Raw genomic sequence first — 56,685 nt, 5'->3', positions numbered from 1 at the left:
CCAACCCGCGCTTCACCGCCGCCGACCGGGCAGTGGCCGCCGGCGCCGGTCCCGAGACGCCGAAGATCACCCTGTCGATGGGGGAGACCGCCGAGGAGGTCGCCGCGCTGGACGGCATCACCCGCGGCGAGTCCGACGCCTTCGCGCTGCGCAGCCACCAGCGGGCCGTGGCCGCGCAGGAGGCCGGCCGCTTCGGCCGTGAGATCGTGGCCGTGCCCGTCAGGGACGGCGAGGTGACCCGCGACGAGGGGCCGCGGCCGGCCACGACACTCGAGAAGCTAGGCGGCCTGCGGACCATCTTCCGCAAGGACGGCATCGTCACCGCCGGTTCCTCCTCACCGCTGTCGGACGGTGCCGCCGCGCTGGTGGTGGCGAGCGCCGCGGCCGTCGAGCGGTACGGGCTCACCCCGCGCGCCCGGATCGTCACCTCCGCCTCGGCCGGGGTGCGGCCCGACCTGATGGGCCTGGGACCCGTCCCGTCCACCCGGAAGGCTCTCGCCCGCGCGGGCTGGGGCACCGGCGACCTGGACGCGGTCGAGCTGAACGAGGCGTTCGCCGCCCAGGCCCTGGCCGTGATCCGGCGGCTGAAGCTGGACGAGGAGAAGGTCAACGCGGACGGCGGGGCCATCGCGCTCGGCCACCCGCTCGGCTGCTCCGGCGCCCGCATCCTCCTCACACTGCTCGGCCGGCTGGAGCGCGAGGGCGGACGGCGCGGTCTGGCCACGCTGTGCGTGGGCGTCGGGCAGGGCGTCGCGATGCTGGTGGAGCGGGTGTGAGCGGCGCGGTCACCTCGCACTCGCCGTACGAGACGCTGCTCGTCGAGGAGCGCGAGGACCGGGTCGTCGTCACCCTGCACCGCCCCGAGGCGCGCAACGCCATCAGCGGTCTCATGATCAGCGAACTGCACGCAGTATGCGAGCGGTTGGAGCACCGGCCGAAGCTGATGCTGCTCACGGGCCATGGCGGAGTCTTCGCGGGCGGCGCCGACATCGCCGAACTGCTGCGCCGCGGCCGGGACGAGGCCCTGCAGGGCATCAACAGCCGCCTGTTCGAGCGGGTGCGCAGGCTGCCCATGCCGACCGTGGCCGCCGTCGACGGCTGGGCGCTGGGAGGCGGCGCGGAGCTGTCGTACGCCTGCGACCTGCGCATCGCCGGACCGGACGCCGTGTTCGGCAACCCGGAGCCGGGGCTCGGCATCCTGGCCGCCGCCGGCGCCTGCTGGCGGCTGCCCGAACTGGTCGGCGAGTCGGTCGCCAAGCAGGTGCTGCTCGCCGGACGGAACCTCGACGCGGCCGCCGCACTGGCATGCGGGCTGGTCATGAACGTCGTACCCGCGGACCGACTGCTGGACGAGGCGCACGCGCTGCTCGACCGGATGGCCCGGTCGTCGGCCACGGCGCTGCGGCTCACCAAACTCGTCGTCGACTCGCCGGGGGCCCATCCCATGGCCGACGACCTGGCGCAGGCGGTGCTGTTCGAGGGACAGGACAAGCGGGACCGCATGACGCGGTTCCTGGAGAAGAGGAGCAGGACATGAGCACCCCCTCCGCCCCGGCCGTGGTCGGTGTGATCGGCGGCGGCCGGATGGGCGCCGGCATCGCGCAGTCCTTCGCGGCAGCGGGCTCGTCCGTGACCGTCGTCGAGAGCGGCGCGCAGGCCGCGGCCGCCGCGCTGGACCGCGTCGCCACCGGCCTGCAGCGGGCCGCCGAGCGGGGCGGGCTCGCCGAGCCCGCCGACCGGGTCCTCGGACGCGTGAGTGCGGTGGAGTCGGTGGACGACCTGCCCGCGGTGGCCGACCTGGTCGTCGAGGCCGTCCCCGAGGACGCCGCGCTGAAGGCCCGGGTGCTGGCGGCGGCGGAACGGGCGGTGGGCGGCACGACCGTACTGGCCAGCAACACCAGCTCGCTGTCCGTCACCGATCTCGCCTCCGCCCTCACCCGCCCAGACCGCTTCCTCGGCATGCACTTCTTCAACCCGGTGCCCGCCTCCGAACTCGTCGAGATCGTCGTCGCGCCGGACACGGTGGACGCGACCGTCGAGGCGTCGCTGAACTGGACACGCGCCCTCGGCAAGAAGGACGTCGTCGTCAAGGACTCGCCCGGCTTCGCCAGCAGCCGCCTCGGTGTGGCGCTGGGTCTGGAGGCCATCCGCATGGTCGAGGAAGGCGTCGCCGAGCCGGAGGCCATCGACGACGCCATGAGCCTCGGCTACAAGCACCCCATGGGTCCGCTGCGCCTGACCGACCTGGTCGGTCTCGACGTACGCCTGGCCATCGCCGAGTACCTGCACGCCACGCTGGGTGAGCGCTTCGCGCCACCGGACCTGCTGCGCGACAAGGTCGCCCGGGGCGAGCTGGGCCGCAAGAGCGGACTCGGGTTCTACCGGTGGCGGTGATCACCGCAGTTCCCGGCCCGCAGTGCGGCCGGGCCTTGCCCGGTCAGGGGAAACACGTCACACTAGTACCGAACGAATGGTCGGTAGGGAAGCTGGTATCGATGACCACGACACACTCCGCCGAGGCGCCTCCTGAGGGCCTCCAGGAGCACTTCGACGCGACGATCGCGCGCGACCAGCGCATCGAGCCGCGCGACTGGATGCCGGACGGCTACCGCAAGACGCTGATCCGGCAGATAGCGCAGCACGCGCACTCGGAGATCATCGGCATGCAGCCCGAGGGCGAGTGGATCACCAGGGCCCCGTCGCTGCGCCGCAAGGCGATCCTCTTCGCGAAGGTCCAGGACGAGGCCGGACACGGGCTGTATCTGTACTCCGCGGCCGAGACGCTGGGCGCCGACCGTGCGGACCTCACGGCGCGTCTGATCGAGGGCCGCCAGAAGTACTCCTCGATCTTCAACTACGCGACGCTGAGCTTCGCCGACGTCGGGGTGATCGGCTGGTTCGTCGACGGTGCGGCGATCTGCAACCAGGTACCGCTGTGCCGGAGTTCGTACGGACCGTACGCCCGCGCGATGGTGCGGATCTGCAAGGAGGAATCGTTCCACCAGCGGCAGGGCTACGAGCTGCTGATGACGATGATGCGCGGCACCGAAGCCCAGCGGGAGATGGTGCAGGACGCGGTGGACCGCTGGTGGTGGCCGTCCCTGATGATGTTCGGCCCGCCCGACGACGCCTCGCCCAACTCGGCGCAGTCGATGGCCTGGAAGATCAAGCGGCACTCCAACGACGAGCTGCGCCGCCGGTTCGTCGACATGACCGTTCCGCAGGCCGAGAAGCTCGGCGTCACCCTGCCCGACCCCGAGCTGCGCTGGAACGAGGAGACCGGTCACCACGACTTCGGCACCCCCGACTGGGAGGAGCTGATGCGGGTCATCAAGGGAGACGGCCCCTGCAACGCCCAGCGGACGGAGCGGCGCCGCTCCGCCCACGACGACGGCGCCTGGGTGCGGGAGGCGGCCACCGCCCACGCGGCCAAGCTGAGCGAGCGAGCCCGGAAGGGGGCGGCGGCATGACCTCCGACAAGCAGGAATGGCCGTTGTACGAGGTGTTCGTGCGCGGCAAGCGCGGACTGAACCACGTCCACGTGGGCTCGCTGCACGCCGCCGACGACCGGATGGCCCTCACCCACGCCCGCGACCTGTACACGCGGCGCAACGAGGGCGTGAGCATCTGGGTGGTGCGCTCGGAGCACATCACCGCCTCCACGCGCGACGAGAAGGACCCGTTCTTCGCGCCCAGCGCCGACAAGGTCTACCGGCACCCGACCTTCTACGACATCCCCGACGACGTCCCCCACATCTAGGAGCAGGGCATGAGTGACGACCACGTCTACATGACCCTCGCCGAGGGACACGAGGACGACGCCCGCTGGGCGTACGGCACAGGCTTCGAGGACCCCCTGCACGGCGTGGACACCTCCGTGCCCGACGGCCTCGACGCCGGCCGGCTGGCCGCGGACTGCGTGGCCCTCGCCGACGACGCACTCGTCTCGGCCCAGCGGCTGGCCGAATGGATCACCCGCGCGCCCGAGCTGGAGGAGGAGGTGGCCCTGGCCAACATCGGCCTCGACCTCCTCGGCCAGGCCCGCCTGCTGTACGCGCGCGCCGGACAGGTCGACGGCACCGGGCGCGACGAGGACGCGTACGCCTACTTCCGGGACGCCGGCGACTTCCGCAACATCCGCCTGGCCGAACTCCCCAACGGCGACTTCGCGTTCTCCATCGTGCGGCTGCTGGTGCTCTCCAGCTGGCGGCTCGCGCACTTCGAGCGGCTCACCGACCACCCCGACCCGGTCCTGTCGGCCATCGCCGGGAAGGGCGTCAAGGAGCTGACGTACCACCGGCAGTACGCGGCCGAGTGGGCGGTCCGCCTGGGTGACGGTACGGAGGAGTCGCGGCGACGGACGCGCAGCGCCCTGGAGCAGGTCGCCCCGTATCTCGGCGAGCTGTTCACCGCCTGCGACGTACAGGACGAGGTCGCCGCCGTCCTGCGTCAGGTCACCGAGGCGGCCGGGCTGCCCATGCCCGTGTACCCGCCGCCGGCCGGGACCGGCCGCGAGGGCGAGCACACCGAGCATCTCGCGCCGCTGCTGGACGAGCTGCAGAGCGTCGCCCGCGCCCACCCGGAGGCCGCGTGGTGAACATGCCGACCACCCTGACCGACGCCCGGCGCGCCCGGCACATCGCGGAGCACGTGCCGGACCCCGAGCTGCCCATGCTCACCCTCGCCGACCTCGGCGTCCTGCGGGACGTCGAGGTGACGGGGGACGGGACCGTGGTGGCGAGCCTGACGCCGACCTACTCGGGCTGCCCGGCCATGGCCGAGATGCGAGCGGACGTGGCGGCACGGCTGCGCGACGCGGGGTACGCGCGCGTGGAGATCCGTACGGTCCTCGACCCGCCGTGGACGAGCGACTGGATCACCGACTCCGGCCGCCGCAAGCTCGCCGAGCACGGCATCGCCCCGCCCGGCGCCGCACCCCGTGGCCCGGTCTCCCTCACGCTGTCGCCCACGCGGCGCACCGTGCCCTGCCCCCTGTGCGGTTCGGCGGACACCGAGGAGACCTCCCGCTTCGCCGCGACGTCCTGCAAGGCGCTCTGGCGCTGCAGGGCCTGCCGCGAGCCGTTCGAGTACGTCAAGGAGATCTGATGGCCCCGACCGCCCCCGCCTCGGCGGTACCTCCGCGCACCCGCCGCCGTCCGGCCTTCCACCCCCTGCGCGTCGCCGCCGTCCGGCCGCTGTGCGCGGACGCGGCGGCCGTCAGCTTCGACATCCCGGACGAGCTGGCCGAGGAGTTCGCTTTCGCACCCGGCCAGTCGCTCACCCTGCGGCGCGAGATCGACGGCCGGGACGAGCGCCGCTCCTATTCGATCTGCTCCCCGGCAGGCGAGGTGCCGCGCATCGGTGTCCGCGTGGTGCCGGGCGGAATCTTCTCGTCCTGGCTGGTCAACGACGTGCGCCCCGGTGACACGGTCGAGGTGATGGCCCCCACCGGAGCCTTCACCCCCGAACTCACCACGCCCGGCCACCACGTGCTGATCGCGGCGGGCTCGGGCATCACGCCCATGGTGTCCATCGCCGAGTCGGTCCTGGCCGCCGACGACCGCTCGACCGTCACCCTGTTCTACGGCAACCGCCGTACCGACACGGTGATGTTCGCCGACGAACTGGCAGACCTGAAGGACCTCCACCCGACCCGCTTCCACCTCGCTCACGTGCTCTCCCGCGAACCCCGCGAGGCCGAGGTGCTCTCCGGCCGCCTGGACGCCGAGCGGCTCACGGCGCTCATCGACTCGCTGGTGGATGTGACGAGCGCGGACCACTGGTGGCTGTGCGGCCCGCACGGCATGGTCCGCGACGCCCAGCAGGTCCTGGCCGGGCTCGGAGTGCCCGCGGACCGCGTCCATCAGGAACTGTTCTACGCCGACGACGAGCCCGTGCGGGAAGTGCACCACGAGGAAGCCGCCGCCGAGGGACCCGTCAGCCGGGTCACCATCACCCTCGACGGCCGCTCGACGACCTCCGCCCTTCCCAGGGGGCGGACCGTCCTCGACGGCGCCCAGACGACGCGCCCCGACCTGCCGTTCGCCTGCAAGGGCGGCGTCTGCGGCACCTGCCGCGCCCTGGTCACCGACGGCAAGGTCGACATGCGCCGCAACTTCGCCCTCGAACCCGCCGAGGTCGAAGCCGGCTACGTCCTGACCTGCCAGTCCTACCCGGTCTCCGAGACGCTGGCCGTCGACTACGACAGCTGAGGCAGCGGGAAGGCGTTCGCGGCGGGCGCGGACAGGGACAGGCGCGGACGCGGACAGGCGCGGACAGGGCGCGGGCAGTTCGTCGGCGTCCCCCGATGTGACTGCGCTCTCGGTGCGGCCCGGAGCGCAGTTCCGTACCCTGGTTCGGTCTGTCCTAGCGTGAGAAGGGCCCTTGACCTGCAAAAGCAGGCAGGGAGCCGGATTGTGGGAGCGCTCAATGCTGCGTACTCTGTTCAAGTCCAAGATCCACCGAGCCACCGTCACCCAGGCCGACCTGCACTACGTGGGATCGGTGACCATCGACGCGGATCTGCTCGACGCCGCCGACCTGCTGCCCGGTGAGCTCGTCCACATCGTCGACATCACCAACGGGGCCCGTCTGGAGACGTACGTCATCGAGGGCGAGCGCGGCTCCGGCGTCGTCGGCATCAACGGGGCCGCCGCCCACCTGGTCCACCCCGGCGATCTGGTGATCATCATCAGCTACGCTCAGGTGCCCGACGCCGAGGCGCGGGCGTTCGAGCCCCGGGTGGTGCACGTGGACGGCGGCAACCGGATCGTGGCCCTCGGGGCGGACCCGTCCGAGCCGGTGCCCGGCTCGGACCAGGAGCGCAGCCCGCAGGCCGTAGGGGCCTGACCCCGGACCCACCGAGCGGCTCTCGGACCAGAAGGGTGCCCATGAGCGACATGGAGATCCGCGACGACCGGGCGGCAGGCCGCCTGGAGGCGCTCGGCGACGGCGAAGTCGTCGGCCACATCGAGTACTTCGTCCTCGAATCCCCCGTATGTGCGCTTGTGCCCGTCCACACGATCGTCGAGCCGGCCCACGCGGGGAAGGGCATCGCGGGATCGCTGGCGCGCGAGCTGTACGGCATCGCGAAGCGTGAGGGGACGGTCGTCGCCCCCCTGTGCCCGTACGTCGTCAAGTGGGCCGAGCGCCACCCCGAGGAGGCTCCGCCGGCCGACCCGGAGCTGCTGCGGGCGGCGAAGAAGTGGCTGGTGGCGCATCCCGACCGATTCTGACGAAGGCCGGGAAGGCGGCCGGGGTCCCGGCAGGGCTGACGGGGTGCCTGCCGCCGGCCGGGCGGATGCGGGGCCGGGTGAGAACGCCTGGGGCCGTCGGGGTGCTCCGGGCGCGGCGGCGCTGTGCGATTCCGCCTGAGCCGTCGCCCGTGGCAGGCGCGGAGATGACGTCGCCCTGAGCCCACCTGGGTCCCTGCCTGTCATGCCGGGGAGTGAGTGCCGGGGCTGCCGTCGGGTAGGCGGGGGAGTAGTCCAGAGCCGATGTCGACCGATTGGCCGGAGGACGTCATGACGAACCCGCATCCCGATCCGGTTCCGCCCGGACCGACACCGGGCCCCGGGCCGGGCCCGGACCCGCAGCCCCCGAACCCGGTCCCCGCCCCGGAACCGTCTCCGGCCCCCACGCCGCCTCCGCCTCCGGCCCCGGGGCCGCCCCCTGGTCCCCGCCCGACCCCGGAGCCCTCCCCGTCTCCGATTCCCCCGGGCCCGGAGCCGGTCCCGAACCCGGAACCGGGACCGCCGCTGACCTGAGCCCACGTCGCGGGGCACCCGCTCCGCGAAGGCCCGGACGACACCCGCTGGCGTAGCACCGCCGCGCACGGACCCTCACGCCCGACCTCCTCGCCGACCAGAACCCCGCTCACGCACTTCCTGGCACACGAAAGGCGGTGGCCGCCCGCACAGGGCGCCACCGCCTCGTCACTTCTGCCGCGGCGTCGTCTACGCCGACACCTCCGACCGGTCCCCGCCCCACAGCGTGTGGAACGAGCCGTCCCGGTCCGTGCGCCGGTACGTGTGCGCGCCGAAGAAGTCCCGCTGGCCCTGGGTCAGCGCGGCGGGCAGCCGCTCCGCGCGCAGGGCGTCGTAGTAGGCGAGGGCCGCGGCGAAGCCGGGGGTCGGGACGCCCTGGCGGGTGGCGGCGACCAGGACCTCGCGCCAGTCGTCCTGGGCGGCCGCGATCTCCTGGGCGAACGTGTCGTCGGACAGCAGGCTCGGCAGGTCCGCCCGGGCGTCGTAGGCGGCGCGGATGCGGTCGAGGAACGCCGCGCGGATGATGCAGCCGCCGCGCCAGATCGCGGAGACGGCGCCGAGATCGATGTCCCAGCCGTACTCCTCGCTGCCCGCCGCGATCTTGTGGAAGCCCTGCGTGTAGGACACGATCTTCGAGGCGTACAGCGCCTGTTCCACCCGGTCGGCGAAGGCGCCGGCCTCCGATTCGCTCAGCGGCGCGGCCTTCGGCCCGGCCAGGCCCCGCGAGGCCTCCCGCAGCGCCGCGTGACCGGACAGCGAGCGGGCGAAGACCGCTTCCGCGATGCCCGACACCGGCACGCCCAGGTCGAGGGCGATCTGAACGGTCCAGCGGCCCGTGCCCTTCTGCTCCGCCTGGTCCACCACCACGTCCACGAACGGCTTGCCGGTCGCCGCGTCCACGTGCGACAGCACCTCGGCGGTGATCTCGATCAGGTAGGAGTCCAGGCGGCCCGTGTTCCAGGTGCGGAAGATCTCGGCGATCTGCGCGGGCGAGTAACCGGCCACGTCCCGCAGCAGCTGGTATGCCTCGCCGATCAGCTGCATGTCGGCGTACTCGATGCCGTTGTGCACCATCTTCACGAAGTGCCCCGCGCCGTCCGGACCCACGTGCGTGACACAGGGCGCCCCGTCGGCCGCCTTCGCGGAGATCTTCTCCAGCATCGGACCGAGCGAGTCGTACGACTCCTTCGGACCGCCCGGCATGATGCTCGGGCCGTGCAGCGCGCCCTCCTCGCCACCGGAGACGCCCATGCCGACGAAGTGGATGCCCTGTTCGCGCAGTTCGCGCTCCCGGCGCCGGGTGTCCGCAAAGTGCGCGTTGCCACCGTCGATGATCATGTCGCCGGGTTCGAGGAGCGGGGCGAACTCCTCGATCACGGCATCCGTCGGGTCGCCGGCCTTCACCATGATGACCAGGCGCCGCGGGCGCTCCAGCGCCGCGACGAAGTCCTTGGCCGTCTCGGCAGCGATGAAGTCACCTTCGTTCCCGAACTCCTCGACCAGGGCGTGCGTGCGCGACGACGTCCGGTTGTGCACCGCGACCGTATAGCCGTTGCGCGCGAAGTTGCGGGCGAGGTTGCGGCCCATGACCGCGAGGCCCGTGACGCCGATCTGGGCTGATGTGCTCATACGGTTTGGCTCCTAAGGATCCTGGAAATCGTGGTGCCCGTCGTGGACGCCAGTATTGCCCCTCGACCATCCTGACGTGCCGGTACACCGACCGCGCGTCCGGGGTGCCCGACGCTGCGTACGGGTGCGTACGCAGATACGCACGGGAGGTCGAACCTGCCTCACCGGTTTCGCAACAGGGGTGGATTCCTGGTCACTTGAGGGACGGGGCGGCCGAATCTCCGTCTTGTCATGGCCTGTTCGGCACGCTTACTTTTGGCCCTCCTGACGCATGTCGAGGGGGGCTCTCCATGGCCGTACGCGGCCGGCACCGCCGGTATCAGCCGAACAGGATCAACCGCGCCTCGCTCACCGTCACGGCGGGCGGCGCCGGGATGGCGATCCCGCTCATCGGCACCGGCGTGGCCCACGCGGCCGACGCGGATACCTGGAACAAGGTCGCCGCGTGCGAGTCGAGCGGCAACTGGAGCATCAACACCGGCAACGGCTACTACGGCGGACTGCAGTTCACCCAGTCCACCTGGGAGGCGTACGGCGGCACGCGGTACGCGCCTCGTGCGGATCTGGCCACCACGGACCAGCAGATCGCCGTGGCGGAGAAGGTACTGGACGGACAGGGACCGGGTGCCTGGCCGGTGTGCTCGGTGCGCGCGGGGCTGACCCGCGGCGGCGACACCTCCGGCATCCACCCCGCCGGCACGAGCGACAAGGCCGTCACCTCGAAGAAGACCGGCAAGACGTCCGCGGAGGACGTACAGCCGCAGACGACGCCGCAGTCCCGGGCGGGGACGGCCGAGATGTACACGGTGGTCCGCGGCGACACGCTCTCCACCATCGCCGACGCGGAGCACGTCCGGGGCGGTTGGCAGCGGCTGTACAACGCCAACCGGAAGACGATCGGCACGGACCCCGACCTGATCCTGCCCGGCCAGCGGCTGAACCTGCGGGCCAGGGCCGCCACGACCACCGGGACGACGACTCAGTCCTCCTCCACGTCGTCGAAGAAGAGGGAGACGTCGGACACCGGCCGGCCGGCCGGCACGAGCCGCACCATGGTCGCCCCGGTGAGCGCTGCCATGGGCACGCAGTACCACGCGGCGGGTTCTTCCTGGTCGAAGGGCTACCACACCGGCGTGGACTTCCCCGTTCCCACAGGCACGGCCGTGAAGGCGGTCGCCGCCGGCCGGGTCGTCAGCGCGGGGTGGGGCGGTTCCTTCGGCTACGAGGTCGTGATCCGGCACGCCGACGGCCGCTACACCCAGTACGCGCACCTGTCGGCGATCTCGGTGAAGGCCGGGCAGTCGGTGGGCGGCGGCCAGCGCATCGGCCGCTCGGGGTCGACGGGTAACAGCACGGGCCCGCATCTGCACTTCGAGGTGCGGACGGGGCCCGGTTTCGGCACGGACGTCGACCCGGTCGCCTATCTCCGGGCCGGCGGGGTCAGGATTTGACACGCATGCGGTGCCGGTCCAGGACCGGCATCGGGACGTAGGCGGCGCCGAAGTAGTGGGCGTAGAGGCAGGCGGGCTCGACGGGCGCGCCGGCCTCCGCGTCCTCGTACCGGCGTTCCAGGACCGGCGCCGAGGCCGAGGCCGAGGCCGGGACCGGGACGAGGACCTCGTCCCGCAGCGCGGCGGTGTCCTGCTGCTCGGGAAGCCGGACGAGCAGCTCCTCGGCGGGCACGAGCTCGGCGGTGAAGCGGGGCAGGGGCTCCTGCTCGGCGGTGAAGCGGGCCAGTGGCTCCTGTTCGGCCGCGGCCTGGGGCAGGGACGTTTCGCCCGCCGTGCGCTCCAGCCGCTCCGTCGTCAGCAGGATCAGACCGCCCGCCGCCACCACACCGCAGCTCAGGGCCAGCGCCGTGCCCGCGGTGCCGTAGCGGAAGGTTTCGCCGAACATCGTGATGCCGACCGCGGCCGCCACCACGGGGTTCACGACCGTGAGCGTGGCCAGCGGGGCCGCGAGACCGGCGCCCTGGTAGGAGGCCTGCGACAGCAGGATGCCGGCCGTGGCCAGCGCACCGATCGCGGCCAGGGACGGCAGGTCGGTCGCCGACACGCCGCCGGTCCAGTCGACGGCGACCGTCTTGGTGAACACCGAGGACATGCCGAAGGCTATGCCGGACGCGGTGGCGAGCAGCACGCTGCGCACCGCCGGGTGCCGGTGTGCCGCGCGGGCCGCGATCATCAGGGTGACGACCGCGGCGGCGGTGACCACGCCCGCGGCCACTCGCTGGGTGGTGCCCAGCGACTGCGCGTCGGACGCGCCGACCAGGGAGAGCAGACCGGCGAGACCGACCGTCGCCATGATCGCGCCCCGCCATGCCGTCGCACCGGCCTTGCGGCCCACGAACAGCGCCGCCATGGGCAGGGCGAACACGATGGTCAGCGCGCCGAGCGGCTGAACCAGGCTCAGCGGACCGCAGGCGAGCGCCACCACGTGCAGCAGACCGCCGAGGCCGTTCAGCGCCACCGCGGCCCACCAGCTCGGGCGGCGCAGCGGTGCGTACTGCTGACCCGGGGAGGACACCGCGACCCGCTCCTGCACGATCGCTCCGCCGGCGTAGGCGACCGCGGACACCAGCGACAGCAGCACGGACAACGCGAGGGCATTCATGTGCTGCTCCTCTGCGCGAGGCGGGGGCACCGGGCCCGGCGCGGCGAACGGTCGGCTTTCATAGGCAACACGATGCCGCTTAAAAGTCTTCCCGTCGTCGTACCTGAGCAGGCAATCGGTCCTACTGCCGATGGAGTAGGACCGGGCCGCCGTCATCCCCAGGGTGGGTGACGCAAGAGGGAGACCCCCTAATGGGACCCCTTGGTACCCCTGGTACTACTGCTCCTCGTGGACCTCGACCCCGGACTTGCGGCGCTGCAGCCGCTCGGCGCCTTCTTCCTCCTACGCACAGCAGGAGCGCCGCGTTCAGCGCTGCCGACCCTGGCGCGAGCATACGAAGGCGGGTCATCGGATGTTTATGGAAATTTCCTGAATTTCCGTGTCCACAAGGTCGCGGACACCCTACGGGCCCCCGAGATGCGGATCGCCGCGTCCGTAGCCCACCAGGGGCTCGCGGCGCGGCTGTGGTCCGTCGCGCTCGGCTGCGCCGCCCTGTACGGCCGGATCCCCGACCTCGACGCGCGGCTGCTGCGCTGGGACCCCGACGGCAGTGCCCCCGACGATCTGTGGCTGTCCGAGGTGCGCCCGCTGCCGGGGGACGCGGAGACCGTCGCGGACGCCGTACTGCACGGCCACCTCGAACCCCTGACCGCGGCTCTGCGCGCCCGCCACCGGCTCGCGTCGGGCCTGCTGCGGGGCAACGCGGCCTCCGCGCTGGCCGGCGCCGCCCGGCAGCTGGACCGGTGGGCGCGGACGAACGGCCGTACGGACGCCGCCGCGCGGACCCGCTCCCTGACGGCGGACCTCCTCGCCCACCCCCTCCTGGCCGGCACCGGCACTCTCACCGGCACCGCCTTCCGGCGCCGCAGCTGCTGTCTCTACTACCGGGTGCCCGGCGGGGGCGTCTGCGGTGACTGTTGCTTCACACGACCCCCGCGCTCTTCCCCGCGCGCCGCATCTGGGTGACCATGAGGGAACCAGCCGCTGAGACAGGGGGTTCCGGGTGAGAGTGGGACTGCTGACCCGGGAGTACCCGCCCGACGTGTACGGCGGCGCGGGCGTCCACGTCGAGTTCCTCGCCCGGGAGTTGCGGGCCCTCGTCGATCTGGACGTGCACTGCTGGGGCGAGGCCAGCGCGGCGGAGAGGGCGTCCGGCGTGCTGCGCCACCGGCCCTGGCCGGCGCTGGACACCGCCAACGACGCGCTGCGCACCTTCTCCGTGGACCTGGCCATGACCGCCGCCGTCGAGGGCCGCGAGCTCGTCCACTCGCACACCTGGTACGCCAACATGGCCGGCCACCTCGGCAAGCTCCTGTACGGCATCCCGCACGTGATGACCGCCCACTCCCTGGAGCCCCTGCGCCCCTGGAAGGCCGAGCAACTCGGCGGCGGATACGCTCTGTCCGGCTGGGCCGAACGGACCGCGATCGAGGCCGCCGACGCGGTGATCGCGGTGTCCGGAGCCATGCGCGAGGACATTCTGAACTGCTACCGGGCACTCGATCCGGCCAAGGTCCAGGTCGTCCACAACGGCATCGACACGAGCCTGTACCGGCCCGACCCCGGCACGGACGTCCTGAACCGGATCGGCGTCGACCCGGACCGCCCGTACGTCCTGTTCGTCGGCCGCATCACCCGCCAGAAGGGCGTCCCGCATCTGCTCCGTGCCGTGCGGGACATCGACCCGGCGGCGCAGGTGGTGCTGTGTGCGGGCGCCCCGGACACGCCCGAGATCGACCAGGAGTTCCGCGACCTCTTCCAGGAGCTGAGCCGCGTGCGCGCGGGCGTGCACTGGATCCCGCGGATGCTGCCGCGCCCGGAGGTGATCCAACTCCTCACACACGCCGCCGCCTTCGTCTGCCCGTCGGTCTACGAACCCCTCGGCATCGTCAACCTGGAGGCGATGGCCTGCGGGACCCCGGTGGTGGCCTCCCGGGTGGGCGGGATTCCCGAGGTGGTGGAGGACGGCAAGACAGGGGTACTCGTGACCGTGGACGACGACTTCGAGACAGGGCTCGCGCACGCCCTCGACTCCGTCCTCGGCGACCCCGAGACCGCCCGGCGGATGGGCGAGGCCGGGCGGGAACGTGCCGTGGGCGAGTTCGGCTGGGACGCGGTCGCCCGGCGTACCGTCCGGCTCTACGAGGAGATCCTCAAACAGGCGTAGGCGGCCCGGCACGAGGGCAGGCATGGGTCAACCAGCGTGAGGGGAGCGGCCATGCGTCGTGGTGGTCCTTCGGTGCTCGGCATCGTACTGGCGGGCGGAGAGGGCAAGCGCCTGATGCCCCTGACCGCGGACCGCGCCAAACCGGCGGTCACCTTCGGCGGCACGTACCGCCTCGTCGACTTCGTCCTGTCCAACCTCGTCAACGGCGACATCCTGCGCATCTGCGTGCTCACGCAGTACAAGTCGCACTCGCTGGACCGGCACATCACCACGACCTGGCGGATGTCCAGCCTGCTCGGCAACTACATCACGCCGGTCCCCGCCCAGCAGCGCCTCGGGCCGCGCTGGTACCTGGGCAGCGCGGACGCCATCCTGCAGTCCCTGAACCTGATCTACGACGAGCAGCCCGAATACGTCGCCGTCTTCGGCGCCGACCACGTCTACCGCATGGACCCGCGGCAGATGCTCGCCCAGCACATCGAGAGCGGCGCGGGCGTGACGGTGGCCGGGATCCGTGTCCCGCGCGGCGAGTCGTCGTCGTTCGGTGTGATCAGCCCCGGCTCCGACGGCCAGACCGTGGAGCGCTTCCTGGAGAAGCCCGCCGACCCGCCGGGACTCGCGGACGACCCGGAGTGCGTCTTCGCGTCGATGGGCAACTACATCTTCACCACCAAGGCCCTGATCGAGGCCCTCCAGCGGGACGCCGAGGACGGCGGCTCCGTTCACGACATGGGCGGCTCGATCCTGCCCCAGCTCACCGACCGCGGTGAGGCCCGGCTCTACGACTTCAGCGCCAACCACGTGCCCGGCGAGACCACCCGGGACCAGGGCTACTGGCGTGACGTGGGCACCCTCGACGCGTATTACGACGCCCATATGGACCTGATCGCCGAGCGCCCCGCCTTCAACCTCTACAACCGCAACTGGCCCATCTACACCCACTCCGGCCAGCTCTCCCCGGCCCGCTTCAACGCCGGCGGCATCGCGGGCGAGTCCATCATCAGCGCGGGCTGCCTCATCCGCGGACAGGTCACGCGCTCCGTGCTCTCCCCGGGTGTCGTGGTGGACCCGGGCGCGGTGGTCCAGGGCTCGGTGCTGCACGACAACGTGCACATCGGGCGGGGCGCGGTGGTGCGCGGTGCCGTCCTCGACAAGAACGTCGAGGTACCGCCGGGCGCGACGATCGGGGTCAATCCGGAGCGGGACGCGGAGCTGTACACGGTGTCCAAAGGCGGGGTCATCGCGTTGGGGAAGGGCCAGCAGGTGCCCTGACCGGTGCCTGCGGTGCTCCTGTGGCAGGTGACGCATTGGACACAGTCTTTAATCTGCCGTTAACTGTGCGTAGCCTGATCGTACTTGACCGTAATCACCTCAGGGCGATTGACTGCTTGCCCACCCGTCGTCGACGCGAGGCAAGCCTGTGACCTCTGACCCGCTCGCTCCCCTCGACCTGGCGTTCTGGAACATCGAGTCCGATCGGCACCCGATGCACCTGGCCGCGCTCGGCGTCTTCGGGGCGCACTCGCCCACCGCGGGCGCGCACGCGGCCGACCTGCTCGCCGCCCGGGCCGCCGCCGTACCCGGACTGCGGATGCGGATCCGGGACGTGTGGCAGCCGCTCTCCTTCGGCAGCGCCACGCGGGAACCCGACCCTCTCTTCGACCCCCTGAACCACGTCCGGCTGCACCCTCCCGCCGCCGACTTCCAGGCCGTGGCCGGGCGGCTCATGGAGCGCTCGCTGGTGCGCGGGCGGCCGCCGTGGGAGGCCCATGTGCTCCCGGGGGAGGACGGCGTCTCGTTCGCCGTGCTCTTCAAGTTCCACCACGCGCTCGCCGACGGGCTGCGGGCGCTCGGCCTGGCCGCGGCGATGCTGGACCCGATGGACATGCCCGCCCCGCGCCCCCGCCCCGAGGAGCCGCGGCGCGGCCTCCTCCCGGACGTGCGCAAGCTCCCGGGCCTGCTGCGCGGCGCGGCGTCCGACGTGGGCCGGGCCCTCGACATCGGCGCTTCCCTCGCCGTGTCCGGCCTCGGCGTGCGCTCCTCCTCCGCCCTGACCGCCGGGCCCACCGGAACCCGCCGCACCGCCGGAGTGGTCGTCGACCTCGACGACGTGCACCGGGTCCGCAAGGCCGTCGGCGGCACCGTCAACGACGTACTGATCGCCGTCGTCGCGGGCGCCCTGCGCCGCTGGCTGGACGAACGCGGCGACGGCAGCGAGGGCGTGCGGCCCCGTGCACTGATCCCCGTCTCCAAGCGCCGCCCGCGCACCGCCCACCCACAGGGCAACCGGCTCTCCGGCTACCTGATACGGCTGCCGGTCGACGACCCCGACCCGCTGCGCCGCCTGGACACCGTCCGTGCGGCCATGGACCGCAACAAGGACGCCGGCCCGAACCGTGGCGCCGGCGCCGTCGCGCTGCTCGCCGACCACGTCCCGGCGCTCGGCCACCGGCTCGGCGGCCCCCTGGCCGGCCAGGCCGCCCGGCTCTGGTTCGACATCCTGGTCACCAGCGTGCCGCTGCCCAGCATCGGCCTGAAGCTCGGCGGCAACCCGGTCATGGAGGTCTACCCGTTCGCCCCGCTGGCCCGCGGCCACTCCCTGGCGGTCGCGATCTCGACGTACCGCGGACGCGTCCACTACGGACTCGTCGCCGACGCCGAGGCCGTACCGGATCTCGACCGGCTGGCCGACGCCGTGTCCGAGGAGGTGGAGACGCTGATCGCCGCCTGCGGTCCTTGATCGCACCCGTATTCCCGGCTCGTCCGCTCCGGTGCGCTCCAGCCGGTGTCGAGAGTGCGACCGCTCAGTCCTTCGGGCCTCCGCGCTCCCCGTGACCCTCGACACCGGCGCGTCCCTCCGCTCGTTCGCGAACCGGTTTGGCGTGCGGCCCGGCGCTCCGTAAAATTCGCCGTTCGAAAGCGGGCGCGGTCGGAGCGCCGCGGCAAACCCAGGGAAACGGCAGCGGCCATGACGGTGACAGACAACGGCTCGGCGACCACGGACGAGGTCGTCTACGGGCCTGGCATCGACCCGGAGCGGCTCGCCGTCTGCCTCAGCGTGCTCGAGGAACTCGACGGGCTGGACGTCGACCACCCCGACGCGGTCACCGTGCGCCGCGCCACCGCGGGCATCTACCGCACCGTCAAGCAGCGCCGCCGCCAGGAGCGCCGGGCCGCCAAGACCGCTCACGACAAGGCGGTCACGGAGGCCACCGCGACCGGCTCCGCCCAGCGCATCGACGACGAGACGGAGGGCATCCTGCCGTCCTCGGTGACCGAGGCGGGCCGGATCGCGGGGATACTCCAGCGCCCCCGTTCCTGCTACACCTGCAAGACCCGGTACGTGGAAGTCGACTACTTCTACCACCAGCTCTGTCCGGACTGCGCCGGCCTGAACCGCGCCAAGCGCGACGTCCGTGCGGACCTCACCGGCAAGCGCGCCCTGCTCACGGGCGGCCGCGCCAAGATCGGCATGTACATCGCGCTGCGCCTGCTGCGCGACGGAGCGCACACGACGATCACCACGCGCTTCCCGAAGGACGCCATCCGCCGCTTCAAGGCCATGGACGACTCGGCGGACTGGATGCACCGGCTGGAGGTCGTCGGCATCGACCTGCGCGACCCTGCGCAGGCCGTGGCCCTCGCCGACCAGGTCGCCGAAGCGGGCCCGCTCGACATCCTCATCAACAACGCGACGCAGACCGTACGCCGCCTGCCCTCCGCCTACGCCGCCCTGGTCGACGGCGAGAGCGCCCCGCTGCCCGCCGGTGAGCTGCCCGCCCACCACGTCATCGGCGCCTTCAACTCCGGAGCGGTCGACGGTCTCGCCGCGCTGCCCATCGGTACCAGCGGCCTGGACGCCCAGAAGGTCGCCGACCTCGCCCTGGTCGCGGGCAACGCGAGCGTCGCCCGGCATCTCGACGGCACCGCCATCGACGCGGGGGGCCTGGTCCCCGACATCGTCGACACCAACACCTGGGTGCAGACCATCGAGCAGATCTCCCCGGTGGAGCTCCTCGAGACCCAGCTGTGCAACTACACGGCGCCGTTCATCCTGATCAGCAAGCTCCGCCCGGCCATGGCCGAAGCCGCCGGGAAGGCGACGAGCGGGCGCGCGTACGTCGTGAACGTCTCGGCGATGGAGGGCGTCTTCGCCCGCGGCTACAAGGGCGCGGGCCACCCCAACACCAACGCCGCCAAGGCCGCGATGAACATGGTCACGCGGACCAGCGCCGAGGAGATGTTCCGGACCGACGGCATCCTCATGACCTCCGTCGACACGGGCTGGATCACCGACGAGCGCCCGCACTTCGACAAGCTGCGTCTCGCCGAGGCCGGCTTCCACGCCCCCCTCGACCTGGTCGACGGCGCGGCCCGCGTCTACGACCCGGTCGTGCGCGGCGAGGAGGGCGAGGACCTGTACGGCGTCTTCCTGAAGGACTACGCGCCCGGTAAGTGGTGACTCACCGCCCCCGGCGCATACCCTGGGTATTGCCGGGACTCGTTTTCGGCGAGTGCCCGTGCCGGGAGTTGCCATGGCCAGTCCGCACAGCATCGATCCGCGCGCCTTCGATGATCCGCGCAACCACTATCCGACGGACGAACAGTTCTACCTGAGCGACCGCCCGGCCCACCCCCTGCTTCCGGAGGACCGCCCCCGCGGCGGCGGGCCCTCTGTCCCACTGAAGCACCGCGGGTTCTGGGGCACGGTCGGGTTCGTGGCCGCCATCGTCCTGGTGATCCTCATGGGGATCGCGTTGTTCCCGTGAGGCCCGGGGACCGTCACGAGTGAGGTGGTGAGCACGACCGCATACGGCCGTGGACGGCGTACTCCGCCGAGTACGCCGCCCTGACCCGGCTCCCCCGTCCACCGGCAGATCGGCCCGGTCACCCACTCCGCCACGTCCGAGGCGAGCCAGACTCCGCCCGCGCGACGTCCTCAGGCTCCCCGATCCGCCCGAGCGGCAGAGCCCTGCGGCCGCCTCGTGCTCGCCGGGCTCTCACACGAACCGCGCCGTCCCGGTGCGGACCAGGCCGGGCGAGAGGGAGTTGACCCGCACCTTCGGCGCGAGCTCCCTTGGCCGCGGCGTTGCCGACCGCCATGTCGACCCGGCCGAACCCGCGCAGGACCAGCTGCGTGACCCGCGAGGCATGACCCGGGTCGGCGGCCTGCCCGCGAGGCCGACGACGCCCACCTCCCCGGCGGCGCGCCGCACGCCGCCGGCGTTCGCCGCGATCACACACACCGGCGACTGGGCGCGGCCGGCTGCCCCGCGACGGCCAGGCCGATACCGCGCGGGCCACCGGTCACGACGGCGGCCCTGCCCTGACGTCCGTACGGCGGCGTCATCGGCGTACCGTCTCATGACGGTCCGTCAGTCGACAGCTCGGAGGCGCGAGTTCCGGGCCGCCACCAGTTCCAGCACCGTGCGCCAGTCCTCCAGAACCCCGGCGTCGAACCCGGCCGTCCTGCCCTCCTCGTCGGCCTGCCGCAGGCGCAGCAGGTCGTCCTCGGCGGGGCTCTGGGCCCGGACGTGCCCGCCGACGAGGCGGAAGACCCGCTCGCCGAGCAGGGGCCGCACCGCGTGGGCCGCGCAGTCCGCGTGGGCGTTCGCGTCGCCGGGCCGCAGCAGCGGGCCGATGGCCCGCACCAGTCCCGCCACTTGGAGTTCCTTGTCCGCGGGGCGGCTGCGGCGCAGCAGTGCGGCGGTCCGCAGCGCGTGCCGGTGCGGATCGCCCCGGCCGCTTCCGTGAGCGGGGGCGGTCGACGCGCCCCGGCAGGCGTACAGCAGATCCATCAGCTCATCGACACTGCGCAGCTCCATGCGCCGGTCCTCCCGCGGGACGGGGCGTTGCCGTCCGTCAGCAGATCATGGCCGGCTTGCTAATCGGCCAACGGGACTTGAACTGCGCGGCCCACACGTTCCCGGCTCGGAGGTGAGTACGCCGGTGTAGGCCGGACGGGTGACTACAAAATGGACATTTCCTTACAAGCAGGCGCAGGCTCAGTGGAACCGAATACGGGGCGACTTGGGAAAGTTACCTCAAGTTTTCAGCCCCATCGAGCGGGCCCCCGCTCATTTGGTTAATCTGTACCGGACGGACAGCAGTACGGGGTCCTACCCACACCCACGGTCCGTCATGGGACCAGCCGCTTCACAACGGCCTGCTCTCGTAGGAGACACCGGCGCCACCGCGTCCGAACCGTTGACAAGACCCGAGCGGGCGCAGGGTGCCGGATCGCAGACCGGCCGGCGTGCCCCGAGGGTGATCCGACACATAAGGAGTGCGCGGTGACACCGGAGAAGACGAATCGCGATCAGCGCCCCAAGGAACGCCCGGAGCGCGCGGGCCGCCGGCCCGGCGAGATCGGCAGCCTCGACGTGTGGGCCCGGTCCGCCCCGATCCGCCTGGCGGGCTACGAGGAGGACCTCGAGGAGCCCCACATCCTGCCCAGCGTGGACTGACCTCCCGGCAGGACCATCGCGATCGCCGACCGCATGGGCGTGGCAGAATCACGCCCATGCTGATCAGAGAAGCCGCGGCCGAGGACTGGCCGCGGATCTGGCCTTTCTGGCACCGGATCGTCGCCGCCGGCGAGACCTACACCTGGGACCGGGACACCTCCGAAGAGGCGGCCCGGTCCCTGTGGATGGGCCCGGCGAAGCGGGTGTTCGTCGTCGAGGACGAGACCGGAGCCGTCGTGGCATCCGCGTACGTCACCCGCAACTACGGCGGCCCCGCCGCCCGCATCGCCAACGCGGGCTTCATGGTCCACCCCGACCACGGCGGCCGCGGCATCGGGCGCGCCCTCGCCGAACACATCCTGGCCGCCGCCAAGGCCGACGGCTACCACGGCATGGTCTTCAACGCCGTCGTCGAAACCAACCCGGCCATCGGGCTGTGGATCTCCCTCGGCTTCACGATCCTGGGCACGGTGCCGGAGGCGTACGAGCACCCCCGGCACGGGCGGGTGGGGCTGCACATCATGTACAAGGCTCTCTAGTACATGGCTCTCTAGTACAAGGCTCTCTAGTACAAGGCTCTCTAGGAGCTGTCGTCACATTCCCGTCGTCCGCCCGGAGGGCGGGCTCCGCGACGCCCGGCAGGGACGCCGCTCCTTGACGGGCGAACCCTGGCTGACGCGGCACTAGCCCTCTGGCGCGGCCGGGTCCAGCGGGGCCGTGCGCCGCCACGGACGCGCCTTCTCCAGCTGCTCCGCCAGCGCCAGCAGTTCCGGCTCCGAGCCCGGGCGCCCCACCAGTTGTACGGCGCAGGGGGCCCCGGAGGGCAGGGTGCCGAAGGGGACCGACATCGCAGGCCAGCCGGTGAGGTTCCACGGTGGGGTGAGGGGTGAGTAGTTGGTGTTGGCCAGGACGTTGCGCAGCCAGCCCCGCTCGTGCCAGTCCCCGGCCTTGGGGGAGCGGCGGGCGAGGGCCGGCATGAGCAGGACGTCGTACTCGGCGAAGAACGGCTCCAGTCGGCGGCGCAGTTGCTCGCGGCCCTTGCCGGTGCGTACGGCGCCGACGAAGCGGCGGCCCACCGCCGCGTGGACCCGGGTGCGCCGGGCCAGCAGCCGCGGGTCGAGGCCCCGCGCGTCGACCGACGTCCCCGCGGTCCAGTGGGCGAGTGACGTGAGGCTCAGCGACTGCGGGTAGGGCGGGTCGGCGCGCCGCACCTGGTGCCCTGCCTTCATCAGGAGCGCGGCCGCGTCCCGGACGGCCGTCGTGTACGGCTTGGTGACGACGACGCCGGTGAGCGGGCTGCGCAGGGAGACGGCGACCCTGCGGGTCCCGGCCTCGTCGGGTTGCGCGAACTCGGCGCCCGCGAGGACCGACAGCATCAGCCGCGCGTCCTCGACGGTCGTCGCGAGGGGGCCGTTCTCGGACATGCCGAACCAGTCGCCGTCGCTGATCCCGGCCGGGACCACCCCAAGGCCCGGCTTGATGGTGACCAGTCCGCAGTTGGCCGCGGGGATGCGCAGGGAGCCCATGCCGTCGTTGCCGAGGGCGACCGGCACCAGGCCGGCGGCGACCGCGGCGGCGCTGCCGCCCGAGGAGCCGCCCGCCGTGCGGGAGGTGTCCCACGGGTTGCGGGCGGTGCCGTGGACACCCTCCGTGGTGCCGAAGACGCACAGCTCCGGCACGTTGGTCAGGCCCACGACCACCGCGCCCGCCGCCCGCAGCCGGGCCACGGTGACGTGGTCGGCGTCGGCGGGGGTGTCCGGCGTCGCCGCGGAGCCGACGCGGCTGGACTCCCCGCGAACGGCGAGGTTGTCCTTGACGGCCACCGGCACCCCGGCGAGCGGCAGTTCGGACAGGTCGCCCCGCGCGCCCACCTCGTCGGCCTCCGCGAGCGCAGCCTTCGCCCGGACCGTACGGAAGGCACCGACGCGGCCGTCGAGCCGCTCGATCCGGTCGAGGTGCTCGGCCACCACCTCGCGCGGCGTGGCCCGCTTCTCGCGTACGGCGGCGGCGATCTCGGCGGCGGTCCGGCCGACCCAGCTGGTCACGGCGGCTCCTCGGTGTGCGGTGTGGCGGGCGTACTGGCGAGTACGTCTGGAGAACTGTGCCGGGAGCCGGGGCTCCGCGTCGAGAGTGCGCTCCCGGACTTTCCGAGACCCATGGCTGTAATCCATGGCTCCGTCTCAGCGCAGGTGCTGTTCGAAGAATGCCAGCGTCACGTCCATCGAGCGCGGCCACTGCGGGCCGAACGTGTGCCCCTCGCCGGGGTACGTCCGCAGCCGGACGTCCTTGCCCGCGGCCTTGAAGGCGGCCGTGGTCCGCTTCGACCAGGTCAAGGGGCATGTGCCGTCCGCGGTGCCGTGGTGGATCAGCAGCGGCTCGGTCACCCGGTCGACGTAGGTGACCGGCGAGACCTCCCGCCAGAAGGCCGGGTTCTCCTCGGGTGTGCCGTGCTCGGCTTCGATCTCGGCGACGACCGGGTCCCCGTTCCGGCGCTGGAAGTGGTCGATGTTCTCGGCCGGCCGGGAGCTGACCGGTGCGAAGACCACCGCCGCGTCGACCAGGCCCGGAGCCACGACCAGCGCGTTGTACACGACGCCGCCGCCCATCGACCGGCCGAGCAGTCCGATCCGGTCGCCGTCGATCTCTTCGCGGCCGGAGGAGCGCAGGGCCATGACCGCGCCGATGACGTCCTCGGTGTAGCCGAGGCGGAGGTTGACGTCGTTGTCGGGATCGTCGTCCGAGCGGGCGTGGTTGCGGTAGTCGGTGTGCAGGACCACGTAGCCGTTGCGGGCCAGCAGGTCCTGTTCCCGTGCCAGGCCGCGGCCGGTGGTGTAGACGGCCGGGTCGATGTAGCCGTGTGCCAGCACCAACGCCGGGAACGGCCCCTTGCCCGTGGGGATGTTCATGAGGCCCGAGATCGTCAGTCCGTCGGACTCGTACGTCACCGCGTAACTGGTGTAGGCGGCGGTCCGGGCGAGCACGGTGCCCAGCCGGAGGCCGGATCCCTGGTGCCTGCTCTGGATCAGCGCGGGGATCGACACCGGGTCGGCAGGTGACGGTGTGGGTGTGGGTGTGGGTGCGGGCGTGGTTCGGGGGGCCGTGGCGGTGGCGCGGGTCGACGCCGGGCTGTCCGTGCGCACAGGTTCGTCGGAGCCCCCGGTGCAGCCGGTCGCGACGACCAGGGACAGTCCGGCGGCGGCACAGGCCGCTCCCCGTAGCCGCATACGGCCCATTATCCCCCGCGGGCTCAGCGAGCGGGGCGTGCCCGGAAGCGGTCGCCGGCCGCCGTCGCACCTCCCTCGGAGCCTGTGCCACATCGCGCTCGACACCGGCGGACCGCGGTACGAGGATGGCGAGGTCACCTCGGAGGTGCGCTGGAGCCTTCCTGGGCTGCAGGACCGGCTGCCGTCCCGGCGGTGGGTGGTACGGGCCCAGGGGCGGCGGCCGGGTGTCTCCGCCGACTTTCGAGAACGCATGGCGCGGCGGGAGCGGCGCTTGGGCGGCATCGCCGTACGCACCGCACCCGCGGCGCCCGCCACCCCCCACGGCCCTGCGTGTGCGGGCAGGCGGCACGGTTCGAACCGCGTGCCGTGGGGGAGCTCTACACCTCGTCGGACCCCCGTCACCGTCACCGACCCCTGGCAATCACCGCGACCCGGCTGGAGCACCCCGCATGCATGACGACCGCAGGCTGGTCGAAGCCCGCCTCAGGCGCGTCCTCGACGAGCGTATCCGCCCCGCCGTGTACCCCGAGTCCGTGCCGCTGCGCGTGGCGGTCTGGCACGCGGCCGGCGAGCCGGTGCCGGTCGCCGAGGGACTGGCGGCCGAACCCGAGCCCATCGAGGTGGGTACCCGGTGGGGTGCCCCCTGGGGTACCAGCTGGTTCCGCGTCACCGGGACGGTGCCCGGGGCGTGGGCCGGCAGGACGGTCGAGGCCCTGCTGGACCTCGGCTTCGACGAGAACATGCCCGGCTTCCAGTGCGAGGGTCTGGTCTACCGGCCGGACGGCACCCCGGTGAAGGGCCTCAACCCGCGCAACCAGTGGGTACGCGTCGCAACCCCCGCCGAGGGCGGCGAGGAGGTGCGGCTGCACATCGAGGCCGCCTCCAACCCCGTCATCCTCGACTACCACCCCTTCCTCCCCACCCGGCTGGGCGACAAGGAGACCGCCGGCAGCGAGCCGCAGTACACGCTCACCCGCATGGACCTCGCCGTCTTCGACGAGACCGTGTGGCAGCTGGTGATCGACCTGGAGGTGCTCGGCGAGCTGATGGCCGAGCTGCCGGTGGAGTCGGCGCGCCGCTGGGAGATCCTGCGCGCGGTGGACAAGGCACTCGACGCCGTCGACCTCCAGGACGTGAACGGCACGGCGGCACGGGCCCGTTCCCTCCTTGAGCCGGCGTTGTTGGCACCCGCCGTCCCCTCCGCGCACCGCATCAGCGCCGTCGGCCACGCGCACATCGACTCGGCGTGGCTGTGGCCGCTGCGCGAGACCGTGCGCAAGGTGGCCCGCACGACCGCGAACATGACCGCCCTCCTTCAGGACGAGCCGGACTTCGTCTTCGCCATGTCGCAGGCCCAGCAGTGGGCGTGGGTGAAGGAGCACCGGCCCGAGGTGTGGGCCCGGGTGAAGAGGGCGGTGGCCGACGGCCGTTTCGTGCCGGCGGGCGGCATGTGGGTGGAGTCGGACACCAACATGCCGGGCTCGGAGGCGATGGCCCGTCAGTTCGTGCACGGCAAGCGGTTCTTCCTCGACGAGTTCGGCATCGAGAACGACGAGGCCTGGCTGCCCGACACCTTCGGCTTCGCCGCCGGACTCCCGCAGATCATCAAGGCGGCCGGCTCCAAGTGGCTGCTCACGCAGAAGATCTCCTGGTCGCAGACCAACAAGTTCCCGCATCACACCTTCCGGTGGGAGGGCATCGACGGCACACGCGTCTTCACGCACTTCCCGCCCGTCGACACCTACAACTGCTCGATGAAGGGCAGCGAAATCGCCCACGCGGCACGCAACTTCAAGGACAAGGGAGCCGCCCGCCACTCCCTCGCCCCCACGGGCTGGGGCGACGGAGGCGGCGGCACGACCCGCGAGATGGTCGCCAAGGCGGCCCGGCTCCGCGATCTCGAGGGCTCGGCGACGGTCGTCTGGGAGACCCCGCGGCAGTTCTTCGAGAAGGCCGAGGGTGAATACCCCGACCCGCCCGTCTGGGTCGGCGAGCTCTACCTCGAACTCCACCGCGCCACCCTCACCAGCCAGGCGAGGACCAAGCAGGGCAACCGCCGCAGCGAACACCTCCTGCGCGAGGCCGAACTGTGGTCCGCGACGGCTGCCGTACGCACCGGATTCCCCTACCCGTACGAGGAACTGGACCGCATCTGGAAGACGGTCCTGCTGCACCAGTTCCACGACATCCTGCCGGGGTCGTCCATCGCCTGGGTGCACCGCGAGGCGCGGCGGACGTACGAGCGGATCGCCGGGGAGCTGACCGGCATCATCGACGCGGCTCAGCGCGCCCTGGCCGGCGAGGGCACGACCCCGCTCGCCTTCAACGCGGCCCCGCACACCCGCGCCGGCGTCCCGGCGGGCGGCGCGCGTACCCCTGTCACCAACGGCCGTACGAGCCTCACCGCACGCCCCGGCGGCGGACACGTCCTGGACAACGGTCTCCTGCGCATCGAGATCGATCCGCGAGGCCTTGTGGTGTCGGCGTACGACATCGAGGCCGACCGCGAGACCGTCGCACCGGGCCGCGCCGCGAACCTCCTCCAAATCCACCCGGACTTCCCGAACATGTGGGACGCGTGGGACGTCGACGAGTTCTACCGCAACACCGTCACCGACCTCACGGACGCGGAAGAGGTCGCCGCCGGCGAGGACGGCGCGTCGGTGCGGATCGTCCGGTCCTTCAGCGCCTCCCGCGTCACCCAGGTGCTGTCGCTCACCCCGGGGGAACGGCGGCTGGTCCTGGAAACCGAGGTCGACTGGCACGAGGCCGAGAAGTTCCTGAAGCTCGCCTTCCCCCTGGACGTGCACGCCGAACGGTACGCGTCCGAGACGCAGTTCGGGCACTTCCACCGCCCCACGCACACCAACACGTCCTGGGAGGCGGCCAGGTTCGAGGCGTGCAACCACCGCTTCGTCCACGTGGCGGAACCGGGCTGGGGCGTCGCGATCGTCAACGACTCGACGTACGGCCACGACGTGACCCGCACCGTCCGCAGCGACGGCGACCGCGGCACGACCACCACCGTCCGCGCCTCCCTGCTGCGTGCCCCGCGCTTCCCCGACCCCGAGACGGACCAGGGCGTCCACCGCTTCCGGCACGCCCTGGTGCCGGGCGCGGACATCGGCGACGCCGTGCGCGAGGGCTGGCGGATCAACCTCCCTCAGCGGCGGGTCACCGGCGCCGGGGAGGTGGCACCTCTGGTGACAGCCGATCAGGACGCGGTCGTCATCACGGCGGTCAAACTGGCCGACGACGGCAGCGGCGACGTGGTCGTCCGCTTCCACGAGGCTCATGGCGGACGCGTCCGCACCACCGTCACCGCGGGCTTCGAAGTCGCCGGCGTCACCGTCACCGACCTGCTGGAACGCCCCCTGCCCGAGGCGCCCGCGCCAGGGTTCGACGGCGAACGGATCACGGTACGGCTGCGTCCGTTCGAGCTGACGACGCTACGGCTGAGCCGGGCCTGACCCGCGGGGCGCGGGCAAGGCTCAGCACGCGTGCTGTGCCCACAGGCCACTCCTCCACTTCTCTGAGCCGCAGATCGCCGATCGCCGAGCCGGAACCGCAGGTCATGGCCGTCCGCGCCCTCGCCGCGGTGCCCGACACCGTCGCCACCCGCGTCTACGACCTCTGCGCCGCACCCGCCAGCCGCGTCGGCGGCAGGTACTCCCGCACGTACGTCCGCTCCCAGCACGCGCCCGTCTCCCGCAGCTCCCGCCACGTCGTGTAGCGGTAGCGGAAGAGACGTGCCCGGACGTAGCGCGGCGGCGCGTCCGGCGGGAAGGGCGAGCGGCGCAGCAGCTTCAGCGTGTCCCGGTCGTTCTCCAGGAGCCGCTCCACCAGCGCGCCGAACCACGATCCGGCATACGCGGGCGACAGCGCCGCGAACCACATCAGCCAGTCGAGCCGCAGATGGTACGGAGCGAACTGGCGCGGCCAGTGCCGGGGATCACCGGGCTTGCCCTTGAACTCGTACTCCCGCCAGTCCGAGCCCTCGTGCGGCACCGCGTCGTCGGTGCCCTCGACCACCACCTCGTACCGGATCTGGCTGACGCTGCCGAACGCCCCGTAGGTGTTGACCAGATGGAGCGGGTCGAAGGAGCGGTTCATGACCTGGCGGCGGGAGATCATGTTGCGGACCGGGTGATAGCTCAGTCCGACCAGCAGCGCGGCGACAGCGAGCACCACGGCCTCGTACCACAGCGGGGCGTCCGGCACGGACGGCGCGGAGTACGGGAACTCCACCGCCGACAGGGCCAGCACGATGGTGATCCAGTTCAGCCACGCGAAGTTGCCCGACAGCACCAGCCACAACTGGGTGACGATCATCAGGGACGCCGCCGCCGTGGCGACCGGCTGCGGGGTGAAGAGCAGGACGGGCACCACGAGTTGCGTGAAGTGGTTCGCGGCCACCTCGACCCGGTGCAGGGGGCGCGGCAGATGGTGGAAGAGCCAGCTCAGCGGGCCCGGCATCGGCTGTGTCTCATGGTGGTAGTACAGGCAGGTCAGCTTGCGCCAGCAGACGTCGCCGCGCAGCTTGATCAGACCCGCGCCGAACTCCACCCGGAACAGGATCCAGCGCAGCAGGAACAGCACCACGATCGGCGGGGCCACGTCGTCGTTCCCGAGGAAGACGGCGAGGAAGCCGACCTCCAGGAGCAGCGACTCCCAGCCGAACGAGTACCAGGTCTGGCCCACGTTGACGATCGACAGGTACAGCGTCCAGGGCACCAGCCACAGCAGCATGCCGCCCCACAAGGGCAGTCGGGAGTCGAGCCCTGCCACCAGCGCCGCCGACACCGCACAGCCCGTCCACGCGCAGGCGGCGAAGAAGCGGTCCGAGTAGTGGAGTTGGAAGAGGCTCGGAGAGCGCCGGAACGGCACGCGCCCGACGAACCGGGGGACCGGCAGCATCCCGCGCGCCCCCATCAGCGCGCGGAACTGCAGCGCCGCCGCCAGGAACGCGATCAAATACAGACCGGCCAGAGCCCGCTGGAAGACCAGCCGGCTCAGCCAGTAGTCGGGTGCGGTGAACCAATCCACGGCCATGCGCTCCTTCCTCCAGTGTCCCGCCGGAACCCATGTCACTCACCGTATGCATTCGTCCGCCTGCGTGACGACGTCTTTCTGCGGCTGACACGACGGGGAAGCAGTCAAACCCGTCCTCCCACTCGAAGAACCGGACCAATCCTGGCAAGGTGGGCCCCATGGCTGATCGGGGAGCGAGCGCCCTGTCTCTCCCGGACGACTGGCCCGCCCACCCGGATCCGATCCTGGCGCTCAACCGCATGGGCAGCTTCGACTGGGACCTGGACAGCGGCCTCTTCCACATGGACGCCCAGGCCCACGAGGTCTTCGACCTGCGCCCCGACGAGTACGACGGACACCCCACGACGCTGGCCGTCCGTGTTCCCACGGCCGAGGGCCACCGGCTGGACGCCGTCGTCGCCCAGGCCATGAAGGACGGCAGCGAGAACTACGGCACGTACTTCCGCATCCGCTGCCGCGACGGCAGGCTGCGCTGGACCCACACGCAGGGCTACATCCGGCGCGACGAGACGGGCCGCCCGCGCCGCATCGTCGGCATCGTCCGCGACGCGACCCAGGAGATCGACGACATAGAGTCCCGCCGGGCGCAGGCCGCCCAGGACGAGGCCCGGCGCCGCCAGACCAACGTCGTACAGCTCACGACGGCCGCCCTGGCCCATGCCCGCACCGTCCAGGACGTCATCGACGTCCTCAAGGACACCCACGGCCTCACCCACCTGGGCGCCACCAGTCTGGTCATGGGGCTGGTCGAGGCCGGCCGCATACGGCTGATCGCCGAGGGCCCCTCGGGGACCTTCGTCCCCGGCACCCTGGTCACCCGGATCGACGAGCCCTACCCGATGAGCGAGGCCGTGCGGACCCTCACCCCCCGCTTCATCGAGTCGCCGGAGGAGTTCGAGGACCGCTATCCGGTCCTCTGGCCGCACATCACCGACCTGAACATCACCGCGGCGGCTTACCTGCCCCTCATCGTCGAGGCCCGGCCGATCGGCGCCATGGGCCTGCTCTACAGCGACCGGAGCGGCTTCTCGCCCGAGGACCGCAACGTCCTCATCGCCCTCGGCAGCAGCATCGCGCAGAGCCTGCAGCGCGCCATGTTCTTCGAGCAGGAGAAGGACCTCGCGTCCGGCCTCCAGCAGGCCATGCTGCCGCGCACCATCCCCAGCGTTCCCGGCGCCGACGTCGCCGTCCGCTACCGCTCGGCCGCCCTCGGCCGTGACATCGGCGGCGACTGGTACGACCTGATCCCGCTTCCCGGCGGGCGCGTCGGCGCCGTCATCGGCGACGTCCAGGGCCACGACACGCACGCCGCGGCCGTCATGGGCCAGCTGCGCATCGTCCTGAAGGCCTACGCCGCCGAGGGCCACACTCCGGCCACGGTGATGGCCCGCGCCTCCGTCTTCCTGCACGAACTCGACACAGACCGCTTCGCGACCTGCCTGTACGCGGAGGCCGACCTCTCCACGGGAGTGGTCCAGGTGGTCCGGGCCGGCCACATCGACCCGCTGGTCCGCCGGCCCGACGGCTCCTGCCGCCGTGTGTCCGTGGAGGGCGGTCTGCCGCTCGGCCTGTCCGCCGAGTTCGGCCGCCTCGACTACCCCGTCGCCACCGTCGAGCTCGACCCGGGCCACACCCTGCTGCTGTGCACCGACGGTCTGGTCGAACAGCCCGGCGCCGACCTCGACGACGGCATGCGGACCCTCATCTCGCTCATCGGCACCGGCCCCCACGACGTGCGGGACCTCGCCGACCGGCTCATCGACGTGGCCGACGAACGCGGCGGCGACGACGACGTGGCGCTGCTCCTGCTGTGCCGGCGCGGCATGGACACCCCCAAGTCCGGCGGCCGGCTCCAGCAGCACGTGGCACCCGGCGACCCCGAGGCCCTCACCGAGGCCCGGCACATGATCCGCGCCGCCGTCCGCGCCTGGGGCGCCCGCGACCGCGCGGACGACATCGAGCTGGTCGCCGACGAACTGATCACCAACGCCCTGATACACACCGAGGGCTCCGCGATCGTCACCCTCAGGGTCCTCACCGGCAGCGGCCGCCGGCTGCGCGTCGACGTGGAGGACTCCTCCAGCGCCCTGCCCCGCCGCCGCGACGCCGGGGAGTCGGGCGTGTCCGGGCGGGGCCTGCTCCTCGTCGACCTCCTCACCGACGTGTGGGGCGTGGAGGCGCGGGGCGGCGGCAAGTGCGTGTGGTGCGAGTTCGTGGTGCCGGAGAAGGACTGACCACATCGGCCTCCGGTGGCACTCTGGACGTATGCCGGAACTCCCCGAGGTCGAAGCGCTCAAGGACTTCCTCGCCGAGCACCTGGTCGGCCACGAGATCGTACGGGTGCTACCCGTGGCGATCAGCGTCCTGAAGACGTACGACCCGCCGGTCACCGCCGTCGAGGGCCACGAGGTCGCCGCCGTGCACCGGTACGGCAAGTTCCTCGACCTCCAGACGGACGGCGGCCCCCGCCTCGTGACCCATCTGGCGCGCGCGGGCTGGCTCCACTGGAAGGACCGGCTTCCCGACGGCCCGCCGCGCCCCGGCAAGGGCCCCCTCGCCCTGCGCGTGGCGCTGGAGACCGGCGCGGGCTTCGACCTGACGGAGGCCGGCACCCAGAAGCGGCTCGCCGTCTACGTCGTACGGGATCCGCAGGAGGTCCCGGGCGTGGCGCGGCTCGGCCCCGATCCGCTCGCCGACGACTTCGACGAGGTCCGCCTCGCGGCCCTGCTGAAGGGCGAGCGGCGCCAGATCAAGGGGGCGCTGCGGGACCAGAGCCTGATCGCGGGCGTCGGGAACGCCTACAGCGACGAGATCCTGCACGCCGCGAGGATGTCCCCGTTCAAGCCGACCGCGACGCTCACGCCGGAGGAGACCCGAAGCCTGTACGAGGCGCTGCGCAGCACGCTCACCGAGGCGGTCGAGCGCTCCCGGGGCGTGGCCGCCGGACGCCTCAAGGCGGAGAAGAAGAGCGGCCTGCGCGTCCACGGCCGCACCGGCGAGCCCTGCCCGGTGTGCGGGGACACCATCCGCGAGGTCTCCTTCAGCGACTCCTCGCTGCAGTACTGCCCGACCTGCCAGACGGGCGGCAGGCCACTCGCGGACCGGCGGATGTCGAGGCTGCTCAAGTAGCAGCCGACTACGGCCTCGTAGCTCACACCTGCCTGTGCGCGACGCGGCAGACGGTGTTCATGGATGTACACGGGCCAGGGCCCGGTGCGGCGAGTGGGGGTACCTCCCACGCCCCCTAAGGCTTGTGGGGGAGCGTGCATGGCGTCGCGGGGCAGGCGGGAATCCGACGGCAGGGCCTAGTGCCGCGTCAGCCAAGGTTCGCCCCGTCGCGACGCCCGGCACGCCCTCTCGCCGCACCGGCCGAAAGCCCACGTACGTCCAGTACGAGGACTTCCGGCCGGCACGCCGAGAGCACGCACCGGACGCCGCTCCTTGACGGGCAAACCCTGACTGACGCGGCACTAGCGGGACGGGAGCGTCACCAGGTGCTCCCCGTCCGCCGTGCGGACCTCGTAGCGGGCGATCTGGTCGGGGTGCATGGCCGCACCGCCGCGCATGGTGTTCGGGCGGGCGTCGTGCAGGGGAACGTTCCAACTGGTCACCGTCTGCTCGGAGCCGTCGCGGCCGACGACGATCAGCCGGCAGGGCCGGGGCCCGGCCCCGTCCTTGATCTCGAGCTCCACCTCGCTGCCCCAGTCCTCGTCCTGAGTGGTGATCTGCGCCCACACGCCCGACCGTTCGTCGGTCCCCGTGACCCTCACGGCCGTTTCGCCGTCTGTGCCACCGGACATGACCGCGAGCGCGGGCCCGGCGACCGCCAGCACCACCGAGGCGGCCACGGCGTACAGCAGCCGCCTGCGCCGGGCCCGGTGCCGTGCCGCCACCTCGCCCATCAGCCGGTCCAGCATCCGGGGCCCGGGCTGGGCCATGGGGTGGACGGAACGCGGCGTGGCCCGCCGGTACAGCATCATCTGCCGTGTGACGGGGCCGAACTCGGTCACGTGCGCCGCGCAGCGGGGGCACTCTATGAGGTGGTCCTCGAAGCGGAAGGCGTCCGCCTCGTCCAGCACGCCGAGCGCGTACGCGCCGACGTCGCGATGCCTCTCCAGGGACCTCATGCCGAATCCTCGTGCCTTTGGGTGCGGGTGGGGTTACTCCTTGCTCCCACCGGTACGCAACAGACAGCCGAATCACTCAAGGCACACACAGAATCGCAACCAAGGGATTCGGAGCGGCCCGGCCCGCGGATTGGTCCGAGGCGAAAAGAATCTAGAAGAGGTGGATGGCGAGATGCCCGAGGGGCAGGCCGAGCTGCCACGCGGGGGTCCACACCTTCGGTCCCTCGTCCTCACCGGGCATCGCGCCGCCGCCCGGTACCGCGTCCAGGTCGGGTGCGAGCAGCTCGGTCTCCTGCAGCCAGCGCCAGGCCGCCACGGCCAGGTCCAGGTCCGGGGACGGGCCGCCGGACGCGCGCGCCTCGGCGGCGAGCTGTGCCATGCGCTCGCGAACCCAGTCCTGCCACGGCTGGTCGTAGGCCGTCAGCGACAGCCAGGTCTCCAGCTGGGAGACGACCTGGATGCCGGAGAGCTCGCCCTCGGTGTCGGACAGGAAGACGGTCAGCGCCAGGGCGTCCCGCCCGGCGCGGAACTCGAAGGACGTCGGTGGCATCAGATCGCCGGTGCGCAGCAGCTCGTCGGCGATGTACTCGGCATACAACCAGGCCATGGGAACGGTGAGTTCACCGCCGTCGGTGCCGTCCGTACTCTCTTGACCTCTGTGCAGCATCCCTTCCTGCCTTCCTCCGGTGCGTGCGGTCGCCCGACCCCGGGCCTTGGGACCCGGCCACCGGATCGCCGCTCGGCCCGCCCTTCGGGCGGACGGCGCGAATCCGGCGACCGGGCCGTGGGACCCGGCCACCGGATTCCCGCCTGCCGAGCGGCGTCCGGCACGCACGCTCGCGGCGTTGCCGAACCGTCCACGTGGCTCCGCCACGAGGACGCTCCGGCGCCTTGCGAGCGCACGCACCAGACGCCGCTCAGCCCGCCCTTCGGGCGGACGGCGCGAATCCGGCGACCGGGCCCCATCCGGAACACGGATGAAGACAGCGGATTACTCAACCGGGGTCCTCAGCAAGGCGCTTTACTGAGGTTTGACCCGGCCATGGGTTTCATTGCAGGTCGGCTGCATATCCCGGCAGGACCCGACGCAGGGCGCGCAGCGCGTAGTACGCGCGGGACTTCACCGTACCGGGCGGAATTCCGATCGCTTCCGCGGCCTCCGCCACACTCGCCCCCTGGAAGTACACGAGCACCAGGACTTCACGGTGCTCCGGAGTGAGAGTTTTCACAGCCTCGCGTACATCCAGGGCGGCGGCTGCCCGCTCGGCGTGGTCGGCGCACACGCGCGCGTTCTCCAGAACGGCGTCGCCGACCTCCGCCGGACGCGCCTGCCGGGCCCGCCGGGCGTCGATCGCCAGCCGCCGTCCCACGGTGAGCAGCCATGGCCGTACGGACTCGAAGTCGTCGGCGCGCAGTGCCTCGGGGTGCTGCCAGGCGCGGACCAGGGTCTCCTGGAGCAGGTCCTCGGCGCGCTGCCGGTCCCCGTCGCTCAGCCTGAGCAGGAGTGCGAACAGCGGCCGGCCGTGCTCGCGCTGCAGTGCGGCGAGCTCGTGCTCGGCGGTCGTGCGGTTCTTCGTGAGGGCGGTTCCGGCCGTCATGGCCGTATGGCACCGCGGGGTGCCGTCTCCGGACAGGGCGAGCGCACGGGTCTGCGGCGGACGGTCGATCGCGTCGACGAACGGTTCGACGAACGGTCCCCGCACCGCCGTTCGCGCGCTCCGGACGGGCTAAGCGGGCGCCGGGGCCGTTTGCGGGAGTCTGCAGCTTCGTACCTATTCGTCCGTAAATATGACAACAGTGGGGTGAGCTGATGATTGCACGCAGACGACAGGTTGCCCTGGCCCTCACGGCCCTGCTCGCAGCCGGCGCCGCCTGCCAGGCCCAGGACCAGGAGACGCCGGGCCGCCCGGCACCGTCCGCCGGTGACCGCGGCTTCACGCTCGTCGCCTCCGGCGACGTCCTTCCGCACAGTTCGGTCATCGACCGCGCACGCTTCGACGGAGGCGGCCAGGGCTACGACTTCCGCCCGATGTTCGCCGGGGTCCAAACCGTCGTCTCCCGCGCCGATCTGGCGCTGTGTCACATGGAGACCGTCTACGGCGCCGACGGCGACTACACCGGCTATCCCGCCTTCAAGTCCCCGCCCGAAGTGGCCCAGGCCCTCGCCGCCACCGGCTACGACGGCTGCTCCACCGCCTCCAACCACAGCCTCGACGATGGAGCCGACGGCATCCGCCGCACCCTGGACGCCCTCGACCGCATGGGCGTGCGGCACGCGGGATCGGCCCGCACCGAGGCCGAGGCGGGCACGGTCACGGTCCTGCGCGCGGGCCCGGCGAAGGTCGCGCACCTCGCCTACACGTTCGACACCAACGGCTACCCGCTTCCCGAGGGGCAGCCATGGGCCGTCAACCTGATCGACGAGAACAAGATCCTCGCGGACGCCCGCACGGCCCGTCGGGCGGGTGCCGACGTGGTCGTGGTGTCCGTGCACTGGGGCACGGAGTGGCAGGACGCCCCCGACGAGCAGCAGCGGACCCTGGCGGGCCGGCTCACCGCGGCCCGCACGGGCGGTCGGCCCGACATCGACCTGATCCTCGGCACCCACGCCCATGTGCCGCAGGCGTACGAGAAGGTCAACGGCACCTGGGTGATCTACGGCATGGGCGACCAGATCGCCGGCGAGATGACCAACTACGGGGGCGTCCGGGACCCGCGCGGCAACGAGTCCACGATCGGCCGCTTCACCTTCGCCCCGCCCGCCCGGCCCGGCGGCCGCTGGAAGGTGACGAAGGCCGAGTTCGTCCCGCAGTGGTTCGACGTCGATGCCGGGCGCGTGGTCGACGTCAACGAGGCGCTGGCCCAGGGCGCCGACGTACGGGCCGTGCGCGACCGCATCCGGGACGTGGTGCTCAGCCGGGGCGCGGCCAAGGACGGGCTCACCATGGGGCGGTAGGGCCTGTGCGGGCCCGCCTACGGCACCACCGTCACCGGCCACCGCCCCGCCTTCACCAGCCGCACCGCGACCGAGCCGACGATCCGGTGGCCTGCCTGTTCGGAGGCGCCCACCACCACCGCGTCCGCCTTGAGTTCGTCCGCCGCCTTCACCAGGCCGCCGTAGGGGTCGCCGCGGAAAGTGTGGAACTCCCAGCGGACGTCGAATATCCCCTTGACGCGTTCGGCCGCTTCCCGGATCTGCGCGACCAGGTCCTCGGCGATCTCGCCGGTCGTCCCGGCGACCGGCGCCCCGAGTGCCGCGCCCGCCGCCATCACGGGCTGCACGTACACGACGGCGAGCAGCGCCCCCTGCCGCCGCGCCAGGCCGCTGGCATACGCCGCGGCGCGGAGCGAGGAGTCGGAGCCGTCCACCCCGGCCACGATGACCTTGGGCCCGTCCGTTCCCCGCTCGAACTGCTGCGCGTGCTGTTCCGTCACGTCTGTGAGGCTATCCGAGACCGCAGGCCCCGCCGCCCGGCGGGACCTCTCGACGGGCGAGGCGGCCCGGGTGTTCCTACAGTCGGAACATGAGTGCCACCGTGGCGGCCGCCCCGGCGAAGGACACCGCGGGCCCGATACGGCCGCGCGGGAGCGGCTTCATGAGCAGGGTGCCGGAGGTCATAGCGACCTTCTTCGGCGCCCTCGGACTGCTCTGCGCGCTGCTGGCGCTGATCCCGCCGCTGCGCCGACTGCTCCGCCCGGTCGTTCGCGCCCTGGACCTGCTGATCGTCCCGGTCAGTGCCAACCTCGCGTACGCCGTCTTCCTGTTCCTGCTCGCAGCCGCCACCGCCGCCCGCAAGAAGGTCGCCTGGTGGCTGGTCGTCGTCTATCTGGGCCTGGTCGTGCTGGCCGACGTCGTCGGCGTGGCCGCGGGCCTGTACGCCGACTCCGTTCCCTCTCTCGTCGTGTGCGGCCTCGCCCTGATCCTGTTGATCGCCGCGCGCAGGGAGTTCTACGCCGCCTCGCGCCGCGCCGCCGTCCGGCGGGCGCTCCTCGTGCTGTTCGCCGGGCTCGCCGTGGCGATCCTCGTCGGCTGGGGTCTCGTGGAGCTGTTCCCCGGCACACTGCCGCGCGGCCAGCGGCTGCTGTGGGCCGCCGACCGGGTCTGCGGCGGCCTGCTCTCCGGCCTTGCCTACGACGGCCGGCCACCCCGTGCCCTGTTCTTCCTGCTCGGCCTGTTCGGCGCCCTGGCCCTGCTGAACGCCGCCGCGACCCTCTTCCGCTCCCAGCGCCTGGAGTCCGCCCTGCACGGCGACGAGGAAGCACGTATCCGCGGACTCCTCAGGGCGTACGGCGAGCAGGACTCCCTCGGCTACTTCGCCACCCGCCGCGACAAGGCCGTCGTCTTCTCGCCGAGCGGCAAGGCCGGCGTCACCTACCGTGTCGAAGCCGGAGTGTGTCTCGCCAGCGGTGACCCCGTGGGTGACCGGGAGGCGTGGCCGCACGCGATAGCCGCCTGGCTGGACGTCGCCCGCCGCTACGCCTGGGCACCCGCCGCGATGGGCGCCTCCGAGGACGGCGCCAAGGCCTTCGCCCGCGCCGGACTCGGCGCGCTCCAACTGGGCGACGAGGCGGTCCTGCAGGTCGCCGGCTTCGACCTCGACGGCCGCGACATGCGCGTGACCCGCCAGGCCGTCCGGCGTGTCCGGCGCACCGGCGCCACCTGCCGGATCCGCCGCCACTCCACCCTCTCCGGCGAGGAGATGCGGGAGATCGTCGCCAGGGCCGACGCCTGGCGCGACACCGAGACCGAACGCGGCTTCTCCATGGCCCTCGACCGGCTCGGCGACCCCGCCGACGGCGACTGCCTCCTGGTGGAGGCCCTGAGCGAGGACGGCAGACTCCTCGCCCTCCTCTCCCTCGTGCCCTGGGGCCGCGACGGCGTCTCCCTCGACCTGATGCGCCGTGACCGCGGCGCGCCCAATGGCGTCATGGAGTTCATGGTCGCCGAACTGTGCGCCGCCGCCCCCAAACTGGGCATACGCCGGATCTCCCTCAACTTCGCGGTCTTCCGCTCGGTCTTCGAGGAGGGCGCCCGCATCGGGGCCGGACCGGTGCTGCGTCTGTGGCGGCGGCTGCTCCTGTTCTTCTCCAGGTGGTGGCAGCTGGAGGCGCTCTACCGCTCCAACGCCAAGTACCACCCCGAGTGGTACCCGCGCTTCATCTGTTACGGCGACACCGTCTCCCTCGCCCGCATCGGCCTCGCCTCCGGAATCGCCGAAGGCTTCGTCTCCGTACCGTCGTTGCGCAAACTCCTCGGAAAGGGGCACCCGAGCGGCGCGCAGCGGCCCGCCACGACCGAAGGGCTGCCGTCGCTGTCGGCACTCGGCCTCGACGGAGGGGACGAGGCCGGGGCCGGCGGGCCGGATGCGGACCTGCCCGAGCAGGTCCGCATCCGGCACGGCAAGCTCGACCGGCTGCGCGCCGACGGCACCGACCCGTATCCGGTCGGCGTCCCGCCACGCACCCACACACTCGCCCGGATCCCCGGGGTCGCGGCCGGCGAGCAGGTCACCGTCGCCGGCCGGATCATGCTGGTACGCGACTTCGGCGGCCTCGTCTTCGTCGTGCTGCGCGACTGGTCCGGCGACGGCCAGCTCGCCTTCACCCGCAAGGACTCCGGTCCGGCCCTCGACCGCTTCACCGCCGACACCGACATCGGCGACCACATCACCGCCACCGGTCGCGCCGGCACCAGCGACCAGGGCGAACCGACCGTCTTCGTCGCCTCCTGGCAGCTCATCGGCAAGTGCCTGCGCCCCCTGCCCGACAAGCGCCGGGGCCTGGCCGACCCCGAGGCCAAGGTCCGCATGCGCTACCTGGACCTCGTCTCCAGCCCCGACGCCCGCGAGGTGATCCGCGCCCGCTCCACCGCCGTACAGGCCCTGCGCCAGGGCCTCCTGGAGCGCGGCTATCTCGAGGTCGAGACGCCGATGCTGCAGCAGATCCACGGCGGCGCCAACGCCCGCCCCTTCACCACCCACATCAACGCCTACGACCTCGACCTGTATCTGCGCATCGCCCCCGAGCTGTATCTGAAGCGGCTGTGCGTCGGCGGTATGGAGAAGGTCTTCGAAATGGGCCGCACCTTCCGCAACGAGGGTGTCTCCTACAAGCACAACCCCGAGTTCACGATGCTGGAGGCCTACCAGGCCCATGCCGACTACGACGTGATGCTCGACCTCGCCCGCGAGCTGATCCAGGGCGCGGCGACCGCCGCCTTCGGCTCACCGGTCGCGCACAAGGAGGGCAAGGAGTACGACATCTCCGGGCGGTGGCCGGTCAAGACCGTCTACGGCGCGATCTCCGAGGCGCTCGGGGAGAGGATCGACGCCGACACCGGCCGCGAGACGCTGGTCGGGCTGTGCGACCGCGCGGGCGTCCCGTACACCGCGGACGACGGCCCCGGTGACATCGTCCTGGAGATGTACGAGCGGCTCGTCGAGGAGAGGACCCAGCTGCCCACCTTCTACAAGGACTTCCCGACCGACGTCTCCCCGCTCACCCGGCAGCACCGCACCGACCCGCGGCTCGCCGAGCGCTGGGACCTCGTCGCCTTCGGCACCGAACTGGGCACCGCGTACTCCGAGCTGACCGACCCCGTCGAACAGCGCCGCCGCCTCACCGCCCAGTCCCTGCTCGCCGCCGGCGGAGACCCCGAGGCGATGGAACTCGACGAGGACTTCCTCGACGCCCTCGAATACGCCATGCCGCCCACGGGAGGCCTCGGCATCGGCGTCGACCGACTGGTCATGTTCCTCACCGGTCTGACGATCCGTGAGACGCTGCCGTTCCCACTGGTGCGCCGTCGCTGACGCGGCGTGATGGCCCGTCCTGTGGATCGGCTCTGGGCCGAGCGGGTGGATTCGTGCCGCCGCACCGGTGTTGCCGGGGTGCGTCGGACCCGGATCGGGCGACTGATGAGTCATGCAGAAGGATCAGTTGCTCAACCGGCGCCGGGCGTTGATCGCCGGTGCCGCTGTTCTGGGCGCCGCCGGCGTGGCCGGTACGGCCGGTGTACTGGCGGTGAGCGGGGGCGGGACCCCGGCCCGGCCCGCCGCCCCCCCTCCCGTCCCCGCAGCCGGCGCCCAGGCGCGTGGTGCGCTCAGGCCCTCCGCGTACCGCCTCCAGCCCCTGACCGGGTACGGCCCCCCGAGGTCCGCGCCCACCCGGACCCTGGTACGGCACAAGCCGTTCCTGCGGATGTCCGGGCGCGGCCGCAGCATGGTGCTGACCTTCGACGACGGGCCCGACCCCCGCTACACCCCGCACATCCTGGACACCCTCGCGCAGTACGACGTCCACGCGATGTTCTTCGTGTGCGGGGAGACGGCCGTGCGCAACAAGGACCTGCTGGCCCGGATGGCCGACGAGGGTCACGTCGTGGGCAACCACACCTGGTCCCACCCCCTGCTGACCCGGCTCAGCCGCGCCCAGATCCGCTCGGAGATGGTACGGACGAGCGACGTCATCGAGGACGCGTACGGCGAGCGGCCCCAGTGGTTCCGCGCACCCTACGGGGCCTGGAACCGCGCGGCCTTCCAGATCGGCGCGGACCTCGGGATGGAACCGCTGGCCTGGACGGTCGACTCCCGGGACTGGACCACGCCCGGCACCCGCTCCATCGTGGGACGGATCGAGAAGGGGGCCGCCCCCGGCGTCGTCGTGCTCTCGCACGACGCCGGGGGCGACCGCTCCCAGAGCGTCCAGGCCCTGCGCCGCTATCTGCCGCAGCTGCTTGATTCCGGCTACCACGTCTCCGTTCCCCGACGGCACCACACCTGACGGGCTTTCGCCCGCCCGGCCGGGGAACGCTCAGCGGACCTCGGCCAGGCGGGCGAAGGCGACGACGTTCCCGTCGTAGCCGTTCTGCTTGGAGAAACCCCCGCCGCAGGTGATGACCCGCAATTCGGCCGCGCCCTTGGAGCCGTAGACCCGGTCGCCGGGGAAGTTGTTCTTCGCGAACACCTCGATGCCGTAGACCTCGAATACGGCCGTCTTCCCGTCCTTGCGCACGACCTCGACGCGATTTCCCTTCTTGAGGGCCCCGAGTCCGTAGAAAACGGCGGGGCCCTGTGTGTTGTCGACATGGCCGACGACGACCGCGGTGCCCTTCTCGCCGGGGGAGACGGCGCCGGTGAACCAGCCCGCCAGGTTCGGGTCCTCCGGCGGCGGCGCGGCCACCCAGCCGTCCGCGTCCAGGCCGACGGACAGCAACGGCGCGTCGACCCGGATCGACGGGATCCGTACCCGGTCGGGCACGGCGTACGGCAGCGGGGCCGGGTTCTTCAGGAAGGCGCCCTGCGCGGTGCGGCTGTCCGCCGCCGCGGCCGACGCGGGCTGCGGCGGTCCCACGTCGAACTCTCCCGAACCGTTCCGAATGAGCGCGAGACCGGTCAGCAGAACAAGCGCTATCACGCCCCAAGGAGCCCGCTTCTTCGGCCGCTCCTCCTCTTCGGCCAGGCCGGCCAGTTCGGACGCAGACATTCGACTTCCCCTCTCGACGCGGCCGTCGCCACGTCATTCGCGCATACGAGAACGCTAAGTCCCGCGCGCGAAACCGGCGACGCCTCAGACGCGAACGGGTGGCCCGTGCCCCCTTTTGGTGCGCCATCCGAGTCGCCCTGAACAGGAATTTTCTGACGGTCCGTGACCTGCGGTGATATCCGATTGTCGGGTTTTCTCTCGGCGTGTCCTCTCACCAGGACGGACCATCGCCGAAATGCGGTCACGCGCACAGCGTCTGAGGGTCTTTCTGGGAGGCGTTTTCTCGCCGATCGACCGGGGACGGGTCCCGGGGCGCCTCCCGCGGAGGATCACATGCGTACTACACGTGCCCTGGTGGTTTCGGTCGCCGCGGTCGCCGCCCTCGGTCTCGCCGCCCCGGCGGCCGTCTCGCGGGACGGCATGGGCAGCAGCGGCGGCAACGGCTTCACGAACAGCGTGAGCAACATCGTCGCCCTCCCCAGCGTGATCGCGCGGGGCGGCCAGCTGACGGTCACGGTCGACGGATGCCCGCGCGGAGGCACCGCCACCTCCTCGGCGTTCACCTCGCCGGTCAGTCTGTCCCCGGTCCGCGGCACCAACGGGACGGCGAGCGGAACGGCGACCATCAGCGATTCGGCCACCCCGGGGTCGTACAGCATCACGGTCAACTGCAACGGCCGCTCCCCGCTGACCCGTGACGCGGCCTTCACCGTCATCGGCGGTGTGCGCGGCGGTCTCGGCGGCAGCAGTTCCACCGGTGCGACCCCGACCGACATGGCCATCGGCGGCGGGCTCGTGGCCGCGGCCGCCGTAGGCGGCGGGCTGTTCTGGATGCGCCGCCGCAACGAGAAGCGGATCTGACCTCTTCTTCCCCCGGTCTTCCATCCCCCTTCGGAGAACGGGTCGCACGCGCACAGGCTTCGCCCCGGACCCTTGGTGGTTCCGGGGCGAAGGCCTGCGCGGACGGGAGACGCGGTCAGGCACCGTCCTCGCCGGAGCGGCGGCGCGAGAGGCGGTACGCCGCCCCGACCGAGGCGGCTATGAGTGCCGCGCCCAGGCCGATCTCCTTGAGGTCGAGACCGGCGACGCTGCCGCCTTCACCGGCGTGGACGCCCCGGTTGGGGTACAGGGGCACCCGTACGGGGTTGACGTCGGCCGGGCGGCCCCCGGCGATGGTGAGGTTCTTGACCGCGCTCAGACCGGCGCAGTTGAACGTCACCCGGTAGGACATGCCCGGCACGGCGTTCCAGTCGGCCACGGCCGTCGTCGCGGACGATCCCTGCGGGATGACGACCGTGCCGAAGACCGCCGACGAGACGGTCACGGAACTTCGGCAGCCACTGGCGTTGCGGTCCACCTGGAGGGTGACCTGCCCGCCGGCGGCCACGGTGGAGGGCAGGACGCTGTAGCCGGTGGACATGACGTAGTGGTCGTCGTCCGCGACGGCGGCCGCGCAGGAGGTCAGGGCGCCGACGCCCAGCAGTACGGCCGAAGCAACGCGTATCGCGCGCATGTGGTTCCTCCGGGTCCCCGAGGAGCAGCCGCGGATCTTTTCCGCCGGCGCCGGAAATGCACCTCGATGACCGAAACGCTAGGAACACGTGTGCGTCCGCGCGATCGCAGTCGCGCGAATGGGGCAAGCGTGTGGGCCGCTCAGGGGACGGCTGTCCCCGTGAAGGAGCAGTCAGCCCTTGATGTGCGGAAACAGGGACAGGTACGGCTCCGCCGACGCCGCGATGCCTCGGCTGTAGGGCGCGTCGAAGTCCCAGATGAGGAAGAGCAGGAAGGCGATCAGCGCGGAGAACAGTCCGGCGAGGACCAGCTCGCGCAGGGTTCGCCGGATCTGCAGCGCGAAGACCATTCCGATGGTGACCACGGCCCCGCCGATCAGTCCGAACCACACCACGCCCGGCATGGTCGCCCCTGTCGCGCCCGCCCGGGCGGCGCGCGCCTGGTCCGCCGCGGTCACCTGGTCGATGAGCGGCTGATAGGCCTGGGCCTCGAAGTCGCTCTTCGGTTCGTAGTCGGTGACGTCCGCGCGGACGCGGTCGAGGAGCTCGGTGCCGCGCACCGTGACCCGGCCGTCGTCGGCCATCGTCTTCCACTCGGTGGTGACGACGTGTCCGACATAGGCGTTGACATCCGCACGAATGCGGTCGCGGGCGTCGGCCGGGTAGACCCGTACCCGTTCCGAGATCTCGTGCAGCGCGGCGGCCTCCGCCCGGACGTGGTCCTGGGCGGCGCTGCGGGCCTCCCACACACCGGCGATGGCCAGGCCCAGGACGATGGCGTACACCACGCCGATCCACATCGTCATGTACTCGATGACGTCCGGGGTCTCGCTGGGATCCTCGTCCTCGGCCGCCGTGCGGTGCCGTACGAGGGTGACGATGACCACGACGACGCAGGCGGCCAGCATCGCGACGGTGAGAACAAGCCATTCCGGCAAGGGGTGCCTCCAGTAATCAGCTGATCAGCGCGGGCGCAGTGCGGCTACGGCGACCACCGCGGGTGCGGTGATGAGCAGGACGAAGGTGACCGGTGACGTGGCGCCGTGGGTGGGCCGCCTGCGCGGCTGCGTGCGGTGGCGCGGGTAGTTCACCGGAGTCGCGGAAGGACTCGGAACGGGCTTGGCCGACGGCTTCGGTGCCGGTGCGGGCGGCGGTGGCGGAGCGGGCTTCGGGAGGGGTGCCGCCGGCCGGGGGGCCGGCGGGGGAGGCGGCTCGGGCTTCGGCGTGGGCCTGGGCGCCGGTGCCGCTGTCGGCGTCGGCGTCGGCGTCGGTGTGGGTGTGGGGGTAGGGGTGGGCGTGGGCGTGGGTTCGGGGGGTGGGGGCGCCGGGGTCGGGGTCGGTGTGGGCTTCTGGCAGGGCGGGGGAGTGGGCCAGGTGAGGCTCCCGGCGACCGCCACCGCCTCGGTGCCGCCCGGACCGGTCGAGGCGTAGGCGCAGGCGTCCGCCGCCGCCACCCCGGCCGGTGCGCCGACGAGGAGCCAGATGAGCGTCACCAGGGCCAACGCCCTGACGGCGGAGGCGGATTGCGTCGGTTCACGTCGATGCACGACGAAGATCATGAGCCCTGGGTGCGCGGGCACGCCCGGCTGTCCCCCGGATTGCCCCGAACGGGGGATGACCGGGACCGCAGGCCGGATCCGTGGGCGGGCGTGTGTCCGACGGGACGTACGGGTGTGCGGCCCGATGCGCACGGTGTCACAGGTTCCCGAAAGAAATCTGTGTCCCGGTTGAACACAACCGGTGCTCCCGTGCGTACCCATGGTCGTGCGGCGGCGCAGCAGGGCGCTGCAACACCGTTGCGATTATGGGGAGTTGAAGATGAAGACCTCCTGGCGGAGCGCCTCGCTCATGGCGAGTGCTGCGGCAGTGCTGGCGCTCACGACGGCGTGCGGCCAGGAAAGCGGCACCCAGTCGGCGGGCAGCCAGAACGTTGGCGCCACGGCTCCGGCCGGTGGCTACAGCACGGCCGGTACGGGCATCGGCGCCGGTTCCGGCAACGGATACGGGTCCGACTCGAACGGCGAGCAGGCGGAGGCCGGTGAGTCCGCCTCCGCGGGCAAGCTGGCCGTGTCCGCCAACGCGGAACTGGGCGACCTGGTCACGGACAGCGCCGGGATGACGCTGTACCGCTTCGACGAGGACACCGCCGAACCGCCGAAGTCGAACTGCGACGGCGACTGCGCCACCGCCTGGCCGCCGGTGCCCGCGGACGACGCCTCGGCCGGCAAGGGCATCGACAAGGCGCTGCTCGGCGAGGTCACCCGGACCGACGGCAGCAAGCAGCTGACCGTCGGCGGCTGGCCGGCGTACCGCTATGCGAAAGACGTCAACGCGGGGGACATCAACGGCCAGAACGTGGGCGGCAAGTGGTTCGCGCTGGCCCCCGACGGCAAGAAGGCGAAGCTGAGCGACCTGCCCGGCCTGTCCACCCGCAAGGACCCCGACCTCGGCGAGGTCGTCGTCGACAAGAACGGTATGACGGTCTACCGCTTCCTGAAGGACGAGGCCTGGCCCGACCCGGTCTCCAACTGCACCGGCGCCTGCCTGGAGAAGTGGCCGGCCGTGGCCCCCGTGGCGAACGACGACACCAAGGGCGTGCAGAAGAAGGGCCTGATGAGCTTCACCCGGCCCGACGGCGTCAAGCAGCAGACCATCAACTGCTGGCCGATCTACACCTTCGCCGGCGACAAGGAGCCCGGTGACACCAACGGTCAGGGCGTCGGCGGCACTTGGTACGCGGTCGCCCCCGACGGAAAGCCGGTCGGAGCACCCGAAGAGTAGAGATCACCTCCCCAGGGCTGATCACCCCGCCCCGGGTTGCCCGACCTGCAGGTCCGCCCCCTCCGCGCCGCACGGAGGGGGCGGACCGCTTTGCGTGTCTCACCAGGTCCGTGCCCTCTCGACGCTGGCACGTGCCGCAGGCAGTGACCGGGAACGGACGGTCAATTTCCGTTTCCGCTCGCTCGTTTGGCGGGCGATCAGTAGCCTCTGCTCGAACACCGGATCGCCTACGGCTTGGAGAGATACATGGAGCGTCCCGCCTGGGCCCCACGGAGCATCGACATCTCGGTGCCGAGCGTGTCGCGTATCTACGACTACTACCTGGGCGGTTCGCACAACTTCGAGGTCGACCGGGAAGCGGCCCGCAGGGCCATGGAGTTCATGCCGGGGCTTCCCAAGATCATGCAGGCGAACCGGGCGTTCATGCGCCGCGCGGTGCGTTACGCCGTCGACGAGGGCATCACTCAGTTCCTGGACATCGGCTCCGGCATTCCCACCTTCGGCAACGTCCACGAGGTCGCCCAGGCGGCCAGCCCCGTCGCGCGCGTCGTGTACGTCGACCACGACCCGGTGGCCGTCGCGCACAGCCAGGCGGTCCTGGCGGGCAATGAGGACGCGGGCGTCGTCGCGGCGGACCTCCGCAAGCCCCGGGAGATACTCGCCAACCCCGAAGTGCGGCGACTGATCGACCCGAACCGGCCGGTGGCGCTGCTTCTCGTTGCCATACTGCACTTCGTGGAAGACGCGGACGACCCCTACGGAGCGGTGGCCGAACTGCGCGAGGCGCTCGCGCCCGGCAGCCTGCTCGTTCTCACGCATGCCTCCTACGAGGGAGTCCCGCTGCCTCCGGAGCGGGCCGGAGGCGCGGTCGACGTGTACAAGGACATTCGAAACCCGCTGATCATGCGCTCGCGCGAGGAGATCGCGCGGTTCTTCGAGGGGTACGACATGGTGCAACCGGGACTGGTGCCGATGCCGCACTGGCGGCCGGAGACGCCGCCCGACGACGAGGACCCCTGGGCCTTCTCCGGTTTCGCCGGCGTGGGGCGTACCGCGTGAGCGCCGAACCGGACGGCCCGGAGGACAGACTGCGCCGGTTCGCGACGATCTGGAGCCGGGCGGTGTTCCCGGTCACCTCGACGTCCTCGACCCGGCCGGAGTTCGAGGAGCAACTGCTCCCGCTGGCCCGGCGGTTGAGCCAGGCGCTGCGGGCCAGGACCTTCTACGCGGACGAGGGCAGGGCCGTGGGCGCCGCGCTGGTCGCGGCGCACTGCACCGACCCGGAGGCGCTCAGCCGCACACTGGACTGCGTCGACGCCTACCTCGTGCTCTACTGCGGCGAGGACGGCTCCCAGGAGGACCTGCGGGTACGCGCGTCGCGGCTGCAGCACGCCATGGCCGCCGGGTTCGCCGGAGCGCTGCGGCGCCGGACGCTGGCCGAGCAGGAGGCCATCGCGCAGGCGGCCCTGCGGGCCCAGGGCGTGGTGGCGCAGGCGCTGCACGCGACCGAGGCCCGCTTCCGCGCCGTGTTCGAGGGCGCGGCCATAGGCATCGGGATCGCGGACCTCGAGGGCAACATCCTCCAGGTCAACGGCGCTCTGCTGCGCATGTTCGGCATCTCCGAGCAGAACATGCGCGGCCGCAACGTCACGGAGTGGACCCACCCCGACGACGCGCCCCACACCTGGAAGCTCTACGACGAACTCGTCCGCGGCGACCGCGAGCACTACCACGTCGAGAAGGCCTTCTCCCGCCCCGACGGAACGGTTCTCTGGACCAATCTGACGGTCTCCCTGCTGCGCGACGCGGACGGTGATCCGCAGTATCAGCTCGCCCTCATGGAGGACACCACCGAGCGGCGGCTGCTCAACCTCCGGCTGCGCTACGAGGCCACGCACGACGCGCTCACCGGCCTGCCCAACCGCACGTTCTTCTTCGAACGTCTGGAGAAGGCGCTGGCCGCCGGCGAGGGCCAGCGGTTCGGCCTGTGCTACCTCGACCTCGACGGCTTCAAGACCGTCAACGACAGCCTCGGGCACGCGGCCGGGGACCGGCTCCTCGTCGAGGTCGCCGACCGGCTGCAGTCCTGCGCGACCGCGCCCGGCGAGATGGTCGCCCGCCTCGGCGGCGACGAGTTCGTGGCGCTGACCACGGGCCCCGACACCGAGCGCGAGGTGGACGAGCTGGCCACCCGCATCATGAACGCCCTGGTCGCCCCGGTCAGCGTCGACGGCCGGGAGCTGACCGTGCGCGGCAGCATCGGCATCGTCGAGGGTGCGGCGGGCGAGCGCAGCCCGGCCGAGGTGCTGCGCAGCGCCGACATCACCATGTACCGGGCCAAGTCGGCGGGCGGCAACCGGTTCGAGCTCGCCGATCCGGAGGCCGACGCCCGCATGATCACCCGGCACGGGCTGACCACGGCCCTGCCGACGGCCCTGGACCGGGGCGAGTTCTTCATCGAGTACCAGCCGCTGGTCCACCTCGGCGACGGCAGTGTCCGCGGCGCGGAGGCCCTGGTGCGCTGGCTGCACCCGCAGCACGGAGTCCTCGGACCCGACCGGTTCATCCCGCTCGCCGAACACACCGGACTGATCGTGCCGCTGGGCCGCTGGGTCCTTGAACAGTCGGTCCGCCAGGCGCGCGACTGGCGAGAACGCAACGACGACGCCGGCCCGCTCCGGATCAACGTCAACCTCTCGCCCTGCCAGCTCACCCACCCCGGCCTGGTCCAGGACACCGTCGACATCCTGGAGCGCACGGGCGTCGCACCCGACGCGCTCTGCCTGGAGGTCACCGAGTCGGCGCTGATCGGCGCGGACGACGATCTGCTCAAACCGCTGCGCCGGCTGGCCGAGATGGGCGTCGACATCGCCCTGGACGACTTCGGCACCGGCTACTCCAACCTCGCCAACCTGCGCCGGCTGCCGGTGAGCATCCTCAAGCTGGACCGCTCGTTCACCCGGAGCATGCAGCAGTTCCCGGCCGATCCCGTCGACCTCAAGATCGTCGAAGGGATCGTTTCGCTCGCCCACAGTCTGGATCTCGCGGTGACCGTGGAGGGCGTGGAAACCGGGGCACAGGCCGAGCAGCTGCGGATACTGGGCTGCGACACGGCCCAGGGCTGGTACTACGCCCGCCCGGGCCCGCCGGACCGGCTGCACGAGCTGGCACTGGTGGACGCGACGGTGTGACACGGGCTCCAGGGAACGGTAGCGGGCGTGCCGGGGTCGCCCGCGATCATGTGCGGGTGACCCATGAATCCGACGATGTGAACGAGGCGATCGCGGGCGAACTGAGCCTCATGGACCCCGCGGTCCGATCCACCGCCGAGGCTGTCCGCCTGATCGACCCCGAGTTCGTGGAGGTCGGCGCCTCGGGCCGGCGCTACACGTACGAGGAGACGGTCGCCGGGCTGCCCGGGAAACCGGGCAGTTCGGCGGAGGGCCCCCGCTACGAGCCGTCGGCGATCACGGGCGTCCTGCTGGCCCCCGGTCTGGTGCACCTCACGTACGAGACCGTCTTCGACGGCCACCGGGCCCGCCGCAGTTCGCTCTGGCGCAAGCAGAGCGAGGAGACGGGCTGGCGCATGTACTACCACCAGGGCACACCGGTACCGCCGACCTGAGGGCCTCATAGGGGCGTGAGGCTGAAACAGCGTGCGGCTCCGCCGGGTGGGTGCGACAGGCACAGACGACCCGGCCTGTTCGCACGGTGTCCGCCCCCCCGGAGAAGCACGCCTCACCTCTCCAGAAGCATCCGCTGAAGCTCCCTCGCGGCCCGCGGCGGAGCCACATCGCTGCGGTGGGCGAGCGCGATCGTGCGGTGCAGGCCGGGCCGGGCCAACGGGGTCACCCGCAGCCCGCGCCCGGACCGCGCGGCCACCATGCGGGGTACGACGGCCACGCCCAACCCCGCCCGCACGAACCCCAGGACCGCGTCCATCTCTCCGCCCTCCACCGCGAAGTCCGGCTCGAAGCCCTCGGCGCGGCAGGCGGCCACGGTCAGTTCCCGCAGGTCGTAGCCGTGCCGGAACATCACCAGGCGTTCGCCTTCCAGGTCCGGGACGCGGACGGTCCGCCGGCCCCGGCCGGGTGCGGGCGCCTCCGGTGACGACACCACGACCAGGTCCTCGCGCAGCAGCTCCACCGTGGTGAGCGCGGGGGACGGGGTCGGCAGCGGCAGGACGACCAGCGCGAGGTCGAGGGCACCGCGCGCGAGTTCCCGAACGAGATCGTGCGAACCCCCTTCCTCGATCAGCAACTGGATACCGGGGTAGCGGTCGTGGAAGGCGCGCAGCACGTCCGGCAGCAGCCCGGTGCACAGGCTCGGGGTCGCGCCGAGCCGCACCCGGCCGCCGCGCAACTGCACCAATTCCTGAACCTCGTGGCGAGCCGTGTCCGCGTCGGCGAGGATCCGCCGGGCCAGCGGAAGCAGCGCTTCGCCCGCGTCGGTGAGCGTGATGTTGCCGCGGGCACGCTGGAACAGGTCCGCGCCGAGCTCCCGCTCCAGGGCCTTGATCTGTTGCGAAAGCGACGGCTGGGCGACATGGACCAGGTCGGCGGCCCGGGTGAAGTGCCGGGTCTCGGCGACCGCCACAAAGTACTGGAGCTGCTGGAACTGCACCGACCCATCATAGGCGCCCCCTATGGAAACCAGCCGGACCATGTCTTGGACCGATGGGGCCATCCGGCCCTAGCGTCATATGCCATGGCTCTGGCAACGCGGACGGACCGACGGCCGTCCATGGCACGCACCATGTGGGACAGCTCCGTCGGCAAGAAGACGGTGATGGCGGTCAGCGGCATCGTCATGCTGCTGTATCTGGTCGCCCATGTGATCGGCAATCTGAAGATCTTCTTCGGTCCGGACGAGTTCAACCACTACGGGCACTGGCTGCGCACCGTCGGCGAACCGTTCATGCACTACGAGTGGACGCTGTGGCTGATCCGGGTCGTGCTGGTCGTCGCGGTCGTGGCGCACGCCGTCTCCGCGTACCAGCTCAGCCGGCGTGACATCAAGGCGCGCCCCCGCAAGTACGTCCACAGGAAGCCGCGGTCCAGTTACGCGACGCGCACCATGCGCTGGGGCGGGATCATCCTCGGCCTGTTCATCGTGTGGCACATCCTCGACCTGACCACCGGCACCGTGCACTCCGGCGGCTTCCAGGAGGGCCACCCGTACCAGAACGTCGTGGACACCTTCTCCACCTGGTACGGCAACGTGATCTACATCGTCGCGATGCTCGCTCTCGGCCTGCACATCCGGCACGGCTTCTGGAGTGCCGCCCAGACCCTCGGCGTCGGCAGCCGCACCCGCGACCGCGCCCTGAAGACCGTCGCAGTCGTCCTCGCGCTGCTGCTCACGGCCGGTTTCATCGCCGTACCCGTGGGCGTCATGACCGGAGTGGTGAACTGACATGACCACCTATGCGGACTACAAGACCGGCGAGCCGGCCCTCGACACCAAGGCGCCGTCCGGCCCGGTCGGCGAGCGCTGGGACAAGCGCCGTTTCGAGGCCAGGCTGGTCAACCCGGCCAACCGGCGCAAGCACACGGTGATCGTCGTCGGGACCGGCCTCGCGGGCGGCTCCGCGGGCGCCACACTCGCCGAACAGGGTTACCACGTCGTCCAGTTCTGCTACCAGGACTCCCCGCGCCGCGCCCACTCGATCGCCGCCCAGGGCGGCATCAACGCGGCGAAGAACTACCGCAACGACGGCGACTCGGTGCACCGGCTGTTCTACGACACGGTAAAGGGCGGCGACTTCCGGGCGCGCGAGTCGAACGTGCACCGGCTCGCGCAGATCTCGGTGGAGATCATCGACCAGTGCGTGGCGCAGGGCGTGCCCTTCGCCCGCGAGTACGGCGGCCTCCTCGACACCCGCTCCTTCGGCGGCGTCCAGGTCTCCCGCACCTTCTACGCCCGCGGCCAGACGGGCCAGCAGCTGCTGCTCGGCGCGTACCAGGCGCTGTCACGCCAGATCGCCGCGGGCAACGTCGAGATGCACCCCCGCACCGAGATGCTCGACCTCATCGTCATCGACGGGCGGGCGCGGGGGATCGTGGCCCGGGACCTGATCACCGGCAAGACCGACGCCTACTTCGCGGACGCGGTCGTCCTCGCCAGCGGCGGCTACGGAAACGTCTTCTACCTGTCGACGAACGCCATGAACTCCAACGCCACCGCCATCTGGCGGGCGCACCGGCGCGGCGCCCACTTCGCCAACCCCTGCTTCACACAGATCCATCCGACCTGCATCCCGCGCACCGGCGACCACCAGTCCAAGCTCACCCTGATGAGCGAGTCGCTGCGCAACGACGGCCGGATCTGGGTCCCGAAGGCGAAGGGCGACCGGCGGCCCGCGAACCAGATCCCCGAGGACGAGCGCGACTACTACCTGGAGCGTATCTACCCGTCCTTCGGCAACCTGGTGCCGCGTGACATCGCCTCCCGCGCCGCGAAGAACGTCTGCGACGAAGGCAGGGGCGTCGGACCCGGCGGCCAGGGCGTCTACCTGGACTTCGCGGACGCCATCGAGCGGATGGGACGGAAGGCCGTCGAGGCCAGGTACGGCAACCTCTTCGACATGTACCAGCGGATCACCGACGAGGATCCGTACGAGGTGCCGATGCGGATCTACCCCGCCGTCCACTACACGATGGGCGGCCTGTGGGTCGACTACGACCTCCAGACCACCGTCCCCGGCCTGTTCGCGATCGGCGAGGCCAACTTCTCCGACCACGGCGCGAACCGGCTCGGCGCCTCCGCGCTGATGCAGGGCCTGGCCGACGGCTACTTCGTGCTGCCGGCCACCATCAACGACTACCTCGCCCGCAACCCGCGCCACGAGGCGGTCACCGCCCGACACCCCGTCGTACGGGAGGTGCTGGCCGAGACCGAGGACCGGCTCAACCTGCTCCTGTCCGTCGACGGCGACCGCACCCCCGACTCCTTCCACCGCGAAGTCGGGGAACTCATGTGGGAGTTCTGCGGCATGGCCCGCACCGACGGCGGACTGCGCAAGGCCCTGGAGCGCATCCCGCAGATCCGCGAGGAGTTCTGGCGGCGCATCAAGGTGCCCGGCACCGGCGAGGAACTCAACCAGTCACTGGAGAAGGCCAACCGCGTCGTCGACTACCTGGAGCTCGCCGAGCTCATGTGCCTCGACGCCCTGCACCGCGCCGAGTCCTGCGGCGGCCACTTCCGCGAGGAGTCGCAGACGCCCGACGGTGAGGCCGCCCGCAGGGACGAGGAGTTCTCGTACGCGGCCGCATGGGAGTTCACCGGCACCGGTGAGGCGCCCGTCCTGCACAAGGAAGACCTGGTCTTCGAGTACGTCCACCCCACTCAGCGGAGCTACGCATGAAGCTCACCCTGCGCGTCTGGCGGCAGAAGAACGCCGGCGCCGAAGGCGCCATGTCCACATACGAGGTGGACGGGATCTCCTCCGACATGTCCTTCCTCGAGATGCTCGACACCCTCAACGAGGAGCTCATCCTCAAGGGCGAGGACCCGGTCGCCTTCGACCACGACTGCCGCGAGGGCATCTGCGGTGCCTGCTCGCTCGTCATCAACGGCGACGCGCACGGGCCGGAGCGCACCACCACCTGCCAGCTGCACATGCGGTCCTTCTCGGACGGCGACACGATCGACATCGAGCCGTGGAGGGCGTCGGCGTTCCCGGTGATCAAGGATCTGGTGGTGGACCGGTCGGCGTTCGACCGGATCATCCAGGCCGGTGGATACATCACCGCTCCGACCGGCGCCGCGCCGGAGGCGCATGCGACGCCGGTGCCGAAGCCGGACGCCGACTTCGCGTTCGAGCACGCGGAGTGCATCGGCTGCGGGGCGTGCGTCGCGGCCTGCCCGAACGGGGCGGCGATGCTGTTCACTTCAGCCAAGGTCAACCATCTGAACGTGCTGCCGCAAGGCGCGCCCGAGCGCGAGACCCGTGTCCTCGACATGGTGGCGCAGATGGACGAGGAGGGGTTCGGAGGGTGCACGCTCGCCGGCGAGTGCGCCACCGCCTGCCCGAAGGGCATTCCGCTCGGGTCCATCACCGGCATGAACAAGGAGTGGCTGCGGGCTGCGCGGAAGGTGAAGCGGTAGCACCGTAGCGGGAGGCCGTCTTCGGGAACTGCGGGTCCGTTGTGGCCGGCCGCGCCCACGCGGCCCCCGACCCCCGGGGGGTGCTGTGAACGTTCACCGAAAGGTGCGGACGGACGGGGCCGGGAGTGGTGCTCAACCCCCGGCCCCGCCGAATATCCGTGACTTCCGGGGAGCACGAGCGGTGTCCGGCGCCCGTGCGAGGCTCTCGGCGCCGCGCCGACGAGACCCGGAAGTGGCTGGAGGGCTGCGCCCCGGCCAAGTGACCGTCACCCGCCCGTCACCGCGGAACTCGCGCACGCCGTGGCGGGCGCCGGCACCCCGACCGTGCCGTTCAGCAACCCCACATCCCGGCTCCGGCCACAGGTCACGACCCGGCCAGACGGCATCGGAAGAACAGGTACGCGCAGGCCGCACGTGACCGGCCTGTTCTTCCCCGCTCAGGCCTGACCGGCCCGTGACCAGGAGAGAGCCATGACCGCCGTATCCGCTCTGGACGCCCCGCCCCAGTCCGCGGTCCCCTCCCGCTACACCGTCGCCCTCGCCCGCGACGAGGCCGACGTGCGTGCCGCGCAACGGCTGCGCCACGAGGTGTTCGCCGGCGAGATGGGCGCCCTGCTGTCCACCCCGCGGCCCGGGCTGGACGTCGACGCCTTCGACGCGTACTGCGACCACCTGCTTGTCCGGGACACCGTCACCGGGCAGGTGGTCGGCACGTACCGGCTGCTGCCGCCCGAGCGTGCCGCGATCGCCGGACGTCTGTACTCCGAGGGCGAGTTCGCCCTCGCCCCGCTCGACGCGATCCGGCCCGGTCTGGTGGAGGCCGGCCGCTCCTGCGTGCACCCCGACCACCGCGACGGCACCGTCATCGGACTCATCTGGGCCGGCATAGCCCGCTACATGGTCGACCGCGGCCACGAGTGGCTCGCCGGCTGCTGCTCCATCCCGCTGGCCGACGGGGGCGCCGTGGCGGCGGCCACCTGGGACCGGGTGCGGGACAGGCACCTGGCCCCGGACGAGTACCGCGTACGGCCGCTGCTGCCCTGGAACGACGAGGGCGTGGCCCGTCCCGCCCGCACCGAGCTCCCCCCGCTGCTGCGCGGCTACCTCCGTCTGGGCGCCTGGGTGTGCGGGGAGCCCGCCCACGACCCGGACTTCGGGGTCGCGGACCTGTACGTGCTGCTGCCGATGCACCGGGTCGACCCGCGCTATCTGCGGCGCTTCCTCTCCCTCGTCCCGGCCTGATGAGCGGCTGGCTGCCCACCGCGCCCTGCACCCCGGGGGCGTGCGTGGAGCCGACGGGGTCCGCCACCGCCGTACCGCGTGCGGTCCTGCGGCTGGCGGCGGTCGTGGTGCTGGTGCTCGCCGGGGTCCTGCTCTCGCCGCTCGGCGGGCGGATCCCCGCCGGGCCGGTCCGGCGGTGGGGCCGGGCCGTCGTGCGGGCCGCGGGAGTGCGGGTCCGTATCACCGGCAGCGCCGCGCCCACCGGCGGGCTGCTCCTGGTCGCCAACCACATCTCCTGGCTGGACATCCCCCTGCTGGCCGCCGTGCGCCCGGCCCGGATGCTCGCCAAGACCGAGATCCGGCACTGGCCCGTGGCGGGGGCCCTCGCCGCACGCGGCGGTGTCCTTTTCATCGACCGCGACCGCCTGCGCGCGCTGCCCGACACGGTCGCCCGTATCGCGCAGGTCCTGCGCGCCGGGCAGGCGGTCGCGGTCTTCCCCGAGGGCAGCACCTGGTGCGGGCGCGCCCAGGGCACCTTCCGCGGGGCGGTCTTCCAGGCCGCGCTCGACGCCGGTGTCCCGGTGCAGCCGGTGCGGCTGCACTACCGGACCGCCGGGGGAACGGCCACCACGGCGCCCGCCTTCGTCGGCGAGGACACCCTGCTCGCCTCGCTGTGGCGGGTGGCGTCGGCGCGCGGGGTGGTGGCCGAGGTCGAGGTACGGGCCGCGATCGCCCCGGGCACGCACCCCGACCGCCGTTCACTGGCCCGGGCAGCCCAGCCGGTCACTCCCGGGACCGGCGGGGGCCTGGCCACGAGGTGCGGCGGGCAGTCCCGGGCAGGGGTCTGACGCCTACCGCAGGGCACGGGCCGGATACGGCGCCGCCGCACTCCCGTCCGCCGCCGCGACCTGCGTCGGCGTCCCCGCCGCCCGTCAAGGGCACGAAGCGTCAGCAGCGGGAAGAGGGCGCCTGGGTGGGCCTGATCCCGTAGGGCTACCGCGTCGCCCGAAGCGGGCGGCGGCGATCACGGAACTCACACCGGGTTCAACGCGTGACGGGCCGGGGCATTCCCGGCGCCTTCCGCGCCGAAACCAGCCGAAAACCAGGTGACCGCGATCCCGCAGGTCACCACAATGGAGCAAGCCCGCATGACGGCCGCACACATCCACCACGCCCAGCCCAAGGAAGGCGGCCGACCATGACCGTCCCCAACGTCCTGCTGTCCGGCATCGTCGGTTCGACCGCGTACGGGCTCGCCCGCGAGGGCTCCGACATCGACCGCCTCGGCGTGTTCGCCTCGCCCACCGAGACCCTGCTCGGCCTGCACACACCGAAGGAGTCCCACGTCACCACGGCGCCGGACCGCACTCTGCACGAGGCCGTGAAGTGGTGCCGCCTCGCGCTGGGCGGCAACCCGACCGCCATGGAGCTGGTCTGGCTGCCGGCCGAACTGTACGAGGTCCGCACACCGCTCGGCGACGAACTGATCGGCATCCGGACCTCGTTCCTGTGCGCCAAACGTGTCCGGGACGCC

General features: G+C 71.8%; 52 protein-coding genes (2 of these 52 running past the window's edge). 37 read left to right on the top strand and 15 right to left on the bottom strand.

The window, feature by feature from the left end; all coding sequences use genetic code 11:
* The 10 genes from ACZ562_RS00750 to ACZ562_RS00705 form a co-directional block, all read left to right on the top strand.
* Positions 1-776, top strand: the 3' portion of a protein-coding gene (locus tag ACZ562_RS00750) for a thiolase family protein (RefSeq protein ID WP_471172521.1). 448 nt of this gene lie to the left of the window's left edge; the window shows 776 of its 1,224 coding nt (coding positions 449-1,224); its start codon lies off the left edge, out of view; it ends in the stop codon at positions 774-776.
* Complete coding sequence (locus tag ACZ562_RS00745) at positions 773-1,537, top strand: enoyl-CoA hydratase/isomerase family protein (protein WP_471172517.1); 765 nt, start codon at positions 773-775, stop codon at positions 1,535-1,537. The genes ACZ562_RS00750 and ACZ562_RS00745 overlap by 4 nt, the downstream gene beginning before the upstream one ends.
* On the top strand, positions 1,534-2,394 hold the full coding sequence (locus tag ACZ562_RS00740; RefSeq protein ID WP_471172514.1) for a 3-hydroxyacyl-CoA dehydrogenase family protein: 861 nt from the start codon (positions 1,534-1,536) through the stop codon (positions 2,392-2,394). The genes ACZ562_RS00745 and ACZ562_RS00740 overlap by 4 nt, the downstream gene beginning before the upstream one ends.
* Positions 2,395-2,495: 101 nt before the next feature.
* Positions 2,496-3,470, top strand: coding sequence for a 1,2-phenylacetyl-CoA epoxidase subunit PaaA (gene paaA / locus ACZ562_RS00735; RefSeq protein ID WP_471172512.1), 975 nt, complete (start codon positions 2,496-2,498; stop codon positions 3,468-3,470).
* The gene (gene paaB, locus ACZ562_RS00730; RefSeq protein ID WP_471172509.1) at positions 3,467-3,760 is read left to right on the top strand and encodes a 1,2-phenylacetyl-CoA epoxidase subunit PaaB; all 294 of its coding nucleotides are present in this window, start codon (positions 3,467-3,469) and stop codon (positions 3,758-3,760) included. The genes paaA and paaB overlap by 4 nt, the downstream gene beginning before the upstream one ends.
* Before the next feature lie 9 nt (positions 3,761-3,769).
* Positions 3,770-4,597, top strand: coding sequence for a 1,2-phenylacetyl-CoA epoxidase subunit PaaC (gene paaC, locus ACZ562_RS00725; RefSeq protein ID WP_471172507.1), 828 nt, complete (start codon positions 3,770-3,772; stop codon positions 4,595-4,597).
* Between the two features lie 2 nt (positions 4,598-4,599).
* On the top strand, positions 4,600-5,106 hold the full coding sequence (paaD, locus tag ACZ562_RS00720; protein ID WP_471172504.1) for a 1,2-phenylacetyl-CoA epoxidase subunit PaaD: 507 nt from the start codon (positions 4,600-4,602) through the stop codon (positions 5,104-5,106).
* The gene (paaE, locus tag ACZ562_RS00715) at positions 5,106-6,212 is read left to right on the top strand and encodes a 1,2-phenylacetyl-CoA epoxidase subunit PaaE (RefSeq protein WP_471172501.1); all 1,107 of its coding nucleotides are present in this window, start codon (positions 5,106-5,108) and stop codon (positions 6,210-6,212) included. The genes paaD and paaE overlap by 1 nt, the downstream gene beginning before the upstream one ends.
* A 217-nt stretch (positions 6,213-6,429) precedes the next feature.
* Entirely contained in the window at positions 6,430-6,849 is a 420-nt protein-coding gene (gene panD, locus ACZ562_RS00710) for an aspartate 1-decarboxylase (RefSeq protein WP_471172497.1), read from the top strand.
* A 41-nt stretch (positions 6,850-6,890) separates the two neighbouring features.
* Positions 6,891-7,235, top strand: a complete 345-nt coding sequence (locus ACZ562_RS00705) for a GNAT family N-acetyltransferase (RefSeq protein ID WP_471172493.1) — start codon at positions 6,891-6,893, stop codon at positions 7,233-7,235.
* Positions 7,236-7,955: 720 nt separating this feature from the next.
* Here the strand turns inward: ACZ562_RS00705 and gndA are convergent.
* Entirely contained in the window at positions 7,956-9,395 is a 1,440-nt protein-coding gene (gene gndA, locus ACZ562_RS00700; RefSeq protein WP_471172491.1) for an NADP-dependent phosphogluconate dehydrogenase, read from the bottom strand.
* A 290-nt stretch (positions 9,396-9,685) separates the two neighbouring features.
* Between gndA and ACZ562_RS00695 the strand changes: the two genes are divergently transcribed.
* Positions 9,686-10,846, top strand: a complete 1,161-nt coding sequence (locus ACZ562_RS00695) for a transglycosylase family protein (RefSeq protein ID WP_471172485.1) — start codon at positions 9,686-9,688, stop codon at positions 10,844-10,846.
* On the opposite strand, the gene ACZ562_RS00690 is transcribed toward ACZ562_RS00695, so the two are convergent.
* Positions 10,836-12,008, bottom strand: a complete 1,173-nt coding sequence (locus tag ACZ562_RS00690; RefSeq protein WP_471172482.1) for a DMT family transporter — start codon at positions 12,006-12,008, stop codon at positions 10,836-10,838. The two genes, ACZ562_RS00695 and ACZ562_RS00690, sit on opposite strands and share 11 nt — an antisense overlap.
* Before the next feature lie 210 nt (positions 12,009-12,218).
* Between ACZ562_RS00690 and ACZ562_RS00685 the strand changes: the two genes are divergently transcribed.
* The 6 genes from ACZ562_RS00685 (at position 12,219) to ACZ562_RS00660 (ending at position 18,944) form a co-directional block, all read left to right on the top strand.
* Positions 12,219-12,974 carry a (2Fe-2S)-binding protein gene (locus ACZ562_RS00685; RefSeq protein WP_471173919.1) on the top strand — a complete coding sequence of 252 codons (756 nt, stop codon included), beginning with the start codon at positions 12,219-12,221 and terminating at the stop codon, positions 12,972-12,974.
* Between the two features lie 37 nt (positions 12,975-13,011).
* Entirely contained in the window at positions 13,012-14,175 is a 1,164-nt protein-coding gene (gene glgA, locus ACZ562_RS00680; protein ID WP_471172479.1) for a glycogen synthase, read from the top strand.
* A gap of 51 nt (positions 14,176-14,226) precedes the next feature.
* Complete coding sequence (glgC, locus tag ACZ562_RS00675) at positions 14,227-15,447, top strand: glucose-1-phosphate adenylyltransferase (RefSeq protein ID WP_471172476.1); 1,221 nt, start codon at positions 14,227-14,229, stop codon at positions 15,445-15,447.
* Between the two features lie 148 nt (positions 15,448-15,595).
* Entirely contained in the window at positions 15,596-16,915 is a 1,320-nt protein-coding gene (locus ACZ562_RS00670; protein WP_471172474.1) for a wax ester/triacylglycerol synthase family O-acyltransferase, read from the top strand.
* Between the two features lie 228 nt (positions 16,916-17,143).
* Positions 17,144-18,637 (top strand): SDR family NAD(P)-dependent oxidoreductase, encoded by a 1,494-nt coding sequence (locus tag ACZ562_RS00665; RefSeq protein ID WP_471172472.1) that lies wholly within the window; start codon positions 17,144-17,146, stop codon positions 18,635-18,637.
* 73 nt (positions 18,638-18,710) lie between these two features.
* Positions 18,711-18,944, top strand: a complete 234-nt coding sequence (locus ACZ562_RS00660) for a hypothetical protein (RefSeq protein WP_471172468.1) — start codon at positions 18,711-18,713, stop codon at positions 18,942-18,944.
* A gap of 606 nt (positions 18,945-19,550) precedes the next feature.
* Here the strand turns inward: ACZ562_RS00660 and ACZ562_RS00655 are convergent.
* Positions 19,551-20,000, bottom strand: coding sequence for a hypothetical protein (locus tag ACZ562_RS00655; RefSeq protein WP_471172467.1), 450 nt, complete (start codon positions 19,998-20,000; stop codon positions 19,551-19,553).
* A 468-nt stretch (positions 20,001-20,468) separates the two neighbouring features.
* On the opposite strand from ACZ562_RS00655, the gene ACZ562_RS00650 reads away from it, so the two are divergent.
* Both ACZ562_RS00650 and ACZ562_RS00645 read left to right on the top strand, forming a co-directional pair.
* Positions 20,469-20,642 (top strand): hypothetical protein, encoded by a 174-nt coding sequence (locus ACZ562_RS00650; protein ID WP_471172465.1) that lies wholly within the window; start codon positions 20,469-20,471, stop codon positions 20,640-20,642.
* A gap of 56 nt (positions 20,643-20,698) precedes the next feature.
* A complete protein-coding gene (locus ACZ562_RS00645; protein ID WP_471172464.1) occupies positions 20,699-21,181 on the top strand; it encodes a GNAT family N-acetyltransferase in 483 nt (160 codons plus the stop codon).
* A gap of 144 nt (positions 21,182-21,325) precedes the next feature.
* Here ACZ562_RS00645 and ACZ562_RS00640 read toward each other — a convergent pair whose 3' ends face one another.
* The gene (locus tag ACZ562_RS00640) at positions 21,326-22,687 is read right to left on the bottom strand and encodes an amidase (RefSeq protein WP_471172461.1); all 1,362 of its coding nucleotides are present in this window, start codon (positions 22,685-22,687) and stop codon (positions 21,326-21,328) included.
* A 135-nt stretch (positions 22,688-22,822) separates the two neighbouring features.
* Positions 22,823-23,866 carry an alpha/beta hydrolase family protein gene (locus tag ACZ562_RS00635; RefSeq protein ID WP_471172457.1) on the bottom strand — a complete coding sequence of 348 codons (1,044 nt, stop codon included), beginning with the start codon at positions 23,864-23,866 and terminating at the stop codon, positions 22,823-22,825.
* Positions 23,867-24,315: 449 nt separating this feature from the next.
* Between ACZ562_RS00635 and ACZ562_RS00630 the strand changes: the two genes are divergently transcribed.
* Complete coding sequence (locus ACZ562_RS00630; protein ID WP_471172455.1) at positions 24,316-27,336, top strand: alpha-mannosidase; 3,021 nt, start codon at positions 24,316-24,318, stop codon at positions 27,334-27,336.
* Positions 27,337-27,490: 154 nt separating this feature from the next.
* On the opposite strand, the gene ACZ562_RS00625 is transcribed toward ACZ562_RS00630, so the two are convergent.
* Positions 27,491-28,912 (bottom strand): lipase maturation factor family protein, encoded by a 1,422-nt coding sequence (locus ACZ562_RS00625; RefSeq protein WP_471173918.1) that lies wholly within the window; start codon positions 28,910-28,912, stop codon positions 27,491-27,493.
* Between the two features lie 164 nt (positions 28,913-29,076).
* On the opposite strand from ACZ562_RS00625, the gene ACZ562_RS00620 reads away from it, so the two are divergent.
* Both ACZ562_RS00620 and ACZ562_RS00615 read left to right on the top strand, forming a co-directional pair.
* Positions 29,077-31,152 (top strand): SpoIIE family protein phosphatase, encoded by a 2,076-nt coding sequence (locus ACZ562_RS00620; protein ID WP_471172452.1) that lies wholly within the window; start codon positions 29,077-29,079, stop codon positions 31,150-31,152.
* A 31-nt stretch (positions 31,153-31,183) separates the two neighbouring features.
* Complete coding sequence (locus ACZ562_RS00615; protein WP_471172450.1) at positions 31,184-32,047, top strand: Fpg/Nei family DNA glycosylase; 864 nt, start codon at positions 31,184-31,186, stop codon at positions 32,045-32,047.
* Between the two features lie 341 nt (positions 32,048-32,388).
* On the opposite strand, the gene ACZ562_RS00610 is transcribed toward ACZ562_RS00615, so the two are convergent.
* From ACZ562_RS00610 to ACZ562_RS00600, 3 genes are all read right to left on the bottom strand, one after another.
* Positions 32,389-33,045: a zf-HC2 domain-containing protein gene (locus tag ACZ562_RS00610; protein WP_471172447.1), complete on the bottom strand. Its 657-nt coding sequence runs from the start codon at positions 33,043-33,045 to the stop codon at positions 32,389-32,391.
* A gap of 151 nt (positions 33,046-33,196) precedes the next feature.
* A complete protein-coding gene (locus ACZ562_RS00605; protein WP_471172445.1) occupies positions 33,197-33,712 on the bottom strand; it encodes a hypothetical protein in 516 nt (171 codons plus the stop codon).
* Positions 33,713-34,094: 382 nt separating this feature from the next.
* Positions 34,095-34,643, bottom strand: coding sequence for a sigma-70 family RNA polymerase sigma factor (locus tag ACZ562_RS00600; protein ID WP_471172443.1), 549 nt, complete (start codon positions 34,641-34,643; stop codon positions 34,095-34,097).
* 212 nt (positions 34,644-34,855) lie between these two features.
* Here ACZ562_RS00600 and ACZ562_RS00595 point away from each other — a divergent pair, with 212 nt between their 5' ends.
* Positions 34,856-36,001: a CapA family protein gene (locus tag ACZ562_RS00595; RefSeq protein ID WP_471172440.1), complete on the top strand. Its 1,146-nt coding sequence runs from the start codon at positions 34,856-34,858 to the stop codon at positions 35,999-36,001.
* A gap of 17 nt (positions 36,002-36,018) precedes the next feature.
* On the opposite strand, the gene ACZ562_RS00590 is transcribed toward ACZ562_RS00595, so the two are convergent.
* Complete coding sequence (locus ACZ562_RS00590) at positions 36,019-36,480, bottom strand: universal stress protein (protein ID WP_471172437.1); 462 nt, start codon at positions 36,478-36,480, stop codon at positions 36,019-36,021.
* Positions 36,481-36,569: 89 nt separating this feature from the next.
* Here ACZ562_RS00590 and lysX point away from each other — a divergent pair, with 89 nt between their 5' ends.
* Together lysX and ACZ562_RS00580 are read left to right on the top strand one after the other, a co-directional pair.
* Positions 36,570-39,857: a bifunctional lysylphosphatidylglycerol synthetase/lysine--tRNA ligase LysX gene (lysX, locus tag ACZ562_RS00585; protein ID WP_471172436.1), complete on the top strand. Its 3,288-nt coding sequence runs from the start codon at positions 36,570-36,572 to the stop codon at positions 39,855-39,857.
* A gap of 112 nt (positions 39,858-39,969) precedes the next feature.
* On the top strand, positions 39,970-40,827 hold the full coding sequence (locus ACZ562_RS00580) for a polysaccharide deacetylase family protein (RefSeq protein WP_471172432.1): 858 nt from the start codon (positions 39,970-39,972) through the stop codon (positions 40,825-40,827).
* 30 nt (positions 40,828-40,857) lie between these two features.
* Here ACZ562_RS00580 and ACZ562_RS00575 read toward each other — a convergent pair whose 3' ends face one another.
* Positions 40,858-41,529: a class F sortase gene (locus ACZ562_RS00575; protein WP_471172429.1), complete on the bottom strand. Its 672-nt coding sequence runs from the start codon at positions 41,527-41,529 to the stop codon at positions 40,858-40,860.
* Positions 41,530-41,862: 333 nt separating this feature from the next.
* Between ACZ562_RS00575 and ACZ562_RS00570 the strand changes: the two genes are divergently transcribed.
* Positions 41,863-42,390, top strand: a complete 528-nt coding sequence (locus ACZ562_RS00570; RefSeq protein ID WP_471172427.1) for a hypothetical protein — start codon at positions 41,863-41,865, stop codon at positions 42,388-42,390.
* A 115-nt stretch (positions 42,391-42,505) separates the two neighbouring features.
* On the opposite strand, the gene ACZ562_RS00565 is transcribed toward ACZ562_RS00570, so the two are convergent.
* The 3 genes from ACZ562_RS00565 to ACZ562_RS00555 form a co-directional block, all read right to left on the bottom strand.
* Positions 42,506-43,042 (bottom strand): hypothetical protein, encoded by a 537-nt coding sequence (locus ACZ562_RS00565; protein ID WP_471172424.1) that lies wholly within the window; start codon positions 43,040-43,042, stop codon positions 42,506-42,508.
* 171 nt (positions 43,043-43,213) lie between these two features.
* Positions 43,214-43,978, bottom strand: a complete 765-nt coding sequence (locus tag ACZ562_RS00560) for a bestrophin-like domain (protein ID WP_471172422.1) — start codon at positions 43,976-43,978, stop codon at positions 43,214-43,216.
* 24 nt (positions 43,979-44,002) lie between these two features.
* On the bottom strand, positions 44,003-44,131 hold the full coding sequence (locus ACZ562_RS00555; protein ID WP_471172419.1) for a hypothetical protein: 129 nt from the start codon (positions 44,129-44,131) through the stop codon (positions 44,003-44,005).
* 28 nt (positions 44,132-44,159) lie between these two features.
* On the opposite strand from ACZ562_RS00555, the gene ACZ562_RS00550 reads away from it, so the two are divergent.
* The 5 genes from ACZ562_RS00550 to ACZ562_RS00530 all read left to right on the top strand — a co-directional run bounded on the left by ACZ562_RS00550 (position 44,160) and on the right by ACZ562_RS00530 (position 49,446).
* Positions 44,160-44,471 carry a hypothetical protein gene (locus ACZ562_RS00550; RefSeq protein ID WP_471172415.1) on the top strand — a complete coding sequence of 104 codons (312 nt, stop codon included), beginning with the start codon at positions 44,160-44,162 and terminating at the stop codon, positions 44,469-44,471.
* 387 nt (positions 44,472-44,858) lie between these two features.
* On the top strand, positions 44,859-45,821 hold the full coding sequence (locus ACZ562_RS00545) for an SCO0930 family lipoprotein (protein WP_471172412.1): 963 nt from the start codon (positions 44,859-44,861) through the stop codon (positions 45,819-45,821).
* Between the two features lie 246 nt (positions 45,822-46,067).
* Positions 46,068-46,880 (top strand): SAM-dependent methyltransferase, encoded by an 813-nt coding sequence (locus tag ACZ562_RS00540; protein ID WP_471172410.1) that lies wholly within the window; start codon positions 46,068-46,070, stop codon positions 46,878-46,880.
* A complete protein-coding gene (locus ACZ562_RS00535) occupies positions 46,877-49,012 on the top strand; it encodes a putative bifunctional diguanylate cyclase/phosphodiesterase (protein ID WP_471172408.1) in 2,136 nt (711 codons plus the stop codon). Before ACZ562_RS00540 ends, ACZ562_RS00535 begins: the two co-directional genes overlap by 4 nt.
* 56 nt (positions 49,013-49,068) lie before the next feature.
* Complete coding sequence (locus tag ACZ562_RS00530; RefSeq protein ID WP_471172405.1) at positions 49,069-49,446, top strand: nuclear transport factor 2 family protein; 378 nt, start codon at positions 49,069-49,071, stop codon at positions 49,444-49,446.
* 113 nt (positions 49,447-49,559) lie between these two features.
* On the opposite strand, the gene ACZ562_RS00525 is transcribed toward ACZ562_RS00530, so the two are convergent.
* Positions 49,560-50,444 (bottom strand): LysR family transcriptional regulator, encoded by an 885-nt coding sequence (locus tag ACZ562_RS00525; protein WP_471172401.1) that lies wholly within the window; start codon positions 50,442-50,444, stop codon positions 49,560-49,562.
* A gap of 120 nt (positions 50,445-50,564) precedes the next feature.
* On the opposite strand from ACZ562_RS00525, the gene ACZ562_RS00520 reads away from it, so the two are divergent.
* The 6 genes from ACZ562_RS00520 to ACZ562_RS00495 form a co-directional block, all read left to right on the top strand.
* Positions 50,565-51,236 carry a succinate dehydrogenase gene (locus tag ACZ562_RS00520; protein ID WP_471173916.1) on the top strand — a complete coding sequence of 224 codons (672 nt, stop codon included), beginning with the start codon at positions 50,565-50,567 and terminating at the stop codon, positions 51,234-51,236.
* Position 51,237: 1 nt separating this feature from the next.
* Positions 51,238-53,187, top strand: coding sequence for a fumarate reductase/succinate dehydrogenase flavoprotein subunit (locus ACZ562_RS00515; RefSeq protein ID WP_471172398.1), 1,950 nt, complete (start codon positions 51,238-51,240; stop codon positions 53,185-53,187).
* Entirely contained in the window at positions 53,184-53,930 is a 747-nt protein-coding gene (locus ACZ562_RS00510; RefSeq protein ID WP_471172393.1) for a succinate dehydrogenase/fumarate reductase iron-sulfur subunit, read from the top strand. The genes ACZ562_RS00515 and ACZ562_RS00510 overlap by 4 nt, the downstream gene beginning before the upstream one ends.
* Positions 53,931-54,401: 471 nt before the next feature.
* A complete protein-coding gene (locus ACZ562_RS00505) occupies positions 54,402-55,172 on the top strand; it encodes a GNAT family N-acetyltransferase (RefSeq protein ID WP_471172391.1) in 771 nt (256 codons plus the stop codon).
* Positions 55,172-55,999, top strand: a complete 828-nt coding sequence (locus tag ACZ562_RS00500) for a lysophospholipid acyltransferase family protein (protein ID WP_471172389.1) — start codon at positions 55,172-55,174, stop codon at positions 55,997-55,999. The genes ACZ562_RS00505 and ACZ562_RS00500 overlap by 1 nt, the downstream gene beginning before the upstream one ends.
* A 350-nt stretch (positions 56,000-56,349) precedes the next feature.
* Positions 56,350-56,685: the 5' portion of a nucleotidyltransferase domain-containing protein gene (locus ACZ562_RS00495; protein ID WP_471172386.1), read on the top strand. It continues 384 nt past the right edge of the window; only the first 336 of its 720 coding nucleotides appear in the window; it begins with the start codon at positions 56,350-56,352; the stop codon falls past the right edge of the window.

The sequence above is a fragment of the Streptomyces sp. NPDC040410 genome, assembly GCF_055595715.1.
The sequence above is the reverse complement of the archived record's forward strand: the minus strand, read 5'-3'. Positions and strand labels throughout refer to the sequence as shown.

Bases quoted from the DNA above. Each gene is read 5' to 3' on its own strand.
- ACZ562_RS00580 (WP_471172432.1), top strand. From the start codon at position 39,970: ATGCAGAAGGATCAGTTGCTCAACCGGCGCCGGGCGTTGATCGCCGGT.
- ACZ562_RS00505 (WP_471172391.1), top strand. From the start codon at position 54,402: ATGACCGCCGTATCCGCTCTGGACGCCCCGCCCCAGTCCGCGGTCCCC.
- glgC (WP_471172476.1), top strand. From the start codon at position 14,227: ATGCGTCGTGGTGGTCCTTCGGTGCTCGGCATCGTACTGGCGGGCGGA.
- ACZ562_RS00600 (WP_471172443.1), bottom strand. From the start codon at position 34,643: ATGACGGCCGGAACCGCCCTCACGAAGAACCGCACGACCGCCGAGCAC.
- ACZ562_RS00500 (WP_471172389.1), top strand. From the start codon at position 55,172: ATGAGCGGCTGGCTGCCCACCGCGCCCTGCACCCCGGGGGCGTGCGTG.
- ACZ562_RS00605 (WP_471172445.1), bottom strand. From the start codon at position 33,712: ATGCTGCACAGAGGTCAAGAGAGTACGGACGGCACCGACGGCGGTGAA.
- gndA (WP_471172491.1), bottom strand. From the start codon at position 9,395: ATGAGCACATCAGCCCAGATCGGCGTCACGGGCCTCGCGGTCATGGGC.
- panD (WP_471172497.1), top strand. From the start codon at position 6,430: ATGCTGCGTACTCTGTTCAAGTCCAAGATCCACCGAGCCACCGTCACC.
- ACZ562_RS00610 (WP_471172447.1), bottom strand. From the start codon at position 33,045: ATGAGGTCCCTGGAGAGGCATCGCGACGTCGGCGCGTACGCGCTCGGC.
- ACZ562_RS00545 (WP_471172412.1), top strand. From the start codon at position 44,859: ATGAAGACCTCCTGGCGGAGCGCCTCGCTCATGGCGAGTGCTGCGGCA.
- ACZ562_RS00645 (WP_471172464.1), top strand. From the start codon at position 20,699: ATGCTGATCAGAGAAGCCGCGGCCGAGGACTGGCCGCGGATCTGGCCT.
- paaC (WP_471172507.1), top strand. From the start codon at position 3,770: ATGAGTGACGACCACGTCTACATGACCCTCGCCGAGGGACACGAGGAC.
- ACZ562_RS00740 (WP_471172514.1), top strand. From the start codon at position 1,534: ATGAGCACCCCCTCCGCCCCGGCCGTGGTCGGTGTGATCGGCGGCGGC.
- paaD (WP_471172504.1), top strand. From the start codon at position 4,600: ATGCCGACCACCCTGACCGACGCCCGGCGCGCCCGGCACATCGCGGAG.
- ACZ562_RS00665 (WP_471172472.1), top strand. From the start codon at position 17,144: ATGACGGTGACAGACAACGGCTCGGCGACCACGGACGAGGTCGTCTAC.
- ACZ562_RS00595 (WP_471172440.1), top strand. From the start codon at position 34,856: ATGATTGCACGCAGACGACAGGTTGCCCTGGCCCTCACGGCCCTGCTC.
- ACZ562_RS00570 (WP_471172427.1), top strand. From the start codon at position 41,863: ATGCGTACTACACGTGCCCTGGTGGTTTCGGTCGCCGCGGTCGCCGCC.
- ACZ562_RS00655 (WP_471172467.1), bottom strand. From the start codon at position 20,000: ATGGAGCTGCGCAGTGTCGATGAGCTGATGGATCTGCTGTACGCCTGC.
- paaB (WP_471172509.1), top strand. From the start codon at position 3,467: ATGACCTCCGACAAGCAGGAATGGCCGTTGTACGAGGTGTTCGTGCGC.
- ACZ562_RS00635 (WP_471172457.1), bottom strand. From the start codon at position 23,866: ATGCGGCTACGGGGAGCGGCCTGTGCCGCCGCCGGACTGTCCCTGGTC.
- ACZ562_RS00705 (WP_471172493.1), top strand. From the start codon at position 6,891: ATGAGCGACATGGAGATCCGCGACGACCGGGCGGCAGGCCGCCTGGAG.
- ACZ562_RS00690 (WP_471172482.1), bottom strand. From the start codon at position 12,008: ATGAATGCCCTCGCGTTGTCCGTGCTGCTGTCGCTGGTGTCCGCGGTC.
- ACZ562_RS00630 (WP_471172455.1), top strand. From the start codon at position 24,316: ATGCATGACGACCGCAGGCTGGTCGAAGCCCGCCTCAGGCGCGTCCTC.
- ACZ562_RS00660 (WP_471172468.1), top strand. From the start codon at position 18,711: ATGGCCAGTCCGCACAGCATCGATCCGCGCGCCTTCGATGATCCGCGC.
- ACZ562_RS00510 (WP_471172393.1), top strand. From the start codon at position 53,184: ATGAAGCTCACCCTGCGCGTCTGGCGGCAGAAGAACGCCGGCGCCGAA.
- paaA (WP_471172512.1), top strand. From the start codon at position 2,496: ATGACCACGACACACTCCGCCGAGGCGCCTCCTGAGGGCCTCCAGGAG.
- paaE (WP_471172501.1), top strand. From the start codon at position 5,106: ATGGCCCCGACCGCCCCCGCCTCGGCGGTACCTCCGCGCACCCGCCGC.
- ACZ562_RS00540 (WP_471172410.1), top strand. From the start codon at position 46,068: ATGGAGCGTCCCGCCTGGGCCCCACGGAGCATCGACATCTCGGTGCCG.
- ACZ562_RS00575 (WP_471172429.1), bottom strand. From the start codon at position 41,529: ATGTCTGCGTCCGAACTGGCCGGCCTGGCCGAAGAGGAGGAGCGGCCG.
- ACZ562_RS00615 (WP_471172450.1), top strand. From the start codon at position 31,184: ATGCCGGAACTCCCCGAGGTCGAAGCGCTCAAGGACTTCCTCGCCGAG.
- ACZ562_RS00515 (WP_471172398.1), top strand. From the start codon at position 51,238: ATGACCACCTATGCGGACTACAAGACCGGCGAGCCGGCCCTCGACACC.
- lysX (WP_471172436.1), top strand. From the start codon at position 36,570: ATGAGTGCCACCGTGGCGGCCGCCCCGGCGAAGGACACCGCGGGCCCG.
- ACZ562_RS00620 (WP_471172452.1), top strand. From the start codon at position 29,077: ATGGCTGATCGGGGAGCGAGCGCCCTGTCTCTCCCGGACGACTGGCCC.
- ACZ562_RS00565 (WP_471172424.1), bottom strand. From the start codon at position 43,042: ATGCGCGCGATACGCGTTGCTTCGGCCGTACTGCTGGGCGTCGGCGCC.
- ACZ562_RS00695 (WP_471172485.1), top strand. From the start codon at position 9,686: ATGGCCGTACGCGGCCGGCACCGCCGGTATCAGCCGAACAGGATCAAC.
- ACZ562_RS00520 (WP_471173916.1), top strand. From the start codon at position 50,565: ATGGCACGCACCATGTGGGACAGCTCCGTCGGCAAGAAGACGGTGATG.